Below are 56550 nucleotides of genomic sequence, written 5' to 3' on the forward strand. Positions count from 1 at the left end.
GGTACCACCGAAGGAAGTGGGCGTCCCTGCTATCCATGCACATTGCTCCCCTGCTGTGTTTTGGCTGCGTTTGCGTCGTCTGCACGGCGTAGGCGACACGTGGGAGCCCAGGCGCTCAGCGTCCCACATGCGTGTCCCACCATAGTTGAACCTGTCTCAAAAGGCTATCGAGACTTCCTGCGTTTTCGATGATGGACGTGGCGTGACCCCTCAGATAGGCGTCGCTTGGCTGGTGGGCCCTACGCGCCAGGAAGTCCTCCTCGGTCATGCCGCGATCCAGGGCATGTGCCAGCCGCACGCCGGGCGGGCTCACCACACAGAGCACCTCATCGGCACGATCGAGCTGATCCTCCATGCGGTCGAGCAGGGGGACCTCCACCACGCACACGCGGGCCCCTGCTGCCCTCAGCTCCTGCAGGCGTCCGTCAAGCAGGCGCTTGATGTACGGCAGCTCGATGACCTCGAGCCTGTGGACGGCCTCTCCACTGGCGAAGGCGCGCGCTGCGAGCAGGGTGCGGTCGAGCGTCCCGTCAGGCAGAAGGAGGTCGCCCCCAAACACACGGACGACCTCCTTGAGACACGCGCTCTGGGGTGTCAGCACCTCACGTGAGAGCGCGTCCAGGTCTATACGCGCCGCCCCCAGGCGCTCGAGCTCACGAGCGACCGTCGACTTGCCCGAGGCGACGCCACCCGCAAGAAAGACTACGTACATGCCTGCATCCCTTCGCGGATGACCCGCTACGGCAGCGGCGCGCACCCCACTTGCTAGCTCTTGATCTCAAACTTCTGCTTGCACTGCGGGCAGGTGACGCGCAGCAGCCCCTTGCCCCGGGGAACGCGCACGCGCTGATGACAGTTGGGGCATATGCCATGCTTGTATGCGCGGGACTCCTGCCAGGCCACCACCGGGTCACGCAGCCAGGGACGCAGGGGGCCGACCGCAGAGCCAAAGGCATCGGCCTCCCTCTGGCGCGCGCCGCCATCGGTCGACAGCATGCGGAAGAGAGCGTAGGCCAACAGGAGCAGGACGATCACGCTCAGGAACATCCAGCGGCCGAACAGATTGATGATGAGCAGAATCACGGCCAGGCAGACCGCTGCATTGCTCAGCTCGTCCGCACCGTTGCGACCACGCATGAAGTCGCCCATCCCGCTGCGTGCGTCGTTACCGTTGTCCGCCATAGTCTCTCCTCCATTGGGGCGCCGCCCCACTCGCTCGGATGTGCTACTCCTGTTGTGGTACCCATTATGACAGTGCGGTGCGCGTCGTGCGCCAGACGCCTATGCCTCAAGCCCCGTGACAACCCTAGGACACATGCGCAACGGCTGTCCCTCGTTCACGGCAGGAGCTGCCAGAGAGGTGAGGGATCCTCCCATGACGCATACGACACTGCGTATGCCACAAGGACGGGCCGCCCGCAGGCGGCCCCGCTGGCGGTGCGCATGGCTGGGAAGAGGACTACTCCTCGGTGGCCGCTGCGGCCTCGGGCTCCTCGCCCTCAAGGGGCCTGACCTCAACCTCGACGCCCAGCGTCTCGGCGGCGGACTTCATGGACAGGGAGATGCGACGACGGTCGAGATCGATCTCCATGACCTTCACCTGCACCTTGTCGCCCACGGAGCACACCTGGGAGGGCTGGTCGACGTGCTTGTTGGCCATCTCGGAAATGTGCACGAGACCCTCGACACCGTCGCCGAGATCCACGAAGGCACCAAAGGTGACGAGCTTGGTGACGGTGCCCTCGACGATGGCGCCCACGGGGTACTTCTTGACGAGCGTGCGCCAGGGATCCTCGGTGGTCTGCTTGAGGCCGAGGGAGATGCGCTCGCGGTTGAGATCCACGTCGAGCACCTGCACCTCGACCTCCTGGCCGACCTTGACGACCTCGGAGGGGTGGTTGACGTGGTTCCAGGAGAGCTCGGAGATGTGGATCAGGCCGTCGATGCCACCGAGGTCCACGAAGGCGCCGAAGTCCACGATGGACGAGACGGTGCCCTTGAGGCGCATGCCCGGCTGCAGCTTGGAGAGGATCTCGGAGCGCTCGGCCTTGCGGGCCTCCTCGAGCACCACGCGGCGGGAGAGGACGACGTTGTTGCGGTTGCGGTCCATCTCGATGACGCGTGCCTCGATGCGCGTGCCCAGATAGGCAGTGAGATCCTTGACGCGACGGAGGTCGACGAGGGAGGCGGGCAAAAAGCCGCGCAGGCCGATGTCGAGAATGAGACCGCCCTTGACGACCTCGATGACCTCGCCCTCGACGTTCTCGCCCGCGTTGAACTTCTCCTCGACGCGGTTCCACGCACGCTCATACTCGGCACGCTTCTTGGAGAGGATCAGGCGACCCTCCTTGTCCTCCTTCTGGAGCACCAGGGCCTCGATGGTGTCGCCCAGGGAGACGATCTCGGACGGATCGACGTCCTTGCGGATGGAGAGCTCACGGACGGGAATGACGCCCTCGGACTTGTAGCCGATGTCGAGCAGGACCTCATCGTGCTCGATCTTGACGACGGTGCCCGTCACCAGATCGCCCTCATCGAAGTCAGTGATCGTACCGTCGATGAGACTGTTCATCTCCTCGTCGGACACATCATCCAGGGAGAAGATGGACGAGTTCTGAATCTCACTCAAAGGTGGACCCCTTTCGAAAAAACGGGGCCCCGGTCTACATGGTCGCTGCCTAGGGCGCTCGGCGATGGCGTTGCGCAATTGGAAACTTACATGCTCTCGGGGGCCAACAGAAACGGTTGTAGAGGCGCTTTGCCCATACATAGTGAATCATACCTTGTTGCATTTGCCCATTGCAAGGCCATGGGACGAAATTCCGTGACAGACGAATGCACGGCGGCAGCGAGTGCAGCCCTGCGCAGACGTGAGGCCTTGGGTCCTGTGGGTGCGATCTGCGGCGTGTGGGGCGTGTGGGTGCCATCTCCACCCGTGTGGGTGCCGATCGGTCCGTGTGGGTGCCTTTCTCCCGGGAGAGGCCAACAAAGCCCCAGTTCGCGAGAAGCCAGAACGGTAGATTGGCACCCACATGCAGGGAATGACACCCACACGCCGCGTCTGACAGCCACGGCTGATGCAATCGGACAGCCATGGCAGACGTGTCGTCATCACCGACGGCACGTTGTTGCGTTAGCATGGGACATCGTGCAGAGGAGGTGGAAGCCATGATCAAGGCCGTGCTCTTTGACCTGGATGACACGTTGCTCGACATCAACCTTGCTGCCTTTGTCGCCCGCTATGCGTTGGGCCAGGCGCGCATCCTCGCGCGCGCGACACGCACGCCCCTTCCCATAGCCAGCTGGGCCCTTGCACGGGCCTACCTTTCCATCGACAGCCAAACGCGCAGGGACGGCCTCATGAACGCCCAGCTCTTCGAGCGTGTGCTGTCCGAGCGCCTCGATACGGACGTGTCTGTGCCCGAGCTGCAGGATGCCCTTGCCTTCTACGACAGGCGGTGCGTGCCCCGCATGCGGGAGGGTCTCGTGTCGGCGCGCCCGCGCAAGGGTGGACAGGCCGTTCTCGATGCCGCCCAATCATTGGGCCTCACCGTGGCACTGGCAACGAACCCCTGCTTCACGCCGATGGTGGACAAGGTGCGCATCTCGTGGGCCGACCTCGACCCCACGCAGTTCGCTCGCATCTCACACCTGGGGAACTCCTCCCGCACCAAGCCCTCCGCCCAGTACTACCAGGAGTTTGTCACCCACCTGGGACTCACGCCCCAGGAGTGCCTCATGGTGGGAAACGACGCCTCGCGTGACTTCCCGCGACCAGCCTGCGGCCTTGCGACGGCCTACGTGGGCCACGGCTTCACGCGCAAGGGAGTGTACGCCGGCCACCTGCGCGAGCTGGCGCAACGTCTGCCCGAAGTCGTGGATCGACTCGATGCCGAGGCGACCCCTACGGACCCTTCCATATAAGGAGCCGGACGGTCGTCGCACCTACCTAGACGACGACGCGATAGCCCGCCTCGCTCACGACGCTGCGATAGGCATCGAGGTCGATGGGGGTCTTGGAGCGCACGTGCGCCGTGCGGCTGGACAGGTCGACCGTGGCCCACGTACCCGCGACGGAATCAAGGGCCCGCGCGACACGTGTGGCGCAGCTCTCGCAGCTCATACCCGAGATCCGTAGGTCCGTCACGTACGGGTAATGGCTCTCGTCCCGGTCCCTGACCCGTGTGGCCCTGAAGGCCCTGCCACCCCTCCTGTCACCCGAACAGCAGTCGCGCGTACCGGTGGCCGTGCCCACGATGCGGCGAATGCCCAGGATGACGATGGCTATGACGGCGGCGATGATGATGGCGTTGGCAAGCATGGTCTCTCCCTTGGCATAAGTTTGTCAAGGATTACTATACCCCTTCGGAAGGGAGTCCCCAACCCCTGTGACAGCCTATTCCGTGAAGCCGGCGTCCACGAGCAGTGGGCCGGCAAGGCCGTCTGCGGCACGCGTGGCCAGCTCGTCGCAGCGCTCGTTGAGCTCGGTGCCCACGTGCCCCTTGACCCATACCCACTCGACCCTGTGCGGCTTGATGGCGCGGAGCATGCGCTTCCAGAGGTCGGGGTTCTTGACGGGCTGCTTGTTCGCGCCCTTCCAGCCCTTCTTGGCCCAGCCCCAGATCCATCCCCTACCCATGGCATTGACCAGGTATTGCGAATCGGAGTGCAGCTCCACCGAGCAGGGTTTGAGCAGCGACTCCAAGGCCACGATGGCTGCCAGGATCTCCATGCGGTTATTGGTGGTGCGCGTGTAGCCGGCACTCAGCTCCTTGCGATGGAGGGCGCCCGTCGCATCGGTAAAGAGCAGCACGGCCCCATAGCCCCCAGGGCCGGGATTGCCGCGCGACGAACCGTCCGTCCACACCACCACATGAGGCAGGTCGGACACGTCTGCCACGGCGTCGGGATGCGCTGCGGCGAAGTCGTCGAAGCTGGCCACTACTTTGCCTCCGCCCAGGTGGCCCCATATGAGACCTCGGAGATGAGCGGCACGCGCAGCTGCACGATGCCCTCCATGGTCTCCTTGACCAGCTGGGAGAGGGCCTCGATCTCGCCTTCGGGCACCTCGAAGTCCAGCTCGTCGTGAATCTGCAGCACGAGCTTGGACGCGAGACCCTCCTCGCGCAGACGCTCGGCCACCTGGTTCATGGCGATCTTGATGATGTCGGCGGCGCTCCCCTGCATGGGGTGGTTCATGGCCGTGCGTTCGGCAAAGCTGCGCAGCTGGAAGTTGCGGCTGTTGATGTCCTTCGTGTAGCGGCGACGCCCGTACATGGTGGTCGCATAGCCCAGCCTGCGGGCATCGGCGATGCTCTGGTCCAGATAGACGCGCACGCCAGGATAGGCCTCGAAGTAGCGGTCGATCATCTCCTGGGCCTCACCACGACCGATCTTGAGCGAGGTCGAGAGGCCATAGGCCTGCTGGCCATACACGATGCCAAAGTTGACGGCCTTGGCGCGGCTGCGCAGCTGGGGCGTGACCTCCTCCACCGGCACACCAAAGACGCGCGACGCCGTGGCGGCATGGAAGTCGGCCCCTGAGTTGAAGGCGGCCACCAGGTGCTCGTCCGCCGAGAGGTGCGCGAGCAGCCTAAGCTCGATCTGCGAGTAGTCGCAGGCGAGGAACACGGAGCCCTCGGGCACCGTGAACGCCGTGCGCACGCGATGGCCCAGTTCGGAGCGGGTGGGAATGTTCTGCAGGTTGGGATCGGAGCTCGAGAGGCGCCCCGTGGCGGCCACGGTCTGGTTGAGCGTCGTGTGGATGCGCCCGTCCCCCTTGATGTCTGCGGGCAGCGCGTCGAGGTAGGTGCTCTTGATCTTGGCACGCTCGCGGTAGTCCAGCACCATCTGCACGCGCTCGTCGCGCGCCGCGAGGTCGTCGAGCGTCTTGGCGTTGGTGGAGTAGAAGCCCTTCTTGGTCTTCTTGAGACCAAAGGTGGGCAGCCGCCACACGTCGAAGAGGATGTGGGAGAGCTGCTGCGGGGAATCGAGGTTGAAGTCCTCCCCCGCCTGAGCCTTGATCTGGGCGACCATGGCGTCCATCTCGGCACCCAGCTCCTTGGACTGCCGACGCAGGATGGACGGGTCGACGGCAAGACCCGTGCGCTCCATGGCCAGAAGCACCAGCAAAAGCGGCATCTCGACCGTCGTGAAGAGTCCCAGGCAGCCCTCGGCTTCGAGGGCTTTGGCGAGCGGGGCGCACAGCTCACGGGCGAGCCAGGCGTCGATGGCGGCCTGGGGGATGTCGTCGGTGGCCTCCGGTGCCCGGATGCCCAGGAGCTCTTGGGCGAGCGCGGCCGGCCCATAGCTCGTACGGTCGCTCTCGCGCAGGTAGTCGGCCACACTCGTGTCAAAGATGCGCGCAGGGTCCACCTCCGTGGGAACGAGCGATGCCTCCTGGGAGGAGTCGAGCGGGCAGGCAACGTGCAGCACCGCCTTCACATCGGGAGAGGCCATGTGGCCCTCCCTGCCCAGACGGCAGATAACCGCGGTGGCCGCATCACCCACGAACGGGAGCAGGGCGTCTCCCGTGGCGATCCACACGCGCACCGGTGCCATGCCCTCGAAGAGCGAGGCCTGGCCCTGGCGACGCGCGGACTCCTCCACGGCAGCACCAATCCAGTCCCCACCGGTCACCGCCCTGTCAAGGGCCGCGGCACCGTCATCGCCCGCGAGCGCCCTCGGCAGGGCGGCGCCCTGTGGCACGGGGTCGCCGTCCTCGTCGGCGCCCCCCGCCAGCCTGGCAAGGCGGCGCGTGAGCCCCGTGAAGCCCAGCGCAGCGAAGGCCTGCGTGACCTCGGCGGGATCGAACGTGGGGAACTTGGCGTCCGCGAGCCTGACGTCGAGCGGCACGTCCGTGCGAATGGTGGCCACCGTGCGGGAGAGCAGGGCGTCGTCGACATGTGCGCGGAGGTTCTCGCCCATCTTGCCCTTGACCTCGTCCGCATGGGCAATGACCTCGTCGAGGCTGCCATACTGCACGATGAGGGCCGCAGCCTTCTTGGGACCTATGCCCGGCACGCCGGGGATGTTGTCTGAGGAGTCCCCCTTGAGGCCATAGAAGTCCGGCACCAGCTCAGGCGTGATGCCATGGTAGAGGTCATCCACAGACTCTGGTGTCATGATGGACACGTCCGAGACGCCCTTCCGGGTGGAGACGATCTTCACGTGCTCGGTGGCCAGCTGGTACATGTCGCGGTCGCCAGTGAAGAGGTACATCTCATAGCCGGCCTCCTCGCCCTCGCGTGCGAGCGTGCCCAGGATGTCGTCGCCCTCCCAGCCCTCAAGCTCCACCACGGGGATGTCCAGCGTATGGAGCAGGTCCTTGACCATGGGGAACTGCTCGTGCAGGGCCGGATCCATGGGAGGGCGTTGCGCCTTGTATTGGGGCAGCATGTCGATGCGCACCTGGGGCTTGCCCTTGTCGAACGCGCAGATGACGCCGTTCGGCCGGAACGACTCCACCATCTTGACGAACATGTTGAAGAAGCCAAAGAGGGCGTTGGTGGCACGACCATCCGGCGCGCTCATGGGCTGGCGGATGGCATGGAACGCGCGGTGCATGAGCGAGTTGCCGTCGATGATGGCGATGGTGCGACGCTGCTCGGTGGCAGGGGAATCTGACATGGGCGCTCCTCGTGAGGTTGCATGTGGTCCCCTCACATTGTAGCGGGGTCAGGCGACGGGCCAGGGAGAGGGGCGGCCATCCACGGGAGCCATCCATGGCTGCGGGTGCGCATTCCCCGCCCTGTGGGTGCGAATCGGGCCGTGTGGGTGCGAATCGGGCCGTGTGGGTGCGAATCGGGCCGTGTGGGTGCTTTTCTCCTGCGGACGGCCCACAAAATGGCAGGTCGCGGGAGGACCGTCCGGGAAAAAAGCACCCACACGCAGCAAAAGGCACCCACATGCAGCAGGTTGATCATCCCATCCCTCATCTGCAGGACGTTAAGGTGTCATTTGTCAAATCTGCCGGTGGTAGTAAAAAAGAAAGTCATCTGACGGTACCAGAATCGCACGTAGAGTGAACGGTACATCCCACGGGAGAGGTGGCACGGAACGGGGGCACATATGCCATGGAGGACCTGATGAATCGCATGGGTATGGCTGAACGTGCTGGTCTGCTGTATGCACCCACCTGCAAGGCCGAGCAGAACGCGCTTAAGGGTATGACCAACGGTAGTGTCATCACGCGTCCCTACCCTGGGATGTTCGCCCGTGCCCCCAGCTGGGATGCCCTGACCGTCTCCGAGCGGCACCTGAGGATGATGCGCACGCTCGCGCGCATGCACCCGGATTGGGTGTTCTGCGGCCCCAGTGCCGCCCTTGTCCTCGGTTTCGACGTCTCGAACTCATGCATGCATCGGCTGCATCTCGTATGCTCCGGTGAGGCTTCGAGGCGGAATACCGCATCGGTCATGTGGCATCATCTGCGTGATATGAAGGTGATGACCGTCGGGGGGATGAGAGTCTCCTCCGCCGAACGGACGATCGTCGATTGTATGCGTTGGCTCGACTTCTCGCGCGGCCTTGCCATTGCAGACTCCGCCCTGCGCGTATGCGCGAAGGATCAGGACTGGCTTCTGGCACGCTGCCACGCGGTTGACCGGCGGACGCATGGGCTCCGTCAGGCAAAGCTGGTGGCGGCATATGCGGATGCGCGGGCGGAGAGCGGCGGCGAGTCCATTGCTCGCGCAGCGATGATCGAAGAGGGCTTCTCCCTGCCGATGCTGCAGGTTGAGATACCTGATCCCCTCAGCAGCACGCCACATCGTGTTGACTTTCTGTGGACGCTCGCAGACGGGCGGTGGGTGCTTGGGGAGTTCGATGGGCGGGAGAAGTATCGCAACCCGCGCATGACGCGGGGGAAGGATGCCGTGGACGTGCTTGCCGACGAGCGCCTGCGCGAGTCTCATCTGACACTTGGTGGCAGTGTGGTGCGCTTCTCCTGGCAGGACATGAGGAATCGGCGCCGCCTTGCGCACCTTCTCACGGCATATGGCATCCCACATGAGCGTGAGCCCCGGCGGCTCGACCTACGCCCTCTCGATTGCCGGAAGATTTGAGCCACAGGAGACGAGGCCAGCCGTTCCCGTGGATGCTCTTCTCTCCATCCGTGTGGGTGCGAATCGGGCCGTGTGGGTGCGAATCGGGCCGTGTGGGTGCGAATCGGGCCGTGTGGGTGCGAATCGGGCCGTGTGGGTGCTTTTCTCCTGCGGACGGCCCACAAAATGGCAGGTCGCGGGAGGACCGTCCGGGAAAAAAGCACCCACACGTAGCAAAAGGCACCCACAGGGCAGGAAATGCGTACCCGCAGAGGACTGGCATGAAGGAAGGGGACGTCACACCAATCGAGTGCGTGGCGGTTGCGCACGGTGCTACATTGATAGGCATGACAACGGCTCATGTCCGCATGGCGCGAGGAGTCCCCATGTTCTGTCCCACCTGCAGTGTCGCCATCGAAAAGACGGCCCCGACACCGGAGGCGTCTGGCACGCCGAAGCGCATGCGTCCCCTCCGACCCCTCGTGGCGATCGCCATCATCCTCAGCATCACCGCCGTGGACATCGTCGGATATCTCGTCTGGAGCACGCTCGCCCAACCCAAGACGGTGCAGGTGAGCTTTCAGATTGACGCCCCTGGGTATGGCGCGACGACCGATCCCAAGATCCCATTGCACCTCTCGGGCACGACATTGGAGGGCACGTCCGTCGACGGGAACGTCTATCTCAGCGACATCTCGGACACCGTTGTCGTGCAGCCAGGCAGCCACACCGTCACGGCACCATAGGAGGCGACGAATACGACAGGCTGCTCGACGCATCCAGGCGCTATGCGCAAGGCGGTGGGACCAGCCAGGACAGCATAGACAGCCCTGTACAAAGGACGCAGGAGCAGCGCAGACAGATGACCCCCGCCACCTACACATGCTCGACCGAGTCGCTCGCCGTGGGGAGGACCACCTCCACCTACGTGCAACTGGAGAGCTCCAAGGACGACGCCTATGGAGCCTATGACGACAAGGTCACATACTTCCAGGATGGCATCATCTGCATCCTGAACATAGCCTATCAGATCAACGGTGGGGCGCATGGCTGGCAACAGGTCACCACAACGATCGCGAACGTGGACGCGCGCGGTCGTCACTGTCGCAGAGGCCGTGGGTCTCTCCGATGGCAGCCTGAACTCCCTGTGCCGCAAGGTCCTGGCAGACGATCTCGCCAGAAATCCCTCCGACCTGTATGGAACGGACCTCTCCCAACTGCTCGGCGGAAGGAGCAGGGCCGACCATGTGGGCTCGGACCTCGAGTACTGCCTGACGCCTAGCGGCATGCGCGTATGGACGGGACCATACCTCGTGGGCAGCTTCGCCTCGGGCTATAGGAACATCCCGATCTGCGACCTCACGGGCACCCATGCGAGCGTGGGCGCGGCGCGCGAGGAGCCACCCACCCTCGACGGCACGGGCACCATGACCGGCGCCAACCCCATGCGAGCTAGGGCCTGAGCGCTGGCATGGCCAGCTCGTGGCCGTGCGCAGGGCACGCCGGGGACACGGTTTATTCGTGAGCGTTGACGAAATGCACGCGTCGGCTCGGCACGGAGGTTTTCGTGCTGTCACAATGGCGAGACAGGGCTACTGTAGCCTGCCTGGCAGCGGTTCGAAGGCACCATGTTGGCGGGCGCCCACACCAACCCTAGGTGGCTCCCATGCCACGGATGGAGAGGAAGCACGTATGTCACACGACAAGGTCACGGAAGAATACGGGAGTCTGCTCTTCACCGATGCGGACATGCAGGAGCGCCTGCCCAAGCCGACCTACAAGGAGCTCAGGCGCACCATCAAGGAGGGCAAGCCCCTCGACCTGCACGTTGCCAACGAGATTGCGCATGCCATGAAGGACTGGGCGCTCGAGCAGGGTGCCACGCATTTCACACACTGGTTCCAGCCCCTCACCGGCATCACCTCCGAGAAGCACGACTCCTTCATCACTCCCAAGGGCGATGGAACCATCCTCATGGCCTTCTCCGGCAAGGAGCTCGTCCAGGGCGAGCCCGACGCCTCCAGCTTCCCCTCCGGGGGTCTGCGCGCCACGTTCGAGGCCCGTGGCTACACCGTGTGGGATCCCATGAGCCCCGCGTTCATCAAGGACGAGGTCCTCTGCATCCCCACCGCCTTCATCTCCTACACCGGCGAGGCACTCGACAAGAAGACGCCGCTCATGCGCTCCGAGGTGGCCCTCGAGAAGCAGGCGAAGCGCATGCTCAGGCTCTTTGGCAAGCAGCCCCGACGCGTCTGCACCACCGTCGGCCCCGAGCAGGAGTACTTCCTCATCTCCGAGGAGGACTACAAGGCCCGCCCCGACCTCATCCTCACCGGACGCACGCTCTTTGGCTGTGAGCCCGCCAAGGGACAGGAGCTCGAGGAGCATTACTTTGGCGCCATCCGCCCCTCCGTCAATGCCTTCATGAAGGAGGTCGACGACGAGCTCTGGAAGCTTGGCGTGCCCCTGAGGACCAAGCACAACGAGGTCGCCCCCTGTCAGCACGAGTTTGCCCCCATCTTCGAGCAGGGGCCGCTCGCCATCGATGACAACCTGCTCACGATGGAGAAGCTCAAGCTCCTGGCCACGCACCACGACCTCGCTTGCCTCGAGCACGAGAAGCCCTTCGACTACGTCAACGGCTCCGGCAAGCACAACAACTGGTCCATCTCCGCCGACGGCGAGAACCTCCTCGAGCCAGGAGCCAGCCCCGAGGACAACCTGCAGTTCCTCGTCGTCCTCGCCTGCCTGGTCGCCGCCGTTGACGAGCACGCCGACCTGCTGCGCGCAAGCGTCGCCTCCGCGGGCAACGACCGTCGCCTCGGTGCCAACGAGGCGCCACCGGCCATCATCTCCGTGTTTTTGGGCGATGCCCTCACGCCCGTCGTCGAGGCGCTCATCAAGAAGGAGCATGCCGAGAGCCAGGATCGCGAGGAAATCGACCTCGGCGTCCCCGCGCTGCCCAACGTCCTGCGTGACAACACCGACCGCAACCGGACCTCGCCGTTCGCCTTCACGGGCAACAAGTTCGAGTTCCGCATGTGCGGCAGCCAACAGAACCTCTCCGATCCCAACGTCGTGCTCAACACCGCTGTCGCCGAGCAGTTCGACCGCTTCTGCGCGTACGTCTCCGAGCGCTCCGACGAGGCCTTCCCAACCGTGGCCATGCGCTTCGTGCGCCACACGTTCCGCGACCATGAGCGCATCCTGTTCGACGGCAACGGCTACGCCAACGCATGGGAGGCCGAGGCCGAACGGCGCGGCCTGCCCAACCTCAAGAGCACCGCCGATGCCCTGCCCTGCCTCATCAAGCCCGAGAACATCGCTTTGTTCGACAGGTATGGCGTCCTCAACGAGAGCGAGTCGCACGCGCGTTATGTCGCGGCAGCCGAGCAGTATGCCAAGCTCATCAACATCGAGGCCAACACGATGAGCTACATGGTGCGCCACATGTACCTGCCTGCGCTCATCGACTACTCCGGCGAGCTGGCGACCGCCGTCGCAACCAAGGCCGAAATCGGCATCACCGGCCGCTCCGAGAAGGAGCTGACACGGCGCATCACCGACGGTATCGATGCCATCTCAGATGCCGTCGCCACCCTGGAGGCCAAGAACAAGGAGGCCCGCTCCATCGAGGACTGCGGGAGACAGGATCGTGTGTACCACGACGAGGTGCTGCCCCTCATGGAGGAGCTGCGCACGCACGTGGATGGCATGGAGCGCTTCTGTGGCCATGATTGGTGGCCCGTGCCCAGCTACAACAAGATGCTGTTCTACGTATAGGGCCTCGTATAGGGCATCGCGTCCGAGGTCATCGGGGCTGTCCGCGCCTCGGTGCGCCCATCTTCTTCCGCATCGTGCGAGGGGGATGGGTGAGGTTTTGGCTGCATGACGATCAGAGTCCCAGAAATGCCCGCGTGCCAATGAAGATGAGCAGATGCCTCCAAGGGAGCTCGGCATCGTCACCGAGCAGGTGCCCCAGACGACGGCCGATGGCCAAGCCCACGACGCAGCAGGCAGCTGTCATCACGCCGATCACGCTGGCGGCGAAGGCATCCATGGACAGTGCCAGTCCCAAGACAACGACCTCGACCGCCCCCACGTGTCCCCTTCCTCGTCACGAACCTCCCTTGGCCCACCATGCAAAGTCCTACCATCATACCCAAGGCACACCCACCCCGACCATACCGTCCCCCGTCCCTCCGAAGCGTCACAAAGGAGCTACACTGCCGATAGTTGTCGAAACGAGGCCTCACCATGCCCGCACTCATAGCGCACCATCTCTTTGGCGAGGAGGCCGCACGGCTCTTGCCCGAGGACATGCTCGCATGCGAGGAGGAGACGGTGGCATTCCTCCTTGGCAACCAGGGTTCCGACCCCCTCTACCTCCGCTTCCGCGCGCTTCCACAGATCAATGCCCATGTGCACCAACTGGCGCTGCGCATGCATGGCACACATGCGCTGGACGCCCTTCTCTCGTCGCGAGAGTCCGTACTCCATCTGCATGAGGGGGACAGGAGGACCGCCCGTGCCTTCGTCCTGGGCCTCCTGGGCCACTACCTGCTCGACAGCCGCACACACCCCTTCGTCTATGCCCAGGAGAACGCCCTCTGCGACATGGGCGTCGGCCTTCGGGACGCGCATCACGAGGTGCATGCCCTCATCGAGGGTGACATCGACAGCTGGCTACTCTGGAGCATGCGTGGCAGAACCACCGCGGAGATACCATCGGAGAGCTACCTCGCCTCCACGGCGCACATCGAGCGCATCGCCGGCACGCTTCTCTCGCAGGTGGCCTTCGAGGTGTATGGCCTCTCGATCGATGCCAGGCAGTATGGCGCCAGCGTACGTGACTATCGCACGGCCTATCGCCTGCTCGAGCCCGCTGGCTCGCCCACTCAGAGGGCGCTCGCGAGCCTGGAGCGCCTCGTCAGACCCCACTCCATGGCATGCGCCCTCGCCCACATGCCCAGCGCAAGCGACACATGCGCCGCTGCGAACCTCGAGCATCACGTGTGGCATGATCCCAGCACGAACGAACCCAGCACCGCAAGCTTCGCCGATCTGTTCCAAGACGCCCTCGCCGAATGGCCAGACCTCTGTGGGGCATTCGTCAGGGGCGACCTCAAGGCGCTCCAGGACCTGGTGGGTTCCCGCAACTATGACGGCGTCCCCACAGAGGGGGGTCGGGCCGTGTAGCGTCCCCCGGATGCGTGGGTGGCCTCTCGGGCATGGCTGCGACATCGTCCTGCGCCGGCCGGAACTGGGTGACAAGGGCACGGTAGCCACCACGGGCCAGATACTCTGCGGCATCCATGCGCTCCCCGCGCTCATGCGCCTGGATGAGGCGCCTGCGGAACTGCTCCTGATGCTCCATGAAGGCAAGGCGATGCTCATGGAGGATCGCACGGGGATCCTCGTGGCGCATCACGAGCTGCCCGAGGGCCTCTGCCGGCTCCGCCACGCGCACGACCGCCGTCACGATGGGAATGAACAGCACCGTGAGCGCCGAGTCCAAGAGCAAAAGGACGAGGATCGTAGCCACCAGACGAACCAGCGGGAACGACGACCCCTCGCTGCTCTCGTTCATGAAGTGCCAGACCACCTCGGGTACCGCCCGACCTGGCACCAGGCTCGCCAGGAACGGCGCAAGCGTCGCCGTGAGCAGCATGACGGTGAGCGGAGAAGACTGCTGCCAAGGCTCCCCCTGATCGCTAGCCCAACAACGTCCCACACAACCGCAGGGGCACCCCAGAACGCATGTCGCGGCCGTCGTGGCATGTGTCTCGCCGCAGTCTACCCTTCGGGCGGCATCCCAGACGCCAGGATGGCGTCGAGCGCGCCCTCGTCAAGGACCGGCACGCCCAGCCGCTGCGCCTTGGCGAGCTTTGACCCTGCGTTCGCGCCCGCCACCACATAGCTCGTCCTTTGCGAGACCGAGCCGGAGACCTTGGCACCATGCTCCCTGAGGCGCGCGCCAGCCTCGCTGCGGCTGTACTTCTCCAAGGTGCCCGTCAGCACGAAGGTGAGGCCCGCCAGGCCCTGGGGACGCTCCGGCTCCTCGCCGAAGCCCTCCTGTTCGAGCGACACGCCGGCGGCGCGCAGTCGCTCGATGACGGCCACGTTCTCGGGTATGGAGAAGAACTCCACCACCGTCGCGGCAATCTTGGGACCGATGCCCTCCACGCAGGCGATGTCCTCCGCCGATGCCATGGCCAGGGCCCGCATGCTCCCAAAGTGGCTCGACAGGAGCGCGGCAACGTTGGATCCCACGTGGCGGATGCCCAGCCCAAAGAGGACGCGCGCAAGGCCCGCGCGCTTGGATGCCTCGATCTGATCCATGACCTTGGCCGCGATGGTACGCCCCACGAAGATGGGGTCTCCCTTGAGGTGGTCTCTCGTGCTCGTCTCATAGCTGCGCCCGGTGTCCACCGCTGCAAGCGTGTCCGCGTCCAGGCGGTCGTAGTAGTCGGCCACATCCGAGAGCAGGCCCTGCTCCACCATGCGACCCACCAGCTCCACGCCCAGGCCATCGATGTCCATGGCGCCTCGACTGCCCCAGTGGATGAGGCGCTCGGTGGCCTGGGCCGGGCAATCGATGGACACGCAGCGGAAGGCCACCTCCCCCTCGTCGCGCACGACCGGGCTCCCACAGGCGGGACAGGTCGTCGGCATGTCCCAGAGTGGGCGGGCCTCATGCGCGCCCCTCATGGCTCCCTCAAGAATGGGACCAACGACCTCGGGAATCACATCGCCGGCCTTGTGCACCACGATGGTGTCGCCCACACGCACGTCCTTGCGGCGCACCTCGTCGATGTTATGGAGCGTGGCGCGTGCGATGGTGGATCCGGCCACCGTCACGGGATCGAACTCGGCGACCGGCGTCAGGACGCCCGTACGGCCCACCTGCACGCGAATGGCGCGCAGCACGGTACGCCGCTCCTCGGGCGGGAACTTGAAGGCGATGGACCAGCGTGGGGCGCGCGCCGTGAAGCCGAGCTCGCCCTGGCCGACAAAGGAGTCCACCTTCACCACCACACCATCGATGTCGTAGTCGAGATCCTCCCGGTGTGCCAGGGCGTTGGCACAGTACTTATGCACTTCGGTCGAGCTCTCCATGCGACGGGCGTGCGGGTTCACCGAGAAGCCGCAGTCCTTGAGCCAGGCGAGGAAGTCGTGCTGGGTGCCCACGGCGATGGGCCTGCTATCCGCCACGGCATAGATGAAGGTCCTGAGGTCGCGCGCACCCGTGACCGCGGCGTCCTTCTGGCGCAGGCTGCCCGCGGCCGCATTGCGCGGGTTCGCGAAGGGCTGTCTGCCCGCCGCGTCGTTCTGCTCGTTGAGGCGCACGAAGCTCGCCTTGGGCATGTAGACCTCGCCACGCACCTCCACGCGCTGGCCAAGCCCCCCGTCCTGGATCTTGGCGAGGCCGGCGCGGGCGATGGTGCGCGGAATGTCCCTGATCGTGAGGGCGTTGGCCGTCACGTTCTCTCCGGTGGTGCCATCCCCTCGCGTTGCCGCACGCAGGAGCTGGCCATCGCGATACGTGAGCGCTATGCCCAGGCCATCGATCTTGAGCTCACAGGTGTAGGCCGCAGGATGGTCGGGCGTCACGCCGAGGGCCTCGTCCGTGCGATCCAGCCACTCGTCGAGCTCATCCAGGTTCATGGCGTCATCGATGGAGTACATGCGTCGGGCGTGACGCACGGGCTCGAACTGGTCAGAGACATACCCTCCGACATTCTGGGTATAGGAGTCTGGGCTTACCAGCTCGGGATGCTCGGCCTCGATGGCCTTGAGCTCCACCAGATAGCGATCGAACTGGGCGTCTGTCATCTCCGGCGCATCGAGCGCGTAATAGGCATAGGCGGCACGGCTCAGAATGCGGTTGAGCTCGGCCGCACGCGCGGCGGGGGTCGTGGCACCCCCCTGGTCGGACGCGTGGTCCCTCGCCTGCCCCGTGCCAAACAGAGGCATCCGCTCGTCATCCGCCATATGCGCTCCCATCGACCAAGCCATCCGTGCATGCATCTTCCCTAGGATACCGCCCGGTGCTCCCCCGTGCGGCGCGGCGTTCGTGCAGGGGCATGGCAGGGGCATGGCCATGGTGGCCAGGCCCCTGCCTCACGCCGATTGGCGATGCCCTATCGGCTGCTGTCGCTACCGCCCCTGCCGCTCGAGCCCGACCCGCTCGAGTCGCTCGTCTTGCCATTGTCGGAGCCCAGCGTCACGGCGATGTCCTGGGACTGGCCATCACGCATGACGGTCACGGTGATGGTGTCACCGATGTTATGTGAGCGAACAGCTAGGATCATGCCATCCGCCGACGAGATCTCCTCGCCATTGACGGCCGTGATGACGTCACCCACCTTGACGCCCGCCTTGGCAGCAGGGCCATCGGAGGTGACGGAGGAGACATAGGCTCCCTGGTTGACAGAGAGATGGTTGCGCTTGGCGACGCGCGAGTTCACAGTCTGCATCGAAAGGCCAATGTAGGCATGCTCGACCGCCTTGCCGCTGATGATCTGGTTCGCGATATTCATGGCATAGTTGCCCGGAATGGCGAAGCCAATGCCCGCAAACGACTCGGTATCCGAGGAGAACAGCGTACAGATGCCCACGAGCTTGCCCTCATCATTCACGAGCGCCCCACCGGAGTTGCCGGGGTTGATGGCCGCGTCCACCTGGATGAGGTTGGTGTAGATGGTCTGACCGCCGGAGGAGTTCAGCAGCGTGTTGCGCGCAAGCGAGCTCACGACGCCTGAGGAGACCGATTGGTCAAGGCCGAACGGGCTGCCGATGCTCATGACCCAGTCACCCACGACAAGCTGGTCGGAGTCACCGATCTCCATGGGGGTGAGCGTGGTGTCACCAAAGTCGGCATGGATCACGGCGATGTCACTCGAGGAATCGGTGCCCACGACCGTGGCATCGAAGCTCTTGCCGTCCAGGTTGATCGAGACGTCATCGGCACCATTGACCACATGGTAGTTCGTGACGATGTTGCCGCTGGTATCCAGGATGACCCCCGAGCCGAGTCCCGCGCCCTTCTTGTTGGTCACGTAGACGGAGACGACGGAGGGCAGGTCCTTGGCGGCGACCGCCTTGGCGACCGAGGTGTCCTCGCCATCACTCGTGATGTTGACGGTACGACCTGCCGCGCTGTTGGTGGTGTTGATGACCTTGGTGCCACCGATGACGCCCGTCAGGGTGAGCACCAGCACGAGCAGGCCGGCGCCCACGACGCCGCAGACGGCGCCAATGAGACCCGCGCGCAGGCCTCCCGCCATGGGCTTGTGGGGCTTCTTCTGCTTGGGCTTGGCGGTCCGCTGCTGCGGCGCACCGGGAGCAGGGACGGACTGCTGCTGGGAGGTGGTTCCCGTCGCAGCCGCGGCCTGCGGGGCCGCCTGGCCCGCCACCTGCTGCCGGGGGGGCTGTTGGGTTGGTTGCACGGGCCGCTGCTGGTAGCCATAGGGCTGCGGCTGAGGGGCTGGGCTGGGCTGGGCCGCCTGGTAGCCTTGCTGGGGCTGTGCGGCATACTGGGGCGCGGCCACCGGCTGCCCCTGGCAAGACGCCTGGCCCCCCTGGGCAGGCTGCTGCGGAACGCCTGCCTGAGAGGTCCCGCTCTGGTTCGTGTCGCTCATGGTTGCACGCTTTCTCTCTCCCTAGGCCAAGCACGCTGCCCGACCTCTCTGGGGACGAATCCCACTTTTTCATATCCTACGATTGTAGGTGTCAAGAGGGCGGTAGGAAAATCCCGACATCAGCACCAAAGTCTCCCATAAAGCTGCTCTAAAGCTTGAAGAGGTACCCCACGCCACGCACGGTGGCGATGTGCGAGGCGATGTGCGGCCCCACCTTGGAGCGCACACGACGAATGTGCACGTCAACCGTACGTGTGCCACCGCAGTACTCAAAGCCCCACACGCGATGCAGGAGCGTCTCGCGCGAGTACGCACGCGAGGGGTGCGTGGCCAGAAAGGACAGCAGCGAATACTCCATGAGCGTGAGGTCAACGGGCTCGTCGTCGATATACACCTGATAGGTGGCGAGGTTGATGGTCATGTTGTCGACCGTCACCACGTCGGAGGGGGTGCTCTGGTCGCTCGGCCAGAGCAGCAGGGCGCAGCGCACCTCGAACTCCGCCTGGCTCGCATCGGCAATGATGAAGTCGTTCCTCCCCTGTACGGGAAGATGGAGGTTGGAGAGCTGGCTCGCGTCCTGGATGGCCAGCACCGGAATGCAGCCGTTCTCCGAGACATAGTCGTCAATCTCGTTGACCGTCGCCTGGCTGAGGCCGGCAAAGTCCACTATGACGAGGTCGAACTCATGACCGGAGCGAATCGCCTGCGAGAACGTCTCCGGGGTGGTGGGCAGGATCGAGACATCCAGCGAGCGCCTGAGCTCATGCATGTGACTCATGTAGCGTGAGGTCTTGGAAACCAGGAGAATGTTCTTGTGGTGCATCCGTGCTCCCCGTCTCATCTGCATCATCATAGTCATCCAACGGTCGGAGAGGGCCGTTATCGAGCCTACCACACATCCTTGGCCACACATCGTCGTATACAGGCAAACCGGTACGACAGTGCGCAAGGGTTCCACAATTGCGACCCGACGGGCAGCCGATGACATGCATGGCGCACACGACGCCCCCTACCGAAGGCTTCCCAGAAACTCACGCGTGCGCGCCTCACGGGGATGGTCAAAGACGTTCTCGGGCAGTCCCTGCTCGACCACGACACCCCCCTCCATGAACACCACGCGATCGGCCACGGCGCGCGCGAAGCCCATCTCGTGGGTGACCACGACCATGGTCATGTCCCCATTGATGGCGAGGTCCTGCATGACGGCAAGCACCCCACGCACGAGTTCGGGATCAAGCGCCGAGGTGGGCTCGTCGAAGAGCAGTACCTTGGGATGCATGGCCACCGCACGTGCGATGGCCACGCGCTGCTGCTGACCGCCCGAGAGCTGAGGTGGCTTGAACTCGGCTCGGTCGGCGAGGCCCACGGCATCGAGCTGGCGCAGGGCCTCCGCCTCGGCCTCCTCATGCGCCATGCCGAGCACGCGCATCGGGCCCAGCATGACGTTCTGCTTGGCCGTGAGGTGCGGAAAGAGGTTGAACTGCTGGAACACCATGCCGAGATCGCGTCTGATCCTGGTCGCCTCCGCCTTCGTCGCGCCCGTGATCTCCCGATCGTCCACAAGGATGTGGCCCGAGGTGGGCGTCTCAAGCAGGTTGATGCACCGCAGCATGGTTGACTTTCCCGAGCCTGAGGGGCCCAGGATCACCACGATCTCGTCGTTCCACACGTTGAGGCTCACGTCGCGCAGCACGGGCGTGGCACCGAAGCTCTTGCCCAGATGCTCGATGCGAACGACTGGGTGCTCCCCTTCCGTGAAGTGATGGTTCGAGAGGTGCCTATCGTGATCGAAGGCGACACGCGCCGCCTCCTCGGAGGCGAGCGGGGCGGGAGTCGCCCTGGCAGACGCCTGCCCAGAGGCACTCTTCCTCCTAAAGGGCATCATTGGTACCTCCATCGGTTACGACATGTGGGCCAAGGGGCGCCAGGAGCGACCGCAGTGCCGAGGGCCGCCCGGCCGAAGCCCTGGCCCGATCGGACTCTGCGGCGGCACCCGCATCGACGCCTGTGGCCGTCCCCGCATCGGAGGGGGCCGATGCCCCCTCCTCGACCGCGGGGCGGTCCCCGCCACCTCGTTCGGCCGTGGCCATGCGCCGCTCCACGGAGCTCACGAGCTTGATGAGCGGCAGCGTCACGATGAGGTAGTAGATGGCCGCCGCGATGTAGGGCGTGATGTTGCCCGTGGTGTTGCTGATGTTCTTGGCAAACATCATGAGCTCCATGACGCCCACGGATGAGAGCAGTGACGTGTCCTTGTACGAGGTGATGAAGTCGCTCGTGACGGTGGGAATCACGCGACGGATCGTCTGGGGCAGGATGACCCACACCATGGTCTGCAGGGGACTCATACCCAGCGAGGAGGCGGCCTCGTACTGGCCATCCGGTATGGACTGGATGCCGGCACGATAGATCTCGGCCTGGTAGGCGGAGGAGTTGATGGCCACCACGATGACGCCAAGGACCACGTTGTCGATGTTGACGCCCATCATGGGCAGGCCAAAGAACATGAGGTAGATCTGCAGGAAGAACGGCGTCCCTCGCAGCACGTTGACGTAGAGGGACGAGAGGCCACGCAGCACGGCATGGCGCGAGATGCGCATGAGGGCGAACACGAGCCCCAGCAGGATGGCACAGGGGTAGGCACACAGCACCAGCACCAGGCAGAGCAGCCAGCCGGGAAACAGGCGCGCGAATGACGTCACCAGGATCTGGGGCTTGAGGAACGTGCCCAGGAAGGGCACGGAATTCCACGCGGCGACCCAGGCCTGGTCATCCAGCCATGTGACCGTCGCCTGCAGCGGCGTGATGGCAATGGTGTGGATGCTGGGCGAGGCGGGAATGACACCCGCAAGGCCCATCGCCGTCTCATAGCCTCCCGATACGGCGAAGTCCCCACCACCGCTTGGGAAGCGCATGTTCGTGGCCTCGATGCGCAGCAGAGAGCCGTCCTGCACGGGCGTGTCGAAGGTGACCGTGAGCGTGGAACCCTCCACGCTCACGGTCGTGGGAACCTCAAGGCGGTCGAGGCCAGAGAGCACCGTCACGCGCGTGCTGGCATGCTCGAGGCTGGAGCCTTCGGGCAGCTGAAGGGTGACGGACGAGACGCCATCGGCCACATGGACGGTTCCCTCCCAGGTGAGGCGCGTATCGATGCCGCCGATGATGGAGTCGCCTCCCTCCTCGTTGGGGCGTGCCGTCGCCTTGCCGACGGTGATGCTGCCTGCGCCCGACGAGTCGATGGCGTCGTCACCCGTGGAGAGCGTGGCGACATCTGACGAGGACGCACCGCCGAACCACTTCTTGTCGAGGGCGTCGATGGTGCCGTCGTCACGGCATTGCTGCAGGGCGTCGTTGAGTGCCTCGGTGAGGCTGGGGTTGTCCTTGGAGACCACGAGCCCAAACTGCTCGCCCGTGGGCACCTGCAGTGCGATGCGGAGATCGGTGAACGAGTTCATGCACTCGTACCGCATCACGGGGAGGTCGGCGATCGTGGCCGTGTAGAGGCCGCTCTGCACGCCCGTAAGAGCGGCGATGGCGTCGTCGAGGGCAACTATCTGGGCGTTGGGCAGGTTCTCGCGCGCCCACTGGTCGGCCGTCGTGCCCGATTGCACGGCAATGGTAGCGCTGGGCACATTGAGGCTCTGATAGTCGCGCGCCACGGCGTCGGAGGTGCCGGCGGGCGTGACGATACCCAGGTTGGAGTCGATGTAGGGATTGGTGAAGTCGACCTCCTGCAGGCGCTCGTCCGTGATGGTGAGGTTGGAGGCGCCCACGTCGGCCTTGCCGCCCTGCCTGATCATGGGAATGATGGAGTCGAACTTCTGTGGTGGCAGATACTCGCAGGTAAGGCCCATCTTTGCGGCAAGCGCCTGCATGAGCTCCACCTCATAGCCCGCCGGCGCGGCGGCATCGTCCATGTAGTCGAAGGGAGGGTTTGCCAGATCGGAGACGACGGTGAGCGTCCCTGGTGTCACCGTGGTGTAGGCGGGCGCCTGTGCCCCGCTCGCCCCCTGGTCGTCCTGCCGTACGCCGCACCCCGCAAGGAACGGCACGAGCGCGGCGACGACCAGCGCAAGTGCCATGGCGAGGATCGGGTGCCCCGTCTTGCGATGGGCCCTTCCGTGCGTGCCATGCGCAGTCTGCATGCTGGACCTCCCCGAGGCGGACCATGAATCACCAATCGGAAAGTTGAAGGAAATTATACCAGCAGCTGATTATGGCTTCGTTACCTTATCGTGTACCTGAATAATACCTGGGGTCATTATGCGTATGACCGTATCAGGCACACACCCGATGCGGGGCAAGGGGTGCGCAGGCAGGGCGGTGCGTTTCCTAGATGCCAACGTAGTAGGTCGTACGCTCCCAGTCCGTGACGACGGAACAATACTCATCCCACTCGCTCCACTTCTGCTCCACAAGGTAGTCGCAGATATGGTCGCCCAGCGTCTCATGCATGAGCTCGCTCTTGTCGAAGCTCTTGATGGCCTCGCCCAGGTTGCGCGGCAGGCGATGGATCCCCCGGCGCGTGAGCTCGGCGTCACTGAGCTTCTCGAGGCCCGAGAACGACTCCTCGGGCAGCTTGAGACCCTCCTCGATGCCACGGACCCCGGCGGCCACGCTCGCGGCGATGGCAAGGTAGGGGTTGGCGGCGGGATCGGGATTGCGCAGCTCGACCCTCGTCGCCTGATGCTTGCCCGGCTTGTGGGTGGGCACGCGCACCAACGCGGCGCGATTCTTGCGCCCCCACGTGGTGTAGATAGGCACCTCGCCGTTGGGGATGAGGCGCTTGTAGGAGTTGACCGTGGGATTGGTGACCAGGAGGAACTCGGGCGCATACGCGAGCAGCCCCGCCACGTAGCTCTGGCCAAGCGGCGAGAGGTGCGCGGGATGCCCCTCCTTGGGGCCCCAGAAGAGGTTCTCCCCATCGTGGTTGAAGATGGACTCGTAGAGGTACATGCCCGAGCCCGAGAAGTCCGAGAACGGCTTGGGCATGAAGGACGCCATGAAACCGTGCTCGTTGGCCTCGCGGCGGATCACGAGGCGCGCGGTCATGATGTTGTCCGCCGCGGTGATCGCCTCGGCATAGCGCAGCTCGATCGCGTTCTGGGAGGGGGCGTTGCTGTGATAGGAGTACGAGACGGGAATGGACATCCGCTCGAGCGAGAGCGTGGTCTCGCGACGGATGTCGGTGGCGAAGTCGGAGGACGTGAGGTCGAAGTAGCCGGCACCATCCACCGTCTCGGGGATGTCGGAGTTCCGGTCGTGCAGGTAGAAGTAGTCGAGCTTGGGGCCGACGTTGATGACATAGCCCTTCTCGTCCGCCTGTTCGAAGATCCTGCTCAGCACGGAGCGCGAGTCGCCGGCGAACGGCTCGCGACTCGGCGTGCGCACGTCACAGAACATGCGCGCGGCGGCATGTGCCTCGGGACGCCACGGCAGCACCTGAAAGGTGGTGGCATCAGGGAAGGCCAGCATGTCCGACTCCTCCTGCGAGACGAAGCCCTCGATGGACGAGCCGTCGAAGCCGATGCCCTCCATGAACGCCTCCTCGAGGTCCTCCGAGGAGATGGAGAACGACTTGAGCTTGCCCAAGACATCCGTGAACCACAGCTGCACGAAGCGGACGTTGCGCTTCTCTATGGTCCGCAGGACGAAGTCGATGTTCCTGTCATCACTCATGGGCCCTCCTCGGCCTCGCATACAGAGACGGTCTCATCACCTTGACCTTGACAGAGTCATATTACGTCACTGTTTCGAGCCGGGCCAACCACACGAGCGGTCACACGTGCGCCATCTAGCGGTCGTGTCGCGCGTCGAGCGCGCGCTCCGCATCGGCGACCATGGACTTGGCAACCGTGCAGCTACCCCTGCCCGTACGACGCACCGAGCAGCTCGCGGCGGCGGAGCAGTCGGCACAGTCCCCTCCCCTGTGGCGCACCAGCGAGCGAATGCACAGCAGCAGCACGGCCAGTACGGCACCGATGACGATGACGTTCGCAACCATGGCGGTTTCCTCCCTATCGTTAGTCTAGGGTTACTATACCCAGCCGTGCCACGTTGGTCACATGGGATAGAGGCGCGATGGGACGGGGAGGGAAGGGCGGGGCGTACCGATCGCGTCGCAGGACGGCCCGTTTGCCGTTCGCCCAAGTGCCTGTGCAACCGCAGGGCGCCTCCCCATAGAATGGGAGGCGGCTGCCCCCGCTCATCCCCAGGGCGACCGATCGCGCGCCCCAGACAAGCGAGGCCCCCATGGAACAGACCCACCAGATGCCCGTCGGCGATGACCTCAAGTATGCACGCCTGCTCTCCCAGCGCTTTCCCAACCGACAGGCCACCATGAGCGAGATCATCAACCTCAAGGCCATCCTCACGCTGCCCCGTGGCACGGAGACCTTCATGAGTGACATCCATGGCGAATACAAGGCCTTCCGGCACATACTCAACAACTGTTCCGGCATCATCCGCGAGCAGGTGCGCATCATCCTCTCCTCGGAGCTGGACGCGCACGAGCAGGCCGAGCTGAGGACGCTCGTGTACTATCCCCGCGAGAAGATCGACCGCGTGCGGCAGGAGGGCGGGCTCACGGACGAGTGGTACCTGGAGAACCTCCACCTGCTCGTCCGTCTCGCCCGCTGGATCGCGGGCAAGTACACGCGCTCCAAGGTGCGCAAGGCCATGCCCCAGGAGTACGCCTACATCATGGACGAGCTCATGCATGCCACGCGCGACGAGGAGCGCGTGCGTCACAGCTACCACCTGTCCATCCTGCGCTCCGTCGTGGGCACCGGTGCCGCAGACGACCTCATCGAGGCCTTCGCGAACCTCATCAAGCGGCTGGCCGTCGACCGCATGCACGTGGTGGGTGACATCTTCGACCGTGGCACCCATGCCGACAAGGTCATGCACACCATCTCGCACCTGCCCTCGGTGGACGTGCAGTGGGGCAACCATGACATCGCCTGGATGGGGGCAGCGGCGGGGTCCACGGCCTGCATCTGCTCGGTCGTGCGCACCTGCGTTCACTACGGGACCCTTGCCACGCTCGAGGTGGGCTACGGCATCCCCCTGCGCGAGCTCGCCCTCTTCGCCAACGAGGCCTACCGCGCCGACGATGCGCTCGCCCCCATCGAGAAGGCGATCGACGTCATGCTCTTCAAGGTGGAGGGACAGACCTACCGCCGCCATCCCGACTGGCGCCTGTCGGCTAGGAGGCTCCTTTTAGACAAGATGGACCCGACCCGCGGCACCGTGCGCGTCGGCGACCGCGAGTGGCCCCTCAGGACCTGCGACTTTCCCACCATCGACCCAAGTGACCCATACCGCCTGAGCGAGGGCGAGCGACGCGTCCTCGATGGCCTCACGACGGCGTTTCGTGAGTCGGACCGCCTCCACCGCCACGTGGCCTTCCTCTACGAGCAGGGGTCGATCTACCGTGTGTGCGACGGCAACCTGCTCTTCCATGGGTGCATCCCGCTCGAGCCCGACGGGACCTTCTCCACGGTCATATGCGAGGGCAGGCCCTACCGTGGCAGATCCTACCTGGACTTCTGCGACAGGGTCGCGCGACGTGCCTGGACGCTCGGCGACCAGGTGGCGCTCGACTGGATGTACTACCTCTGGTGCGGCGCCCACTCGCCGCTCTCCGGCCGTGTGGTCAAGACGTTCGAGCGCTCCTTCGTGTGCGACGAGCGCGCCTGGGAGGAGCCGCGCGACCCCTACTTCGACCTCAGCGACTCCGCTGGGACCTGCGAGCGCATCCTGGCCGAGTTCGGCCTCAAGGGACCCGGCTCCAGCATCGTCAACGGGCACACCCCTGTGCGGGCCTCCGCCGGCGAGAGCCCCATCCGCGCAGGCGGGCGCAAGCTCATCATCGACGGCGGCTTCTGCAGCGCCTATCACACAAGGACGGGCATCGCCGGATACACGCTGGTATCGGGCTCCCACGCCCTGCGCATCAAGGCGCACCGCCCCTTCCTGGGCGTGGAGGCGGCGCTCGACGACAACGCGGACATCCTGAGCGACAGCGACGTGATCGACCGCCATGCCCATCAGGTCCTGGTGGCCGAGACGGACAAGGGCGCGATCATCCGCTCCCGGATTGCCGACCTCGAGGCGCTGACCCATGCCTTCGAACAGGGCACCATCCCCGAGCATGGGCTGAGCGGCGGCACCTTCGCGGTAGGCCGCTGACCTGACGACGCTGAGCCCACGGGATCGCGCGGGCCGAGCCTGTGGGTGCCAATCGCTGCGTGTGGGCGCCCTTCTCCACTCGTGTGGGCGTCGATCGATCCGTGTGGGTGCGAATCGGGCCGTGTGGGTGTCTTTCTCCCGCGGACGGCCCACAAAACGGCAGGTCGCCAGAAGCCCGTCCGGGAGAAAGACACCCACACGCAGCAAAAGACACCCACATGCAACAGAAAGCACCCACACGGGTGGAGAAAGGTGCCCACACGAGAGCTGCGGGCAAACGGGCCTCGGTAGCTCGGACCCTCAGCCATGCCATGGAGGTGGGGCCACTCGCATGGCAAGTGGCCCCACAGTCAGCGCGCAGGGTTGGACAGGCATGACCGTCCTTACTGGGCGAGCGTGGCACCCAGCTCCTTGAGCTGCGTCAGCGCGTCGTCATCAGGCGCGAGGTTGGCGATGACGGTGCCCACCACCGTGACGCCCGCCTCCTCCGCAGCCTCCTTCCAGCTGTCCATCCACTCTCCCGTGCCCCAGTCGTAGCTGCCGAAGAGCGCCACGGGCTTCTCGCCGAGGGCGGGGACGCAATCGTCCCACAGCTCCTCGAAGTCGGGGTCAAGCTCCTCGGAACCCATGGCGGGACAGCCAAAGGCAAAGGCATCGTAGCCTGCCACCTGACCGGCATCGAAGTTGTCATACTCGACGGCCTCGGTACCGGCGCCCTCAGCCACGGCATAGGCCATCGTCTCGGTGTTGCCGGTCTGTGAGAAGTACACCACCGCTACCTTGCTCATATCGTCTCTCCCTAGAAGCTCGGTTCTCCTGTCAGATGGGGGCGAACGCGGCTACCGCAGGTTGTAGAAGGCATCCCTGCCTGAGAACTCGGCGGACTCCGCCAGCGCATCCTCGATGCGCAGCAGCTGGTTGTACTTGGCCACGCGGTCGGAACGCGCGGGGGCACCGGTCTTGATCTGGCCCGCGTTGGTGGCGACGGCGAGGTCCGCGATCGTGGTGTCCTCGGTCTCACCGGAACGGTGGCTCACGATGCAGGTATAGCCGGCACGCTGTGCGACCTGCATGGCCTCCAGCGTCTCCGTGAGGGTGCCGATCTGGTTGACCTTGATGAGGATGGCATTGGCGGCACCCAGCTCGATGCCCTTCTTGAGGCGCTCGGTGTTGGTGACGAAGAGGTCGTCGCCCACGAGCTGAACCTTCCTGCCCAGACGCTCGGTGAGCTTCACCCAGCCGTCCCAGTCCTCCTCGGCCAGGCCGTCCTCGATGGAGACGATGGGGTACTTGTCGACGAGCTCCTCCCAGTAGTCGATCATCTCGTCGCTGGTGAGGGTACGGCCCTCGCCCTTGAGCTCGTAGGCACCGGTCTCCTTGTTGTAGACCTCGGAGGTGGCGGGGTCCATGGCGAACATGAAGTCGCGACCCGGCTCGAAGCCCGCCTTACGCACAGCGTCCATGAGGTACTCGAAGGGCTCGGCGTTGGTCTTGAGGTCGGGGGCAAAGCCGCCCTCGTCGCCCACACCCGTGGAGAGCCCCGCATCCTTGAGGACGCCCTTGAGGGTGTGGTAGACTTTTGCGCTCCAGGCAAGCGCGGTCTTGAAGTCGGGCGCACCGACCGGCATGATCATGAACTCCTGGAAGTCCACGTTGTTGTCCGCGTGCACGCCGCCGTTGAGGATGTTCATCATGGGGGTGGGCAGCGTGTGGCCATTGACGCCCCCCAAGTACTCGTAGAGCGGTAGGTCCTGCGCGGTGGCGGAGGCACGGGCCACGGCCAGCGAGCAGCCGAGGATGGCGTTGGCGCCGAGCTTGGCCTTGTTGGGCGTACCGTCGGCGGCGATGAGGGCGTGATCGACGGCACGCTGGTCGGAGGCGTCCAGACCGACGATGGCCTTGGCGCACTCCTCGTTCACGTGGGCGACAGCGTTGAGCACGCCCTTGCCCATGTAGCGGTCGGCGTCGCCGTCGCGCAGCTCGACGGCCTCGAACTCGCCCGTGGAGGCACCGGAGGGAACGATGGCGCGTCCCACGGAGCCGTCTGCCAGAGCCACCTCCACCTCGACGGTGGGATTGCCGCGGGAGTCCAGGACCTCGCGACCGTAGACATCAATGATCTCACTCATGGCTTGCCTTTCTCTTGTGGCCCGCAGGCCTCCGATGCGCTGCTACTTTAATACCCAGTGACTAGTGGGAATTACCGGAACGGAGGGCGTTCCCTCGAAGAAGGCACACGAGCGCCCCGGGTCTGTCTGTGACGCACTTAGATTGTATACTATAGCTAACTTATCGGCAACGGGGGAGATACGGGCTCTATATGAGCAGTGCCATGTATAGCTGCTCTGGTAGAGCCAATCGCTGAAGGCCAAGACATTGTTTTCAGGATAGACCATGGCAAACGGGAGGAACTCCATATGCTGGCACCCTAACGACAATGCGCTTGCGGCACCGCTCGTCCCATCCATCCTAGGCCCCCTGACGTTGGCGGGCCTTCGCCTCCTCCAGCGATATGACAGGGATGTCTTCCTCCAGATATGCCCTCAGCTCGGGGATGCCCTCGCCCGTCGCGTTGTCCACCAGAAAAATTCGCTCGCAGCAGCAGCTCTCGAGCCACTGGCGCACCATGGGCACGTTCGCATTGGGTGCGTTGATCTTGGTGATGATGCCGATGAGCGGACGGTTGAGAAACGCGTTGCAGTTGGGCGCGAAGACCGTGAACGGTTCGTTTGCAGCAATGAGAATGGCCACGACATCGGACTCGAACGAGAAGCAGGCCAAGCCCACACCCACCTGCTTGGACTCCGAATACTCACCAGGTGTGTCGATAGTGTCGCCATGGGCATAGGTATACTGCGTCTTGTGATAGTGCAGCTCCTCGCCACGCAAGGCCTGGATGAGGGACGTCTTTCCCGCCTCGCTACGTCCCATCAGGAACAGTCGCTTCATCTCGTACCTACCGGTATGTCATCTGGCATACGTGAAAATCGAGTTCATGACCAAAGTAGCTAAGAATCTCGTGTTGGGCGCTCTCGATCTCTGTGATGGCACCACATAGGATGAGCGAGCCATTGAAACGATCCATGAAGCCCAGGTCCACCGAGCCGTGCTTCATGGCAATATCGGCGGCAATCACGACGGCCTCCCATGGTGTGAAGCGCATGAAGCCAAGCGCCTCACCCGTATGGTCCTCGCCTTCGTGCGTGCCGATATCCAGATCCAAGGTCTCGCATACGCGGCGACGGGAGGTTCCCATTATGTGTGCAAGGTCGATCTCGCGCCCGGGCACGCGTATACGTGTGATGCGGATCTCGCCATTCTCCCCGCGGGGCGGCTCACCGTGGAAGAACTCCTCGAAGACCTGTTCCCTTGTGATTCGTTCCCTCATTCAGCTCACCTAGCGCTTCGTGACCTTGCAGGTAACGTAGCCCAAGGTGTCATGGAAGAACTCGACTACCTGGGTGATGGCGGTAGTGACGTCTGCGATCTCGCCACTGATAATCATGGTACCGGTAAAGCGGTCAGCGAAACCTAGATACACGTCCGCACTCTTGATTGCAATGTCAGATGCAATGACGGCAGACTCCGGTGGCGTGATGTTCATGATGCCCAGGGCGCTGGAACCGTAGTCAACCGATGGATTGAGGCCGAGCTTGGTGTAGATGATGGGCTCGGGACCACCGATAACGTGGGCAAGGGTAATCTCCTTGCCCGAAACGGTCTCTTGGACCACACGAATCTGATCTTGTTCGTTGCTCACGTTCGTCTGCCCCCATGCGCTGAGACGATCTGGACCCCACCCTATGTGTAGGTGCTTACATCCTGTGAAAGTCAAGCCACGGCTTGGCAGATAGTTGCCCTGCGCCGCCGAAGCGCGTATTCAATCACGAGAGATGCCTCTTCTTTGCCTGGCCTCGATACGCATCACGATAGATGTTGATAAGATCCTGCTTTGAGACTGGGCGCGGGTTGGTGGGAGTGCAACGATCGTGGGCCGCAGTCTCTGCCATCTCGCCCACAGACCGCTCGAAGTCAGAGGAGTCAATCTTGCCCAGGTCGGCCAGGCAGTTCTCGATATCCAGCTCATGACGCAGATCGATGACTCTCTGCAGCAGCTCGTCGGCATCCGCCATACCCAACTCGCACGCCAGCCGCTCATAGGGCTCGCGGTAGCGATCCTCTGCCATATGGAAACGCATGACATAAGGCAGCAGGATGGCATTGAGGCGACCGTGGGCGATGTGGAAGCGTCCGCCCAGAGCGTGAGCGAGACTGTGGTTGATGCCCAGACCCGCATTGGTGAAGGCGATGCCCGCCACGCAGGAGGCCTCGGCCATACGGCCGCGCGCCCTCATGGCGTCACCGTCGTGAAAGACCACCGGCAGGTCCTCGAACACGATGCGCAGGGCCTTGGCCGCAAGCGCATCGGAAAAGCTGCTGGCCTTGTTGCTCACATAGGCCTCGAGGGCGTGCGTGAGGACATCCAGGCCGGTGTCTGCGGTAATGACGGGCGGGACGGAGCGGGTGAAGCTCGCGTCCAACAGGGCCCCGTCAGGGGCAAGGGCATCGTCAATCAAGGCAACCTTGGCCATCCCACGGGTGATGACGGCAAAGTTGGTGACCTCGGAGCCCGTTCCCGCCGTGGTGGGAACGGCCAGGAAATACGGTCGTCCTATGCCTTTCTGACCTGCGAAGTACAGGATGGCCTTGGTGGCGTCTATGCAGGAGCCGCCACCAAAGGCGATGACGAGATCGGGCTTTGCCTGCATGATCATCTCGACGCCCACATCCACCAGCTCCTGGCTGGGATCGGGCTGGACGTTGGAGTATACGCTCACGTGCACACCAGTGGGAAGGTACTGGGTCATCTTGTTGACCATGCCGGACTCCTGCAGGAAGCCGTCCGTTACGACGACGACGTTTGAGTACGTCAAGGAGCCAAGGTGCTCCACAGCCTGGGATCCGAAGAAAAGCTTCGTCTTGAGGTAGAACTCGTTCATCTCTTACTCCGTTTCTGCTTGCACGAGGATCTCGGTTACGAAGAGGTCGGTATTGTAAGTTGTCCAATAGTCCAGGACAAAGCGTTCCATGGCAGACCCGACGACCTTGTATCCGTTCTGCTCAGCAAAGTCGATCACACGCTGGTACGCGACGGCCATGTGTTCGAACATGCCAACGTGATACGTCGACAGGTAGATGCCCTCAGGTAGGATTTGACCGTTTTCGGGCGAGATGGGGCGCACCGGCTTCTGAAGCAGCTGCACGTCGCACTCTCTGCCTTCCGACGCCGCGAGCATGGCGTCCTCGACTCCATCGAAGCCCAGGATGACAGGACCACAGATGGCATTTCCGACCCTTTGCACATACGAGGCGAAGTCAAGGCTGACGATGGCCTCCGCAAAGCTGCCGCAGAAGCGTGAGGGTAGGCACAGCAGCTCACGGCTAGGTAGGTACCTCACGCTCACCGCAGTCGGACGGACCCTGAGGATCATATTTGCCTCGTTGACAAGCTCGCTCCACTCAACGATGGCCTGCCTTCGCTCGTCGAGCCGACGGGCCTCCACATCGCATTCGGTCAGATGCTTGGACAGCAGGCTCTTGGCCTCTTCCAGACTAGAGTGCTGAAGCATCGACGCTATTTCCTCAAGAGAGAACCCCATCATCTTGAGGTAGTTGATGACGGGAATCTTGAGCATGGTCCGTAGGCTGTAGAAGCGATAGCCGTTATCGCCCACCACATCAGGCTCCATGAGACCCAGCTCGTCGTAATGCCTCAGGGTGCGCTGGGAGATGCCGCCGATTCGGCTGACCTCGCCTATTCGGTAGAGGTTGTCGCATTCGCATGCGTAGCGCTCCTTGCAATGCATGCGCTCACCTCCGTTGCATCAATGAGCCGGGACGCAAGGACATAGCTCAGCGCAATGGGGTTCTCACGAGGCAGCTGACGGCCCAGTGCGTCGCGTAACCTATAGATAGTGCCAAGCGAATACCCCTCGACCTCTGCAAGGAAGTAGTCCATAGCCGACACGGTCCTGGCATTCGACCGGTCGGGGCGCGCATGAAGATGAGACTGTGGCAGCTCGCGCGCGGCGTCATCAAGCGCAGGTGAGAGGAGCGCACGGATCTGGGCAAGCGCTGCCTTCCGCACAGGTGAGGGAATGGGCAGCTTCCGCGCCCAGGTGGTGCGGTAGATCTCCGGGTCAGTCACACGCATCATGCGTGCGTACTTCTCTGCAATGAGGTTTCTACCCTCGTCATCCGCGCGCTTGAGCTCACTCAGCACAGGATGCACCAGCTCATGTGGGAAGGCCAGATACTGTGCGCTGCGATACGCGAAAAACTGCCTGAGGTCATCTTGGCAGCTCGCGCGACCATTCATACCTAGGACCGAATCGAACTGCTTCCACTCCAAGGCGACCAGATGGCAGAGGTCCTCCCTGGATGCCTGGCCCAGACCTTCCTCGTCGAGAACCATCACGACCCCCGGAAGGGAGAAGAGCCTCTCCATATCGATCTGACGCTCGGAGCGAGAGAAGCCGGTCCCGAAGGCCGTGCATGCATCACGAGAATCGGCATGGATCGAATCACAAATCATTTGAGAATGCCCCCTCGTTCAGTGGACGCTCACGCAGATAGTCGTTGGGAATTCCCTGCCAGATGGACAACGCCGCATCCAGGAGGAAGTTGGAGTCCCCTGTGGCCCAGCCCAGTGCAAGCACACAGCGAAGCACGATGCCGCAGAGGCTCTCGACATCCGCCTGCGAGACCCGGCTCACAGGAGCCATGGCGATCTTTCGCACCAGCTCACAGATGGGCGCGGGGACGTACGCACGCTCAGACAGCGAGCGGAAGGACCACTTGTAGAAGGGCATATAGCTACCGGACAGTAGGTGGAGTGCCGCCATTGCCGCACACAGGAACTCGGAACGAGCCACATTTGCCGCCACTACCTCATGACGGGCGAGACAGCGTTGGAGGTTGTACTGACCAGACTGCGCCATGATTGACATGTTTGCGGCAACCTTCTTGCGGATGACGGACTCAGGATAGAAGTCCTCGTACACACTGCGAATCTGGGAGAACTGGTTGCTCATGTCCTTGAAGACGGCACCTCCCGTGACGATGGCCAGAAGCTGCTCTGGAATCCTCAGCCACTCCACAACGCTTTGGGGGGCGCGGTCAAGCCCCGTGAAGTTGCGGTAGAAGGCCTCGGTCTGGAAGACGCCAACGCGCTGGCCAGCAAGAGGCATTTCCGTGCGACGATAACCCAAGAACTCTCGCGGAAGGGACGCATAGCGATGGGAGAGCTCCTCCCCACATTCGTCCCAAAGGTCATGGGGGACCCAAACGCAGAATCCAGGGCCAAAGTCGTGGTCCTGGGACAGCTCGTCATCAAAGCCCAGACACTCCGAGCCCGGACCCACAAGGCCAAAGGCAAGCCGAGACTCGACGGAGTATGAAAGCCCAGACACGAGGACTGACCCGTACTCGCCATAGAACTTGGCTGCAAGCTCCATGCCCTTCACGTCATGCCTCCCCTTCCGAGCGTTCGCACAGGCCCCCAGAAGCGAGGATGTACATGTCTCGCGCCTTCTCCTCCAGAAGCCGTGCATACGGGACGTCTCCCAGCTTTTCGCGAAGGACCTTTGCGGCCATACGGTAGAACTCCCCCGCCCGAACGTAGTCACCCCTCAAGTAGGCAATGCGAGCTGCCGTGGCCAGGGCGTGGGGGCGATGGACGTCACGGCCGGCATTGAGCGTCTCATATATCACGAGAGCGCCAACGATGACCTCGGCCGCCTCCTCGACCCTCCCCTCGTCCATGAGAACCTGGGCCAGGTTGATGGCGTTCGTCGCACGCACGCCATCGGATCCGGGGACCGTCTCCAGAAGCCGTCCCGCCCGCCTGAGATCAGAGTGTGCCTCTGCAAATCGATTCATGCCGCGCAGTGCGCTGCTACGGTTGTTGCAGATCGCGCTCATCTCATATTGGTGACCATCCTCGTCTCCCAGCAGCGCCTCCGTGGCATCGAAGGTGTCAACGGCGGCGGCAAAGCGGCCCCGAGCCACATAGACGTCGCCCAGGTTGACGAGCGCCCGCGCACGGTCCTCTGCGCCGACATCCATCGATTCGAGCAGACGCACAACCGTGTCGTAGAGCCATTCCGCTTCCGCAAGGTCGCCACGTAGGCGCAGGACGCTTCCCAGTTCATTGGCTGAGGCCACCTCCGCGGGCTTGTCACCGGCGAGTCGGGCGCGTCGGAGTACCTTCCGAAGGAAGCCTTCGACGTCTGAACCCGACTCGCCATAGAGTCGATCGAGCTCCGTATAGAAGTCCGAGAGCCCCACGCAAGTCACTACTCCCCGCGGAATGCCGAAACCAGCTCGTTAATCATCTTGTTCAGTTCGTCGGCATCAACGACATCACTCTTGCTCGGTCCATCCTGTATGGCCTGGGGGGTGCAGCTGTTGCAGCCAACGGAATAGCTGATACCGCTCGTGTCATGGCCCACGGGGACCTCGATTCCCACGTCACTGCCCGTGGTGGGTACAGCCGCGACATCGGCAGCCTCGGCATGGGCACAGCTGCCGCTCGTGCATCCATACTCGCCGACGAGCTCGGGATGCCACTTGGCAAAGGTCTCGTCCACCGCAGCAACCTGGTCGGGCTCGATGATGCCGTTGGCGACGCGCTTGACGTTGATGAGATGCTGGGGGCCAACATTCTCGGAGACGGAGCTGCCGCCCCAGGTGCCACATCCTAGCGTCAGCGCAACGTCGAGACCGGTGGAGAGGCCCGTGCCACCCTGGGTGCCACCCGTGTTGATGAGGATGCGGGAAGCCGGCTTGACAGAGAACTTGCGAACGATCTCCTTGTCCTCGGTATGAATGTTCATCGTATGGCCGATGCCATTCTGGAGGAGGGTGATGGAGAGGTCGCAGGCCTCGTGCCAGTCAGCGACGGTGTAGAAGCCGAGGACGGTCGTGAGCTTCTCGTAGGAGAGAGGCCAATCGGGACCGACGCCATGCTGCTCGCCGATGAGGACCTTGGTGTCTGCGGGAACGCAGATGCCGGCGGCCTTGGCGATGCTCTGGGCATCGTGACCAACGAAGTTGGGGCTCATCGAGTGACCGTTGCGGAACAGGATCGAACAGACCTTCTTGCACTCGTGCTCCGACATGAAGTAGCCACCCTGGGCCTTGAACTCGGCAACGACCTCATCGTGGTTCACAGTCTCGCAGATGACGCTCTGCTCGGAGGCGCAGATGGTGCCGTTGTCAAAGGTCTTGGAGGCCATGATGCGACGAACGGCGTCATGGACGTTGGCGGAACGTTCGATGTACGAGGGCGAGTTGCCTGCGCCAACGCCAAGGGCCGGCTTGCCGGAGCTGTAGGCGGCCTTGACCATGCCAGGACCACCGGTCGCGATAATCATCTTGACCTCGGGGGCGTGCATGAGCTCGTTGGTGGCCGCGATGGTCGCCATGCTCACGCCCTGGATGACGTTCTCGGGGGCGCCCGCCGCGACGGCGGCGTCGTTCATGAGCTTGATGGCCAGGTTGGTGCACTTGGCCGCCTTGGGGTGGGGCGAGAAGACGATGGCGTTGCGTGCCTTGAGGGCGATCATCGACTTGTAGAGGACCGTGGAGGTCGGATTGGTGGAGGGCACGATGCCCATCACGAGACCAACTGGCTCCGCAATGGCGATGACCTGCTTCTCCTCGTCGACATCGATGACACCGATGGTCTTGGCGTCCTTGATCTGCTCGTAGAGCAGGCCGGAAGCCATGTGATTCTTCAATATCTTGTCATGGACGTTGCCAAAGGTGGTCTCCTCGACAGCCATCTCAGCAAGCTGCCTGGCATTCTTCTCGGCAACCTCGACCATGGCACGAAGGATGCGATCGATCTGCTCTGCGCTGTAGTTTGCGATCTGGTTGGCGGCAACCTGGCCCCTGCGCGCAAGGTTGCGCACGGCCTGGATGCTCTGGAGATCGTAATCGTATTCCTGCATATTGCCTCTTTTCGCTTAGCTCGTAAGGAATCTAGTCGCTTCGCTACTCGGCGCTGGGCAGGATGGACTCGACCATGCCGTCCGGGCGCGGGATGACGTGGACGCTCAGGAGCTCGCCCACGCGCTGGGCCGACGCCGCGCCGGCGTCGGTGGCGGCCTTGACGGCCCCCACGTCGCCGCGGACGAAGACGGTGACCAGGCCGCCGCCCACGCGCTCCTTGCCGACGAGGCGGACGTTGGCCGCCTTGACCATCGCATCGGCCGCCTCGACGGCGCCGACCATGCCCTTGGTCTCGATCATTCCGAGTGCCTCAGTGACGTTTGCCACTGTGATAACCTCCTTGCTGCTGGGTGCGACCTCTGCAGGTCGAACCGCGGTCTTGGATGCGTCATGTGCAGATGCCTCTGCAGCGGATTCGCCCTTTGCCACCGGGACGGCAGAGACGCTGGGAGCAGGCTTTGTCGCACGGGCAGCAGAAGTTGTCGACTTCTTATGAGAGGTGGACATGCGGCCCGCACTCCCTCGCCCCGTCTCGCCCCTTGGATGATTCACTGGGGTCTGGGCAGCCTCAGACGCCTTGCCCCTCCCACCAGAAGGACGAGAGGGCGGCATGACCTTGCCATCGCCCTCTTGTCCCGACTTCTTCGTGGCCATGTGCCTAGGCCTCGGCGCTGGGCAGGATGGACTCGACCATGCCGTCCGGGCGCGGGATGACGTGGACGCTCAGGAGCTCGCCCACGCGCTGGGCCGACGCCGCGCCGGCGTCGGTGGCGGCCTTGACGGCCCCCACGTCGCCGCGGACGAAGACGGTGACCAGGCCGCCGCCCACGCGCTCCTTGCCGACGAGGCGGACGTTGGCCGCCTTGACCATCGCATCGGCCGCCTCGACGGCGCCGACCATGCCCTTGGTCTCGATCATTCCGAGTGCCTCAGTGACGTTTGCCATGATGTTTCCTCCTTGGGTTCACGGGCACACCAGCCCGCATGACGCTGTGGGTTTGCACTATTCCTACTCGGCGCTGGGCAGGATGGACTCGACCATGCCGTCCGGGCGCGGGATGACGTGGACGCTCAGGAGCTCGCCCACGCGCTGGGCCGACGCCGCGCCGGCGTCGGTGGCGGCCTTGACGGCCCCCACGTCGCCGCGGACGAAGACGGTGACCAGGCCGCCGCCCACGCGCTCCTTGCCGACGAGGCGGACGTTGGCCGCCTTGACCATCGCATCGGCCGCCTCGACGGCGCCGACCATGCCCTTGGTCTCGATCATTCCGAGTGCCTCAGTGACGTTTGCCATGATGTTTCCTCCTTGGAATTGCTGTCTAACCCGCTACCTTGTCTACCTAACGACCCGAAGGGTAGAGCCACACTTGATGTGGAGCGCGTTCGCCTCCTCGGTGTCGATGTGACAGTCGAGGTTGCCGCTCTTGGTCACGCGAATGATCACGTTGTCGAGCTGACCGCCACGATCGCCCTCCACCTTGAGTGAGACGACCTCTCCGTCATAGAAGCCGCGCTCGGCCGCCTGGGCAGGGTTCATGTGAATGTGACGGGCGGCCACAATGACACCCTCCTCAAGGGTCACGGAACCCTTGGGACCAACGACGGTCACGCCAGGGGTTCCCTCAAGATGCCCAGAAAGGCGAACCGCCTGGGGAATACCAAGCCTAAAGGTGTCGCCAGCCAGAACCTCGATCTGAGTCTGGGAACGAACGGGTCCCAGCACGCGGACCCTCTCGATGACACCGTTGGGTCCCGCAAGAGTCACGCACTCCTGAGCGGCGAACTGACCGGGCTGGCTCAGGTCCTTCAGGGGTGTGAGCTGATAGCCCGTGCCAAACAGACGGTCCAGATCGTGCTGAGACAGGTGGATGTGACGGCCAGAGATGCCAACCGGAACGACATCGGGGTCAATGGTCGAGTCCCTCTTACCAAGCAAGGGCTCGATGTCGTCCTGCGTCCAGATGCCCTTCGCGAAGGCGGCGGAGATAAGATGCTCGAGTTCGTCGGCAGAGAAGACTGGCTCTGCGTCCTTTGTATCATGCCGCCCGCAGCCCTCCTCCTGTGTGGCCTCATGCGCGGCATGGTCGTGCCGCCCGCTCTTGTCGAGAACGGCCACGCCATGCTCCTTTGCAACGTCGAGCGCCTGGGCCGTCACGATGGTGTTTTCATCAACATAGATGTCCTCATGCCCACGTGCGGCTGTCATAACGTCCTGCGAACTTATAAGTCTCTTCATGTTGTCCTCCCTTCCTAAAGACTCACGTCTTCGTCAATGATTCCTACTATCACCGCGTCTACCGGGACGCTCCCCTGGAACTTGTCCCTCACGAACAGGTATGCGGAGGCACCCGTGGTGACGATGACCCTGTCTCCGACTCCCGCACTGATGGTATCGATGCAGATGAGCTGTTTGCCGGCCTCACCCCCCGTGATGGCCTCGACTTGCATGAGCTTCATGCCACTCAGCTCGTCGTACTTGCGCGTGGCCCAGATGGAGCCCAGGAGCTTACCGACAATCATGGGCGTCGTCCTTTCCCTCGCGAATCCGCCTTAGGCACTCCATGACCTCGGCGGTCTCCCCCGCGATGGCGAGCATCACCATGTTCTGCGGGCAGGATCCACGTACGTCAGTGACGATCACGCCGGCCGTCTTCTCGGCGATGTCGCTTGCGACGACCATCTCGATCAACTTGCCCTGGACAAGTCCCACGGCAGCAGGTCTGAAGTCCTCTGGCCACCGGACTCCGCTCCTCTGGCGAATGATCTGCATGGTGCCGGGCGCCGGTGCCTTGATGACGCTGATATCGATCATGGGTGCGGCCCCCTTGCCTCACGCACGCAGCCCAATGCGATGCCTAGGGGCGTGACGAACGACGGGTGGTTGGGCTTGCGGACATCAATGCCAAGCTCGCGTTGTATCCTGTCCTCGATGCCGTTCAGCTCTGCCGTGCCGCCCACAAGGATGACCTCGTCCACGCCGTAGCCCTCGCAGGCACGCTGGATGATCGACATCACCTTGTCGATGGTGGGCGAGACGATGGGAAGGATCTCCTTGTGATGCTCGGGATCCCGCTTATAGAGTTCCGCATCGCCAAAACTCATCCCTTTTGCGCCGGCAAGCACAAGCGAGAAGTGTGTACCACCGGTAGACTCGTCGACGCACTTGATGGCCCTGCCATCCTTGAAGACGGAGACACCCGTCGTACCACCACCGATGTCGACGACCGCTCCGTTGTCCGTGCCGATGAGCAGGTTGGCAGCTGTAGGCTCATCAAACACCGCGGTGCAGGTAAGACCTGTGCTCTCTGCGACGTTGCGCACCGCACCACCATCGAGCGCCTCCGTCTCTGGCGGGATCGCCACCGCACATCGGTCAAGCTCCACGCCTAGCTCCGACTCGATCCGCGCCTTGAGGGATGCGGCGATATCGCAGGCACCGATGTAGTTAACGACCATGCCATCCCTGACGACGTCTGCGAACTGGTACTTGCAGTCAATGGGGTTGCCGCTCTCGTCCAACACGACCAGGACGATGAAGGCGGTGCCAAGGTCGAGTCCGCAATAGAGCGGCTGGCCCTCCTTGACCTTCTTGGGATGGTCGACGCAGTCCACAAGCTCTTGGAGCCTCTGGTTTGTCAGCTCGAAGTCGACCATCCGTTACACCTCCTCTTCCGCACGAGAAATGGCCCCTTCTATCAACTTGCAGGCAAACGTCGCCTCGGCGATCCATGCCCTGACGCACTCGGACTCGTCTGGACCCAACGTGGTCTGGAGATGCCCCCAGGCGTGTGCGCAACGCCTGATCTCCGCATGGACGCACGCCATATCGAAGAAGATGGGGCATATCGTCGCCTCAAGCGCTGGGGCTGGGGTGGGGCCAGGCGAGCCCTCGCCTGCTCCCGACCCCGTTGCGTCCTTGGGCAACTCGCCGAGCATGTGTGCTGACTGCCAGCTGCAGCCAAGCTCGTCGGCCCGATGTGCGAACGCGTTGTCGACGCCGAGCGCCCCGCGAGCAAGCCGCCTCAAGCGGGTACCAAGGAGATTGACGTCGTGCACGAGTCCATCAAGGGAGTCGACAGTGGTCTGGGGCGCACGACAGAAGACCTGGTGACCTAGGGCATTCGGCGACGGTTCGTCCTTGCCGCCCTCGAAGCTCACCCTGAAGTCAATCAGGAACTGGCGGGCGCTCGGCGTAAGACGGGTGTCCGGGGAAAGCCTGTAGGAGCTGAAGGGCTCACGCCCATAGGCTGCACGCAGCTCGTCCTCGGTAACGTAGCGCATGACACCCTCCTCTCTGTCTTTCTCGTCTCTCCACATGTCAAACGATCTCCCAGGCCTCTCAGTGCTTCACAAGGCGTACCTTGAAGTCCGCCGCCTCGATCCACCCTTCCAGGCGGTCCAGGTCACCATCGCTCAGCGAGGGATCGCCCTCTATCTCGTAGTCGCGACCAAGCGATGCGTACTTTCCGACCCCAAGCTTGTGATAGGGCAATAGATCGACGCCGTCGAAGTTCTTCTGGTACCGGTACGGCTTGAAGAAGGCGATCACCGCATCGATCTCTTCCTTCGAGTCGTTCACCCCCTTGAGCAGGGGCATGCGCACGCGGACGTTGAACCCGTTCTCCAGGAGCGTCTGGACATTAGCGAGGATCAGCTCGTTGTTCACACCCGTCCAGTACTTATGCCTGACGGGATCCATCTGCTTGATGTCGAACAGGAACAGGTCGACGTACTGTGCGATTCTCAAGATCGTGGGCATGGGAGCATATCCGCAGGTCTCGATTGCGGTGTGATGGCCACGTGTCTTCGAGGCCATGAGGATGGAGAGGGTTGCCTCCGGTTGGGCGAGCACTTCTCCACCAGAGAGAGTGATGCCGCCGCCAGACATGCGGTAGAAGTCGACATCCTCGTCGAGGAAGTCCATGATGTCATCGATCGAGCGGTCGTCGCCCATGATCTCAAGGGCATGGTACATGCAGGCCTTCTCACACGCACGACAACCGATGCACTGGACGCTGCGGTCGACCTCATGAACGCCATCGGCCATTCTGTGGACGCCGACCGGACAGGCTGCGGCACAGGCACCGCAGCTGACGCAGTTCGCACGCTTGAACATGACCTCATGCCCACGCTGCTGGCTCTCCGGGTTGGAGCACCACTTGCAACGTAGGGGGCAACCCTTGAGGAAGGCCATGGAGCGCACGCCCGGGCCGTCGTACATGTTGTACTTCTGGAGGTTGAAGACGCGTACCGTACGCTCGACGCTGCCTTGCTCGTGGTCCGTCATCGTCACTCACTCCTTTCGTACGGCATGTCGCGGGAAGCTGACTCGGTGACCTTCCCAGTGGTTGGCTGACCCATATGACTGTTAGAACTTCTTCAGCACGGTTCGGCTGATGATCTCGTCCTGGACGTCCTTGCAGAGCTCGTTGAAGAACGCAGAGTAGCCAGCGACGCGGACGACGAGGTCACGGTGGTTCTCGGGATGCTTCTGGGCGTCAATGAGCGTCTTGTTGTCGAGGTAGTTGAACTGCATTTCGCCATTGCCGAACATCGATGCGGTGCGTAGCAGGGTGACGAGTCCGTCCTCACCCTCACGTGTGTCAAGCAGACCGCTCATGAGCTTGAAGTTATGGACCATGCCGATGTTCATCGAGTCGTTGGCGAGCTTGGAGACCGACTTGATGATGGCAGTTGGGCCGTTGTGGTCGGCCCCCTGGCTTGGGCTGATGCCGTCGGAGAGGGGCGTCCATGCCTTGCGGCCATTCGCAGACGCACCGGTCATCTCGCCGAAGGGCGTATTGTTGGAGATGGAAAGCGTGCCGGTCGACATGTGCGAGTACAGGGTCTTGAACTTCACGTGGATGCTCTCCGTGTAGTAGAGCAGATCGGCCGCGATCCCGTCGGCATAGTCGTCATCGTTGCCATACTTCGGCGTATCGATGCAGTCCTGGCGCATGCGCTCGAAGCCGACGAAATCCGCCTTGAGTCCCTCGTTAAGCTGCTCGAGCGTGTACTTGTGCTCATCGAACACGAGCTTTTTGATGGCAGCCATGGAGTCGGTGTAGGTGCCCAGGCCCGTCCACACGACGCCGGGACCATAGTTGTACATGGCACCGCCAGCCGAGACGTCCTTGCCGCTCTCCATGCAGCCCTCGTACATGATCGACATGAGGGGCTTTGGGGCCACATCGCGGGCCACGCGCTGCGAGATGACCGTCGCGACGTCAGTCCACTTCGTGACGTAATATATGGTCTTCTTCACGGCAGCGTCGAACTCCTCGTACGTCTTGTACTGGGAGAGGTCGCCGAGGTCGGGGGTAACCTGCTTGCCGTACCAGAGGTCGACGCCATGGTTGAGCGTGAGCTCGATGCAGATGGGCCACTGCGTATAGGACGTGGAGGTCCACTGATAGAGTCGGCCGGACTTCTGGGGCTCGACGCACCCCATCATGCAGTAGTCGCGAGCGTCCTCGACGCTGACGCCCTTCGCAAGCATCATCTTGATGTGCGTGTCGTCAAAGTGACAGGCGGGAAAGCCCATGCCCGAGCGCACGAGGTCAACGATCTTGCGCATGTACTTCTCGGGAGACTTGTTATGGATGCGGCAGGCAATGGTGGGCTGGTAGATCTTGACGTGACGCGCGGCATCCATCAGGAGGTAGGTGAGCTCGTTCGTCGCGTCGTCACCCTTGCGCGTGACGCCTCCGAGCGTCATGTTGATGAAGGGTTGGTACCCCGCGAAGAACTCGGATTGGCCACGGGACGTGACCCACATCATCTCGCTCATCTTGATGAGCATGCAGCCCGCGATGTCGAAGGCCTGATATGGCGTGATGCGGCCGGCCTCGACGTCGGCCTTGTAGAAGGGGTACATGTACTGGTCGACGCGACCGATGGACATCCCCGTCTGGTTCTCCTCGACGGGGAGAAGGCTCTCGATGACGAAGACGGACTGCACGGCCTCCCAGAAGGTGCTGGGCTTGTGGGCGGGAACGTGCGTAAGGATGGTGGAGATCTGCTCGAGCTCTGCCTTGCGCTTCGCGTCATGACACTCGCTCGCAAGCTGTGCCGCATAGTCGCTCATGCGCTTGGCGTAGGTCATGACGCCCTCGGTGGTGTCGATGACGCTCTTGTAGAAGTAGATCTTGTCGAGGTCCTCGGGATTGGCATAGTCGAGCTGCTCCAAGTGCCGCTTAGCCTCCTCCTGGATGTCGACCATACCCTTCCTCATGAGGATGACGTCGTAACCGGGGTTGGAGTCACCACCGCCACTCATGGCATGGTAGGAGCAATCGGAGACGAAGGACTCACCGGAGAGCTCCCAGACGCCCGCCTCACGATACTGGTCCTCGCAGATCTCGTCCTGGGACTTGCCCTCCCAGAAGGGAAAGAGGACGTCGCGACAGTACTGCTTGTCCTCCTCAGAGATGTAGAAGGGGTCCTGCGGACGGGTGCCGATGGTGTCAAGCTCGTCACGCAACCAGCGCCACGCGAGGTCGGGGGAGAACGCTCCGGCGCGCGGAGCGCCGCAGGGGGCGCCAACGATGAGTTCGTCATCCTGGATGACCAGCGGTGCGGTCTCGCAGCAGCGACGGAACGCCTTGGCGCGCAGCTCGATCTTCGGCATGCCAGGGTTGGCCTTCATGATCTCGGTAACCGCACGTGCGCGATACATCGTGATGCTGGGGACCTGCTTGAGGAAGTTGTCCTTCAGACGAGCCTGACGCTCGGTGGGACCATCGGGCACGTCGTAGGGCTCGTTGCCACTCACATGTACGGGATTGGAGGTGTCAGGCGCATCGAGCTGGTCTGCCACCTTCTCGAACATCTTGCGGACGGTCGCGCGCTGCTCCTCGGACATGTCCCTGGTAGCATCGGACAGCTCCTTTGCAAACTCCTTGATGTCCATTCTCACTCCTCTTCACTAGCGCCCTGCATGGCCTTGACGACACCGGAGAACCAGCTCTCCGGATCCATACCTTGTTTCGTACGTTCACGCTTGGAAGCAGGCTCCGCGCGGCTCGCTGTCGTGCTGTCTGGGATGCGGATCCGCACGGTTACGGGCGTGTGGTCGCACGCGCTGGCCTTATCGAGAAGTTCGCGCTCCACGGTTCCCGCACCTATTCCCACCTGTCGCCTGCGGACGAAGTCGCCGTAGGTGACACCCAGCTCGGACGTGGTCGCGCAATCCCAACCCGTGACCGTGAGCGTCTTGGGAAGGTCGCTGTGGCAGCCGATGCAGCCGAGCCCCGTGCTCACATTGACCAATACCCTTCCCACGGGCTTCTTCAGGATGAACTGGCGGATGACCTCGGGATCCCTTGAGAAGATCGACAGCGCGTTACCATGACCGCTGTTCAGGATGAGCTCGATGCACTTCTCGCAGGCCGTGCGCCAGCTGTCTTCCACGTAGTACGAAAGGACGGGGCCGAACTTGGCCTTCGAGAAGAAGCTGTACTCGCTGACATAGGGCTTCTCCACCACGAGCACCTTGGTGCCCTTGGGTACCGTGATGTCCGCACGTCGTGCGAGGTCGAAGGCACTCTTCGCGATCAGCTCGCGATAGGGCGTCCCATCCTTCGCGAAGAGCGTGCCAACCAGGCGATCAGCCTGCTCGTCGGTAAGGAAGTGGCACCCCCGCTGGCGAAGCTCCTCTTGGAAGCGCTCATCCACATCGCGCTCGACCACCACACTCTGCTCCGCACCGGGAAGCATGCCGCAACAGAACGACTTGCCCAAGACGACCTCGTCCGCGCAGGACGCAAGGTCGGCCGTGGACTCGACGAAGACGGGGTTGTTGCCCAAGGTCGCGTGGTAGACGTCCTTGCCGGCACCGTCGACGGCACGGGAGGAATGCTCCTCGCGCGAGTCGATGACGACGTGGACGCACGACCGCGAGCAGACCCATTCCTCACCCTCTGCGCAGAAGACACTCAGAAAGCCGATGGCCTCTGCGGGGTAGTGGCAGAAGTCCGCTATCTCGAGGATGTCGTTCATGACCCTCTCGCACGTGGAGTGAATGCGCGAGCTGGCAGAGAAGACGATGGGGCTCTTCGAGCGCACCGCCATGAAAAGCTGGCTCAACATCGTGGGGACCGCAAGCCATTCCGGAAGCAGCGAGACAACCACGCCCTTGGAGAGGCAGACCTCGGCCGACCCCCTGCGGGAACGGATGATCTTCTGGACTGGCGCCTCGGCACACACGTCGGCCATCAGGTCCGTGAGAACCCACTTGGTGAGGGCTGCCTCGTCATACGGAGAGCAGTAGTCGCTTTCGGCGTAGGATGCCTCGGCGTATTCCTCCGCCCGGGGCAGCAGACGCTCACCTAGGTGGTGCAGGAAGTCATCGACCAGCGACGCCGGCAGTCCCTCGAGTACCTCAACGGACTCGTTGGCATGCTCCAGGAGGATGCGTGCCTCCTGAATCGAGAGAAGGTCATTGTCTATGAGAGACATCCGACGCCTCCCTAGTAGGGCAGGAGCTTCTCGACGGTGTACTTATCGGTGATCTTCCGCAGATCGGGATGTGGTCTTGGGATGACCACAGAGCTGTAGACCTCGGCACCCAGGGACTCGACGGCCCTGACACCGGCCGCGACGGCGGCCTTGCAGGCCGCGACGTCACCCTGGACGAGGATGGAGATGTAACCGGATGCGGTATTCTCGTACCCAATGAGCTCGACGTCGCCGGCCTTGCACATGGCATCACCGGCCTCGAGGACCCAAACCAGGCCAAAGGTCTCGATGGCGCCAAGCGCGTCCATGCCCTCACCTGCCATGATCCAGCCTCCTAGTTATAGTCCACATCGTGGACAGAGACAACGTCACCGATGGGTAGTACGGGTCTCCTCATGACATTCGCGGCAGTAAGTTTGCCGATGCTGGAGGCCGCTGCCTTGCCGGCCTTGACGGCGGCCTCGCAGGCGGCAACATCACCCTTGACGATGATGGTGACCAATGTCGATCCGATATTCTCGTAGCTGACCAGCTCGGTGTCGCCAGCCTTCAGCATCGCATCGGCGGCATAGATGGCAGGGACCATCCCGATGGTTTCGATGAGACCGATGGCCTCTCCTCCCCGGTAGCGCATGACAACCCCCCCTACTTGATGTACGAATTGATCGTGTCGCGCTGCTCGGCATTGGCGCTGTAGAACACGCGGAGTTCGCCATTGTCATCGAGGTCGACGCGTGACTCACCGATGAGTCCGTTCTTTTCGGCCGTCATGAGGGCCTCCTGCATCTTGTCGCGCTTGAAGGCGGTGAAGGCTGAGTAGTCGGCCTCAAGGTCGTTCATCACATCGTCGACGCTTGCCTCCTCGACGGTCGTAAAGTACTTGAGCATCGCGTAGTTGAGCGGGCGCATCAGGCCGCCTCCTTTTCTCCGAACAGCTCCTTGGGGTCAACGGCAATGACAACGATTCCAAGGATCATCACGAGGGCAGCGATCCAGGCAATCGGGGGAAGTGCGTAGCCATCGATGCCCATAACCACGCCAACGATGATCCAGGTGACAAGCGGGGCGACGAAGGTGTAGGTACCGTTGCAAGCCATGCCAAGGGCGGTGCCACACATGGAGTTACCGCGATACCAGCTTGCGAAGGACTTATAGGCAGAGAAGCCAGCGACAATGAAGCAGGCGATGGTGGGAAGGTCGGTGACAGCTGCGCCAACGTACCCAAAGGCCTGACCAAGAGAGATGCCACCAAACAGGGAGAGGATGGGAAGGATGACGAGAAGCTCGACGACACCAGAGACGCACTGGCGAATGGTGATGCCAATCTGGGTATCGATCATGCACGAGGCGTAGCCGGCGATGCAACCCTCGGCACCCCAGCCGAGCGCCGCGATGAACGCGAGCACAAGGCCAAGGACCATGTTGGACGAGGAGTCTCCGGTAAGGCTTGCGGAGCCGATCATGAGGCCCGCAGCGACGCAGATGGCGATGCCCAGGAGCTTGCGGGGACCAAGCTCCTGCTTATAGAGGATGCGGGAGAGAATCGAACCGATCGCAGGATTGAGGGCCGCAATGGGAACGACGATGGTGCCCGCCTGAGAGAGGGCGATGATGTAGGCGACCGTTGCGATGGGGCCACCAACCAAGGCGCTGAGGATCAGGATGACGCCAGGCCTGGTATTGACAGTTCGGCCGAAGTCGTTGAGCTTGCCTTGCTTCGCGGTGATGGCAAGCGCCCAGATTGCACTACAGGTATCATTGATCGCGCTGGCGACCGTGGGGAGAATAAACACGACAAGAAATGCCGTCGGATCTATGGCATCCATCCACCCGAACCATAGCGCCGAGCTCTGGCCCGCTGTGACAAATGCCGTATAGAAGCCATACATGAGACTCGAGAACAGGGCAACCAGGATGCCCCTCCTGAAGAAGCTCGCATCAAGCGCCCTCTTCTTTTGCCTGGCAACGCTCACGCTTGACGAGGCCGCAGACATTGCTTGCATGCCATCCCCCACTCCGGACGAACCTGACTTCATGGTGGTGCAATGGTGCAAGACTCCCGTTATGTGAAAGAAAGGGTACCTATGGGCACGGATACGCAAAACGGGTAAACGGTTCGAAAGTGTCAGGCGAACGGAAGCACAAACGCCCGTGAATGATCTTTCATATACGACTCCGGGCTTGTGATTTCTCTTTTACGTTCTTTTTACATTATTTATCGAATATATTTACATCCACTGAAAAGATTTATCGAACAATGATGATATCGCTATATTATGGTATATATTTCATAAATATATCGGTTATTTCTTAAATATAGACAATTTAATATATAATATATTCAAAATAATGAAATTGTTTGCATTGCCAACAAATGGAGAAACAACCAAGTATCGATGCACATCTCAGACCCTCACACGAGGTCTGCGTTTACTGTTTATGGGTAATTTTATTTATTTCTCCAGGTGATGACGTAGTAGCCCACCGCTGGAGGAAGCACTTCCTTTCAGCCGCACGAACCTGGCAAGGGCACACGCACCCAAGTGGAAGCGCAGATCATTCCAAGCGCAGGAGACATGTCATGCGCAAGATTGGCAGCGGGAAACCGTTGGGGCAAGTATGCGAGCCATCGCGTATGACCCATCCCGATAGGGCCAAGTCCTCACGATGTCCGTGCGCTGTTCCATACGGCCATGCGTGCGGCTTCGGTATAGGCGACAAACTCGTCCCCCGCATCCTGGGGATGAGCGATCAGCCTGTCCTTCTGGGAGTGCGTCATGTGGTGAAGGCGCCATTCCAACCTGCTGGCAGAGGAGCGATCCGGAGCCTCCCACAACGCCGCAACCCCCGTGACCGGATGCGAGCGCGTATAGCGGGCGGAACGTGTCCCGCGGCTCAGGTGCTCCCGCACACGCCGGACGGCATCGGTCGTCATGCCGCTGTAGAGGGAACCGTCGGCACAGGTCATCACATACACATAGTAGTGTCCGGAGCCCTCATCCACACGCGTCCCCTCACGCCATCCCCTCCCAGCCAGTGTAGCGCTGGCGTGCAGCGCCCGGCGCGCGCAGCAGGCCGGCTGGTGCTAGTGGTGGCGTGGGACGCGCGCCTTGGCGGCGTCCTCCAGGATGACGCGCACGGCGGCCCGCACGTTGCGCGGCGTCCGGGCGTACAGGCCATACCAATCCAGATAGGCGTCATCAAGCTGGATGGACGACACACCATCATCGGGATAGCCAAAGAGGTCGTTGGGCGAGCAGGACAGGCTCTTGCACAGGGGCACCACGAAGCTTCCGCGCAGCTCGTTGCGACCGGTCTCCCACGAGCTATACGTCGCCTTCGAGATGCCCAGCTCTGCGGCGATCTCCGCCTGCGTCTTGCCGACGAGCTTGCGCAACCGGCGCAGGCGCGCCGTGAGCTCCGCATCAGACATGGCATCTCCCCTCCCTACTCGAAAGTCGATTCTGAGTAGGGTGAGGGACCGGTCGTATATGATACGTATCCTTCCTGACCAGTTCGCGGTAGTATCTACCTTGCGTAGACTTCTCATGCACAGAGTATAGTTCCCGGCGATCTGGAGCTGCATATGGACGACACGCCATTCGAAGAGGAACCGTTCGTGCCACCCCATCCCGAGACGCCCTATCTCCTGCTCGATTCGGGCACGACGATAACCTACCGCGAGATGTGCGCCGGCATCGACCCGAGGCTTCTCCCCACCGACGAGACCTCCCTCGAGGTGCTTCTGGACACCTTCGGGGCTGCAGAGGTCTGGTAGCCGTCGTCGCGCGGCGCGCATCGTCCTCCCTTTGACAGGCCACGCCAGTATAGGCAGAATCGATGCGTGCCTACCCGAGGGGGACATCCATGCGACTCCAGCAGCTCCGCTACATCATCGCCATCGCCGAGAACGGCTCCATCAACGCCGTGGCCCACAGCATGTTCATCTCGCAGTCGAGCCTCTCGGTTGCCGTGCGCGACCTCGAGCGCGAGATGGGCATCAGGATCTTCAACCGCTCCACGCGCGGCATCTCGCTCACCAGCGACGGCGTCGAGTTCCTCAGCTATGCACGCCAGGTGGTCGAACAGGCCGACCTGCTGGAGAGCCGCTACGCATCGGGCGAGCCCACGGGGGGGAGGCTCTCGGTCTCATCCCAGCACTACGCCTTCGCCGTGCAGTCCTTCATCGACTTCGTGGCGCGGCACGACGCCCCCGGCGTGCAGTTCACGCTCCGCGAGACCCGCACGGCCGACATCATCACCGACGTCGGCAGCTTCAGGAGCGACCTGGGCATCCTGTACCTCTCCACGAGCAACGAGCGCCCCCTGAGGGGGCGCCTGCGCGAGGCTGGCCTCACGTTCACGTCACTCTTCCGCTCGCGCCCGCACGTGTTCGTGCGTGAGGGGCACCCCCTCGCGCACCGCGACCACATCGAGGTCAAGGACCTCGAGCCCTTCACGCGCTATACCTTCGAGCAGGGCATGGAGAGCTCGCTGTACTTCTCCGAGGAGCCGCTGCCCACCCTCCCCCACGACCGCCAGATCGTGGTGAGCGACCGTGCGACCATGACGAGCCTGCTCAAGGGCTATGATGGCTACCTCATCTCCACGGGCGTGCGCTCGGACGAGATGTTCAGCGGCATCCGCTCCATCCCGCTCGACACCGACGAGGTCATGAACGTGGGCTACGTGATCCATGGCGAGCGCAGGCTGGGTGCGCTGGCTCTTGACTATCTCGACCTGCTCACCGATCGCATCATCGGCTTCAAGGACGAGTCGGTGGTCGTGCCCGCACGCCATGCGCTCAAGCGCACGCTGCGCCAGCAGGGTGATGTCACGGATGACAGCGAGGAGACATGACGATGGACGAGAGCGACGCGTCGCTTGCCGAGGCGCTCAGAAGGGAGCTCGTAGGATCGGGCAGGAGGACGGCGTTCGGCCCGGGCGATGCGAACCCAAAGGACGACGAGGGTGGTGCCTTCCTCGCGGCGCTCGAGGCCTTCCGTGCGGCCAAGCGCTCCGGCGACACGGCCAGGACCGCCGCGGCGGAGCACGCGCTCCAGGACGTGGTGCGCGCCGAGATGGCACGCGACGAGGGATGCGACCTCTAGTGGAGAGACGACGGGAGACCATGGGACACGATGGGAGCGCGCGACAGGAGGAGGCACGCGACGCCGCCGACGAGGCGGGCCTGGGCCAGCTCATTCCCTGGCCCGACGACGAGCACTTCCCCAACATCGCGCCGGAGGACGCCCTCGAGCTCTTCCTGGGCTGGGTGGAGGCGCGCGGCATCACCCTCTGGGAGCACCAGGATGAGGCGCTGCTCACGCTGGCGGCGGGGGACAGCCTCATCCTAGGGACCCCCACGGGATCGGGCAAGAGCCTCGTGGCGCTGGGCCTGTGCTTCATGGCCTGCTGCACCGACCGGCGCAGCTACTACAGCGCCCCCATCAAGGCCCTGGTGAGCGAGAAGTTCTTTGCCATGGTGGACATCCTGGGCCGGGACAACGTGGGCATGATCACGGGGGACGTCACCATCAACCCCCAGGCGCCCATCGTCTGCTGCACGGCGGAGATCCTCGCCAACAAGGCGCTCGCCGAGGGGGAGCATGCCGACATCGGCGCCGTCGCCATGGACGAGTTCCACTTCTTTGGCGATCGCGAGCGCGGCTGGGCGTGGCAGGTGCCCCTGCTCACCCTCCCCCACGTGCAGTTCCTGCTCATGAGTGCCACGCTCGGCGACATGAGCGCCATCGCCCGGACGCTTGCCGCCAAGAGCGACCGCGCCGTGGAGCAGATCCTCGATGCCCCGCGTCCCGTGCCCCTCTCCTGGCACTTTGTTGACACCGCGCTCGAGGCGACCGTGAAGGTGGCCCTCGAGGCGGGCGCAGCACCCCTCTACATCGTGCACTTCGCCCAGGACGCCGCCCTCAAGAGCGCCCAGGGGCTCGCGAGCTTTGGCGTCTCCACCAAGGAGCAGCGCACGGAGATAAAGGAGGCCATCACGGGCACGCGCTTCACCACCACCTTCGGCAAGACGCTGCGCCGCCTCCTGCTCACGGGCGTGGGCGTGCACCATGCGGGCATGCTGCCACGCTACCGCCTGCTCGTGGAGCGCCTCGCCCAGCAGGGCCTGCTCCCCGTCATCTGTGGCACGGACACGCTCGGCGTGGGCATCAACGTGCCCATCCACACCGTCATCCTCACGCAGCTCACCAAGTTCGATGGCCGTCACATGCGCAGGCTCAACGCGCGCGAGTTCCACCAGATCGCGGGGCGCGCCGGGCGGGCGGGCTTCGACACCGAGGGTGTCGTCATCGCGCAGGCCACCGAGTACGACATCGAGAACGCCCGCGCCCTGGCCAAGGCCGGAGGCGACCCCAGGCGCGCCCGAAAGGTAAAGACGAGGAAGCCTCCCGCGGGCTTTGTGGGCTGGAACGAGCAGACCTTCCAGGGACTCATCGAGGCCATGCCCCAGACGCTGCGCCCGCGCATGCGCATCTCGCACGCCATGGTGCTGAACGAGGTGGAGCAGGGCGGTGACGCCCGCGAGCGCGTGCGGCAGCTCATCGAGGACTCCCTGCAGACGCCCGAGGAGAAGCTCCGCCTCAAGACCCGCGCGGACGAGATCTTCGCCACCCTCATCGATGCGGGCGTGGTGGAGCGCACAGCCGACGCAAAGGGCGCCGACACCTATGCCACCACCGTCGACCTTCCCGAGGACTTTGCGCTCGACCAGCCCCTCTCCCCCTTCCTGCTAGCGGCGCTCGAGCTCCTCGACCCCGAGGACGAGCACTACGCGCTCGACCTCATCAGCATGGTGGAGGCCACGCTCGAGGACCCGCCGCAGATCCTGCGCGCCCAGGAGCGCGAGGCGCGCGACAGGGCCATGGCTGCGATGAAGGCCGAGGGCGTAGACTATGACGAGCGCATCGAGAGGATCCAGGAGGTCACGTACGCCAAGCCCCTCGAGGGGCTGCTCGGCGAGGCCTATGAGCGCTACGTGGCCGAGGTGCCCTGGGCGGCGGACTTCTCCCTCTCGTGCAAGTCGATCCTGCGCGACATGGTGGAGAGCGCCGCGGACTTCAAGGGCTACGTCCAGCGGCTTGGCATCGCCCGCAGCGAGGGCACACTCCTGCGCTACCTCTCCGACGCCTACCGCGTGCTCTCACGCACCGTGCCGGCGGAGCGGCTGGACGAGCGGCTCGAGGACATCGTCTCGTGGCTGGGCATGGTCGTGCGCACCGTGGACTCCAGCCTCGTGGATGCCTGGGCCGGCACGGACTCGGAGGAGGTGGATGCTGGCAGAGCCCCCGAGGCGGCCGATGTCGTCGTGCACGACCGGCGTGCCGTCACGCTGCTCGTGCGCAACGCCCTCTTCGCCCGCGTGCGCCTGCTCGCCCGGAGGGATGCCGATGCCCTCGGCGACCTCGACGGCGGGTGGGGCTGGCGCGCTGCGCGCTGGCGACAGGCCATCGACGCCTACTACGGGACGCACGATGAGGTACTGCTCGACGGCGATGCCCGAAGCTGGGACTTCCTCACCATCGATGACGCCGATGAGAGGGCCGACCATGTGTGGCACGTGCGGCAGATGGTGAAGGACGCCGAGGGCGACCGCGACTTTGGCCTCTCCGCCGACGTGGACCTCGACGCCACCCAGGAGGAGGGGGAGGCCATGCTCAAGGACCTCCGCGTGGGCTTCATCGAGGAGCTCATGCCGTAGCGATGCGGCAGGCCCGCGAATGACGTCCGAGGCCTGCATCAGGCTCCCACGAGCCTTCCCCGTGGACGGAAGTAGGCAGCCACATCCCAGCCATGGTCGTTGGTCACCATGCCCATGGCCTGGTAGAACGCATTCGCTCGTCCGTCGGCCTCATCGGTCAGGAGCAGGAAGTGAGGGACCTGCGAGAAGCGCTGGGATGCGTGGGCAAGCAGCGTACCCCCGATGCCCTGGCGCCAATACGAGGGGTCGACGATAAGGTCCTGGACCAGCACCACGAACGTCCCATCGCCCACACAGCGTACGAAGCCCGCGAGCCTTCCCCCATCGAAGGCACCCAGCGTATAGAGCGATGCGTCGAGCGCCCTGCCGATGAGGTCACGCTGTGACAGGTAGTCCTGCCAGCCGTTGCGTCCGTAGATCTCAATCGCCTCAAGCGCACGCTCCGGGCCGAACTCCTGATAATCCATGGGGTCACCTCTCGTCAGCCATGGGCCTCAGATACGATACAGTCAGCATATCGCACCATTTTCTGCCCCAGAGCCATCTCACGAGGAGGACCCATGCCAGCCAGGCTCAGGTACGAGACCGCCCGCTACGTCGCCGCCTACGGCACGCCCGAGCAGCTGCCCGAGCCCATCACCCCCGAGGTGGCCTTCGTGGGCCGTTCCAACGTGGGGAAGTCGTCCCTGCTCAACAAGCTCGTCGGCCGCAAGGCGCTGGCACACGTCTCGAGCCGGCCGGGCAAGACGGCCAACATCAACTTCTATGACGTGGATGGCGTGATGTTTGTGGACCTGCCCGGCTACGGCTTCGCCAAGGTCTCCCAGGAGGAGAGGCGGCGATGGGCCAAGCTCATCGCAGGCTACTTCGATCAGGAACGAAGCTTCAACCTCGTCGTGGCACTCATGGACATCCGCCACGACGCACAGCGGATCGACCTCGAGACCATGGACTTCCTCATGAGCAGGGAGCTGCCCTTCGTGATTGCCCTCACCAAGGCGGACAAGCTCAACAAGACGAAGCAGGAACGGCAGACCATGCTCTTGGCCCGGCAGCTTGGCGTCGCCCGCTCTCGGATGACCGTGACCTCTGCCGAGACGGGCATGGGCATCAAGGACTTGCGCCGCCACATCGAGGGGGCCTGCCTCTAGGCAGGCCCCGCAGATCGCTCATCCATAACAAGGCGGGCGACCCCATTGTCGCCCGCCTCACCTCTTCTATCCGTACCTCCTCGGGAAATTCTCTAGCCCTTCGGACTCACTCCCTCACATGAGAACTGCCAGCACCTTATCGGTTGGTGCTCCTGCTTGAACGCGAAGGCACCGGTTCTTCCGTCTGTCCCTTGGACTGCTGCGGTGCCTGTACCGCCTACGAGACCCTAACGAGTGGTCTGGCTAAAAGAGACGGGACACGCGATGCCATACGCGCAAGCCATCGAATCCGACTCTTCCCTGTCCACTGGCATCACCTCCCCTGCCGGCCGCTGACTTCGGTGCGGCTCCTTCACCTATGCCCATCATACCCGGTCATGACGTGCGTGCATGCAGCCCTCTCAACCATATCGCGAGTGGTCGTTTTTGGGCGCGAACGGCAGGCAGTGCTGAGGGTAGAATGGTCGGATACCGGAATGGATGACGCACGAGCAAGGAAGACCATGCCACACGCAAGCCCCCAGACCCCCCAGACAAGCCTTGACCCCGTCTACCAGGAAGAGCAGGGCCATCTCTCCGACGTGTACCAGAAGCTCCTGGCGCTAAGAGACGAGCTCACGAAACGCATCGAGGTCGGGCATAAGGCGGCCGCCCGGGATCTGATCAGCATGTCCGAAGAGGTCACCCAGGACTTTGGCGGCGCAGACGAGACCATGGAGACGCTCGCTGCCATCGAGACGCTCAACTCCGTGATCGATGCCTACAACCAGGCGCACGACTTCGATGTCGAACGCCTGGGCCGTGTGATGCTCCTGCTGAGCCAACCGTACTTTGCCAAGGTGCGCCTGCGCATGGCGGCCGGCGGGGAGCCACGCGACATATACATCGGAGCCGTGGGCGTGACGGACGAGCACCACACGCCCCTGGTGGTGGACTGGCGCAACCCCATCGCCGAAACCTACTACAACCAGCAGATGGGCCCCTGCTCCTACATCGTCAACGGCAACGTGCGTACCGCCGAGATGCTGTTGCGTCGCCAGTTTGACATCACGAAGGACCATCTGAACGGCTACTTTGACACCACGGTCGCCATCCAGGACTCGCTGCTGCTCTCGGCGCTTCGGCATGGCCATACCGAGAAGCTCCGCGCCATCACCGCCACCATCCAACGCGAGCAGAACGCCGTGGTACGCCACGAGGACGTGCCCGTGCTGCTTGTGGGCGGCATCGCCGGCTCGGGCAAGACCTCCGTGCTCCTGCAGCGGGTCGCCTTCCTGCTGTATCAGGAGCGTGGGACGCTTGACGCCAGTCAGCTC

Annotated in this window: 58 protein-coding genes (2 of these 58 cut by a window edge); 13 read left to right on the top strand and 45 right to left on the bottom strand. The window is 63.4% G+C overall.

All coding sequences use genetic code 11. The annotated features are described in order from the left end of the window. From J2S71_RS00740 to rpsA, 4 genes are all read right to left on the bottom strand, one after another. Nucleotides 1-37 carry the 5' portion of a lytic transglycosylase domain-containing protein gene (locus J2S71_RS00740; RefSeq protein WP_307388150.1) on the bottom strand. The gene continues 572 nt to the left of window position 1, outside the view, so only the first 37 of its 609 coding nucleotides appear in the window; it begins with the start codon at nt 35-37; the stop codon falls past the left edge of the window. Between the two features lie 78 nt (nt 38-115). Continuing rightward, nucleotides 116-712 (bottom strand): dephospho-CoA kinase, encoded by a 597-nt coding sequence (coaE, locus tag J2S71_RS00745; RefSeq protein WP_021726709.1) that lies wholly within the window; start codon nt 710-712, stop codon nt 116-118. Nucleotides 713-765: 53 nt separating this feature from the next. Continuing rightward, nucleotides 766-1182, bottom strand: a complete 417-nt coding sequence (locus tag J2S71_RS00750) for an Rcat domain-containing protein (protein ID WP_021726736.1) — start codon at nt 1180-1182, stop codon at nt 766-768. Between the two features lie 277 nt (nt 1183-1459). Next, nucleotides 1460-2629 carry a 30S ribosomal protein S1 gene (gene rpsA / locus J2S71_RS00755; protein WP_307388152.1) on the bottom strand — a complete coding sequence of 390 codons (1170 nt, stop codon included), beginning with the start codon at nt 2627-2629 and terminating at the stop codon, nt 1460-1462. A 539-nt stretch (nt 2630-3168) separates the two neighbouring features. On the opposite strand from rpsA, the gene J2S71_RS00760 reads away from it, so the two are divergent. Then, the gene (locus tag J2S71_RS00760; protein ID WP_307388154.1) at nt 3169-3924 is read left to right on the top strand and encodes an HAD family hydrolase; all 756 of its coding nucleotides are present in this window, start codon (nt 3169-3171) and stop codon (nt 3922-3924) included. Between the two features lie 25 nt (nt 3925-3949). Here J2S71_RS00760 and J2S71_RS00765 read toward each other — a convergent pair whose 3' ends face one another. From J2S71_RS00765 to polA, 3 genes are all read right to left on the bottom strand, one after another. Continuing rightward, nucleotides 3950-4321, bottom strand: coding sequence for a heavy-metal-associated domain-containing protein (locus J2S71_RS00765; protein WP_021725189.1), 372 nt, complete (start codon nt 4319-4321; stop codon nt 3950-3952). Between the two features lie 75 nt (nt 4322-4396). Further along, the gene (rnhA, locus tag J2S71_RS00770; protein ID WP_370873194.1) at nt 4397-4942 is read right to left on the bottom strand and encodes a ribonuclease HI; all 546 of its coding nucleotides are present in this window, start codon (nt 4940-4942) and stop codon (nt 4397-4399) included. Further along, entirely contained in the window at nt 4942-7629 is a 2688-nt protein-coding gene (gene polA / locus J2S71_RS00775; protein ID WP_307388156.1) for a DNA polymerase I, read from the bottom strand. Before polA ends, rnhA begins: the two co-directional genes overlap by 1 nt. 473 nt (nt 7630-8102) lie before the next feature. On the opposite strand from polA, the gene J2S71_RS00780 reads away from it, so the two are divergent. The 4 genes from J2S71_RS00780 to J2S71_RS00795 all read left to right on the top strand — a co-directional run bounded on the left by J2S71_RS00780 (nt 8103) and on the right by J2S71_RS00795 (nt 12827). Further along, the gene (locus J2S71_RS00780) at nt 8103-9065 is read left to right on the top strand and encodes a hypothetical protein (protein ID WP_307388157.1); all 963 of its coding nucleotides are present in this window, start codon (nt 8103-8105) and stop codon (nt 9063-9065) included. A 365-nt stretch (nt 9066-9430) separates the two neighbouring features. Next, nucleotides 9431-9790, top strand: a complete 360-nt coding sequence (locus tag J2S71_RS00785; RefSeq protein WP_307388159.1) for a hypothetical protein — start codon at nt 9431-9433, stop codon at nt 9788-9790. Between the two features lie 369 nt (nt 9791-10159). After that, nucleotides 10160-10507: a hypothetical protein gene (locus J2S71_RS00790; RefSeq protein WP_307388160.1), complete on the top strand. Its 348-nt coding sequence runs from the start codon at nt 10160-10162 to the stop codon at nt 10505-10507. A gap of 229 nt (nt 10508-10736) precedes the next feature. Further along, on the top strand, nt 10737-12827 hold the full coding sequence (locus tag J2S71_RS00795) for a glutamine synthetase III family protein (protein ID WP_021725193.1): 2091 nt from the start codon (nt 10737-10739) through the stop codon (nt 12825-12827). 112 nt (nt 12828-12939) lie between these two features. Here the strand turns inward: J2S71_RS00795 and J2S71_RS00800 are convergent, their stop codons facing one another. Further along, on the bottom strand, nt 12940-13146 hold the full coding sequence (locus tag J2S71_RS00800) for a manganese efflux pump (protein WP_021725182.1): 207 nt from the start codon (nt 13144-13146) through the stop codon (nt 12940-12942). A gap of 155 nt (nt 13147-13301) precedes the next feature. Here J2S71_RS00800 and J2S71_RS00805 point away from each other — a divergent pair, with 155 nt between their 5' ends. Further along, nucleotides 13302-14243, top strand: coding sequence for a hypothetical protein (locus J2S71_RS00805; protein ID WP_307388165.1), 942 nt, complete (start codon nt 13302-13304; stop codon nt 14241-14243). Here J2S71_RS00805 and J2S71_RS00810 read toward each other — a convergent pair. The 8 genes from J2S71_RS00810 to J2S71_RS00845 form a co-directional block, all read right to left on the bottom strand. Continuing rightward, entirely contained in the window at nt 14170-14715 is a 546-nt protein-coding gene (locus J2S71_RS00810; RefSeq protein WP_307388167.1) for a hypothetical protein, read from the bottom strand. The two genes, J2S71_RS00805 and J2S71_RS00810, sit on opposite strands and share 74 nt — an antisense overlap. Before the next feature lie 125 nt (nt 14716-14840). After that, the gene (gene ligA, locus J2S71_RS00815) at nt 14841-17039 is read right to left on the bottom strand and encodes an NAD-dependent DNA ligase LigA (RefSeq protein ID WP_307388169.1); all 2199 of its coding nucleotides are present in this window, start codon (nt 17037-17039) and stop codon (nt 14841-14843) included. A 149-nt stretch (nt 17040-17188) separates the two neighbouring features. Then, a complete protein-coding gene (locus tag J2S71_RS00820; protein WP_307388171.1) occupies nt 17189-18688 on the bottom strand; it encodes a S1C family serine protease in 1500 nt (499 codons plus the stop codon). A 148-nt stretch (nt 18689-18836) separates the two neighbouring features. Continuing rightward, complete coding sequence (locus tag J2S71_RS00825; protein WP_307388173.1) at nt 18837-19511, bottom strand: winged helix-turn-helix transcriptional regulator; 675 nt, start codon at nt 19509-19511, stop codon at nt 18837-18839. Between the two features lie 186 nt (nt 19512-19697). After that, a complete protein-coding gene (locus J2S71_RS00830) occupies nt 19698-20570 on the bottom strand; it encodes an amino acid ABC transporter ATP-binding protein (protein WP_021725186.1) in 873 nt (290 codons plus the stop codon). Next, nucleotides 20560-22833: an ABC transporter substrate-binding protein/permease gene (locus tag J2S71_RS00835; protein WP_307388174.1), complete on the bottom strand. Its 2274-nt coding sequence runs from the start codon at nt 22831-22833 to the stop codon at nt 20560-20562. Before J2S71_RS00835 ends, J2S71_RS00830 begins: the two co-directional genes overlap by 11 nt. A 187-nt stretch (nt 22834-23020) precedes the next feature. Beyond that, nucleotides 23021-24367: a glutamine synthetase family protein gene (locus J2S71_RS00840; RefSeq protein ID WP_307388176.1), complete on the bottom strand. Its 1347-nt coding sequence runs from the start codon at nt 24365-24367 to the stop codon at nt 23021-23023. A 115-nt stretch (nt 24368-24482) separates the two neighbouring features. After that, complete coding sequence (locus J2S71_RS00845; protein WP_021725187.1) at nt 24483-24692, bottom strand: hypothetical protein; 210 nt, start codon at nt 24690-24692, stop codon at nt 24483-24485. Nucleotides 24693-24940: 248 nt separating this feature from the next. On the opposite strand from J2S71_RS00845, the gene J2S71_RS00850 reads away from it, so the two are divergent. Continuing rightward, nucleotides 24941-26881 carry a fructose-1,6-bisphosphatase gene (locus J2S71_RS00850; RefSeq protein ID WP_307388177.1) on the top strand — a complete coding sequence of 647 codons (1941 nt, stop codon included), beginning with the start codon at nt 24941-24943 and terminating at the stop codon, nt 26879-26881. Nucleotides 26882-27264: 383 nt separating this feature from the next. Here the strand turns inward: J2S71_RS00850 and J2S71_RS00855 are convergent, their stop codons facing one another. The 28 genes from J2S71_RS00855 to J2S71_RS00990 form a co-directional block, all read right to left on the bottom strand. Continuing rightward, nucleotides 27265-27669 (bottom strand): flavodoxin domain-containing protein, encoded by a 405-nt coding sequence (locus tag J2S71_RS00855; RefSeq protein WP_307388179.1) that lies wholly within the window; start codon nt 27667-27669, stop codon nt 27265-27267. 51 nt (nt 27670-27720) lie between these two features. After that, a complete protein-coding gene (eno, locus tag J2S71_RS00860) occupies nt 27721-29010 on the bottom strand; it encodes a phosphopyruvate hydratase (RefSeq protein WP_021725190.1) in 1290 nt (429 codons plus the stop codon). A 340-nt stretch (nt 29011-29350) separates the two neighbouring features. Next, nucleotides 29351-29830 carry a EutP/PduV family microcompartment system protein gene (locus J2S71_RS00865; RefSeq protein WP_307388181.1) on the bottom strand — a complete coding sequence of 160 codons (480 nt, stop codon included), beginning with the start codon at nt 29828-29830 and terminating at the stop codon, nt 29351-29353. A 7-nt stretch (nt 29831-29837) separates the two neighbouring features. Next, a complete protein-coding gene (locus tag J2S71_RS00870) occupies nt 29838-30269 on the bottom strand; it encodes a BMC domain-containing protein (protein ID WP_021726881.1) in 432 nt (143 codons plus the stop codon). Nucleotides 30270-30278: 9 nt separating this feature from the next. Next, complete coding sequence (locus J2S71_RS00875; protein ID WP_021726822.1) at nt 30279-30641, bottom strand: BMC domain-containing protein; 363 nt, start codon at nt 30639-30641, stop codon at nt 30279-30281. A gap of 124 nt (nt 30642-30765) precedes the next feature. Continuing rightward, entirely contained in the window at nt 30766-31881 is a 1116-nt protein-coding gene (locus J2S71_RS00880) for a 1-propanol dehydrogenase PduQ (RefSeq protein WP_307388185.1), read from the bottom strand. Nucleotides 31882-31884: 3 nt separating this feature from the next. After that, nucleotides 31885-32748: a MerR family transcriptional regulator gene (locus tag J2S71_RS00885; protein WP_307388186.1), complete on the bottom strand. Its 864-nt coding sequence runs from the start codon at nt 32746-32748 to the stop codon at nt 31885-31887. Continuing rightward, nucleotides 32697-33476 carry a DUF4125 family protein gene (locus J2S71_RS00890; RefSeq protein WP_307388188.1) on the bottom strand — a complete coding sequence of 260 codons (780 nt, stop codon included), beginning with the start codon at nt 33474-33476 and terminating at the stop codon, nt 32697-32699. Before J2S71_RS00890 ends, J2S71_RS00885 begins: the two co-directional genes overlap by 52 nt. Further along, a complete protein-coding gene (locus J2S71_RS00895; protein WP_232204515.1) occupies nt 33466-34398 on the bottom strand; it encodes a DUF4037 domain-containing protein in 933 nt (310 codons plus the stop codon). Before J2S71_RS00895 ends, J2S71_RS00890 begins: the two co-directional genes overlap by 11 nt. 10 nt (nt 34399-34408) lie before the next feature. Further along, nucleotides 34409-35230 (bottom strand): tetratricopeptide repeat protein, encoded by an 822-nt coding sequence (locus tag J2S71_RS00900; protein ID WP_021726903.1) that lies wholly within the window; start codon nt 35228-35230, stop codon nt 34409-34411. 8 nt (nt 35231-35238) lie between these two features. Further along, nucleotides 35239-36897 carry an acetaldehyde dehydrogenase (acetylating) gene (locus tag J2S71_RS00905; RefSeq protein ID WP_307388191.1) on the bottom strand — a complete coding sequence of 553 codons (1659 nt, stop codon included), beginning with the start codon at nt 36895-36897 and terminating at the stop codon, nt 35239-35241. A gap of 43 nt (nt 36898-36940) precedes the next feature. After that, a complete protein-coding gene (locus J2S71_RS00910; protein ID WP_307392365.1) occupies nt 36941-37198 on the bottom strand; it encodes a BMC domain-containing protein in 258 nt (85 codons plus the stop codon). 358 nt (nt 37199-37556) lie between these two features. Next, nucleotides 37557-37844, bottom strand: a complete 288-nt coding sequence (locus J2S71_RS00915) for a BMC domain-containing protein (RefSeq protein ID WP_021726906.1) — start codon at nt 37842-37844, stop codon at nt 37557-37559. Between the two features lie 63 nt (nt 37845-37907). Beyond that, entirely contained in the window at nt 37908-38192 is a 285-nt protein-coding gene (locus J2S71_RS00920) for a BMC domain-containing protein (protein WP_307388194.1), read from the bottom strand. Between the two features lie 42 nt (nt 38193-38234). Beyond that, nucleotides 38235-39134: a phosphate propanoyltransferase gene (locus tag J2S71_RS00925; protein WP_021726791.1), complete on the bottom strand. Its 900-nt coding sequence runs from the start codon at nt 39132-39134 to the stop codon at nt 38235-38237. A 14-nt stretch (nt 39135-39148) separates the two neighbouring features. Next, nucleotides 39149-39418 (bottom strand): EutN/CcmL family microcompartment protein, encoded by a 270-nt coding sequence (locus tag J2S71_RS00930; RefSeq protein ID WP_307388197.1) that lies wholly within the window; start codon nt 39416-39418, stop codon nt 39149-39151. Continuing rightward, a complete protein-coding gene (locus J2S71_RS00935) occupies nt 39405-39710 on the bottom strand; it encodes a BMC domain protein (protein WP_021726866.1) in 306 nt (101 codons plus the stop codon). Before J2S71_RS00935 ends, J2S71_RS00930 begins: the two co-directional genes overlap by 14 nt. Beyond that, the gene (gene eutJ, locus J2S71_RS00940) at nt 39707-40552 is read right to left on the bottom strand and encodes an ethanolamine utilization protein EutJ (RefSeq protein WP_307388199.1); all 846 of its coding nucleotides are present in this window, start codon (nt 40550-40552) and stop codon (nt 39707-39709) included. The genes J2S71_RS00935 and eutJ overlap by 4 nt, the downstream gene beginning before the upstream one ends. A 3-nt stretch (nt 40553-40555) precedes the next feature. Further along, on the bottom strand, nt 40556-41179 hold the full coding sequence (locus J2S71_RS00945) for a hypothetical protein (RefSeq protein ID WP_021726914.1): 624 nt from the start codon (nt 41177-41179) through the stop codon (nt 40556-40558). A gap of 58 nt (nt 41180-41237) precedes the next feature. Further along, nucleotides 41238-42185 carry a choline TMA-lyase-activating enzyme gene (gene cutD / locus J2S71_RS00950; protein WP_021726827.1) on the bottom strand — a complete coding sequence of 316 codons (948 nt, stop codon included), beginning with the start codon at nt 42183-42185 and terminating at the stop codon, nt 41238-41240. Between the two features lie 81 nt (nt 42186-42266). After that, nucleotides 42267-44810, bottom strand: coding sequence for a choline trimethylamine-lyase (cutC, locus tag J2S71_RS00955; protein WP_307388201.1), 2544 nt, complete (start codon nt 44808-44810; stop codon nt 42267-42269). 2 nt (nt 44811-44812) lie between these two features. Next, entirely contained in the window at nt 44813-46357 is a 1545-nt protein-coding gene (locus J2S71_RS00960) for an aldehyde dehydrogenase family protein (protein ID WP_021726821.1), read from the bottom strand. Nucleotides 46358-46368: 11 nt separating this feature from the next. Beyond that, nucleotides 46369-46680, bottom strand: a complete 312-nt coding sequence (locus J2S71_RS00965; protein ID WP_021726899.1) for a BMC domain-containing protein — start codon at nt 46678-46680, stop codon at nt 46369-46371. An 11-nt stretch (nt 46681-46691) separates the two neighbouring features. Beyond that, on the bottom strand, nt 46692-46991 hold the full coding sequence (locus J2S71_RS00970; RefSeq protein WP_307388203.1) for a BMC domain-containing protein: 300 nt from the start codon (nt 46989-46991) through the stop codon (nt 46692-46694). Between the two features lie 11 nt (nt 46992-47002). Next, entirely contained in the window at nt 47003-47266 is a 264-nt protein-coding gene (locus J2S71_RS00975; protein ID WP_021726896.1) for a hypothetical protein, read from the bottom strand. Further along, complete coding sequence (locus J2S71_RS00980) at nt 47266-48330, bottom strand: DMT family transporter (RefSeq protein ID WP_307388205.1); 1065 nt, start codon at nt 48328-48330, stop codon at nt 47266-47268. Before J2S71_RS00980 ends, J2S71_RS00975 begins: the two co-directional genes overlap by 1 nt. A 689-nt stretch (nt 48331-49019) precedes the next feature. Continuing rightward, entirely contained in the window at nt 49020-49361 is a 342-nt protein-coding gene (locus J2S71_RS00985; RefSeq protein WP_307388206.1) for a GIY-YIG nuclease family protein, read from the bottom strand. Nucleotides 49362-49442: 81 nt separating this feature from the next. Continuing rightward, nucleotides 49443-49790, bottom strand: coding sequence for a helix-turn-helix domain-containing protein (locus J2S71_RS00990; protein ID WP_021726835.1), 348 nt, complete (start codon nt 49788-49790; stop codon nt 49443-49445). A gap of 153 nt (nt 49791-49943) precedes the next feature. On the opposite strand from J2S71_RS00990, the gene J2S71_RS00995 reads away from it, so the two are divergent. The 4 genes from J2S71_RS00995 to J2S71_RS01010 all read left to right on the top strand — a co-directional run bounded on the left by J2S71_RS00995 (nt 49944) and on the right by J2S71_RS01010 (nt 54083). Continuing rightward, nucleotides 49944-50135, top strand: a complete 192-nt coding sequence (locus J2S71_RS00995) for a hypothetical protein (protein ID WP_021726784.1) — start codon at nt 49944-49946, stop codon at nt 50133-50135. Between the two features lie 89 nt (nt 50136-50224). Next, the gene (locus J2S71_RS01000) at nt 50225-51217 is read left to right on the top strand and encodes a LysR family transcriptional regulator (protein ID WP_307388207.1); all 993 of its coding nucleotides are present in this window, start codon (nt 50225-50227) and stop codon (nt 51215-51217) included. Between the two features lie 2 nt (nt 51218-51219). Continuing rightward, complete coding sequence (locus J2S71_RS01005; RefSeq protein WP_021726888.1) at nt 51220-51468, top strand: hypothetical protein; 249 nt, start codon at nt 51220-51222, stop codon at nt 51466-51468. A gap of 20 nt (nt 51469-51488) precedes the next feature. Beyond that, a complete protein-coding gene (locus tag J2S71_RS01010; protein ID WP_307388210.1) occupies nt 51489-54083 on the top strand; it encodes a DEAD/DEAH box helicase in 2595 nt (864 codons plus the stop codon). Between the two features lie 38 nt (nt 54084-54121). On the opposite strand, the gene J2S71_RS01015 is transcribed toward J2S71_RS01010, so the two are convergent. After that, nucleotides 54122-54550, bottom strand: coding sequence for a GNAT family N-acetyltransferase (locus J2S71_RS01015; protein WP_307388211.1), 429 nt, complete (start codon nt 54548-54550; stop codon nt 54122-54124). 93 nt (nt 54551-54643) lie between these two features. Here J2S71_RS01015 and yihA point away from each other — a divergent pair, with 93 nt between their 5' ends. After that, entirely contained in the window at nt 54644-55234 is a 591-nt protein-coding gene (gene yihA, locus J2S71_RS01020) for a ribosome biogenesis GTP-binding protein YihA/YsxC (RefSeq protein WP_307388213.1), read from the top strand. 503 nt (nt 55235-55737) lie between these two features. After that, nucleotides 55738-56550, top strand: the start of a protein-coding gene (locus tag J2S71_RS01025) for a HelD family protein (RefSeq protein WP_307388215.1). 1386 nt of this gene lie beyond the right edge of the window; only the first 813 of its 2199 coding nucleotides appear in the window; the start codon lies at nt 55738-55740; its stop codon lies beyond the right edge, outside the window.

It is taken from the genome of Olsenella profusa DSM 13989, from assembly GCF_030811115.1.
Taxonomy (GTDB): Bacteria; Actinomycetota; Coriobacteriia; order Coriobacteriales; family Atopobiaceae; genus Olsenella_F; species Olsenella_F profusa.

Excerpts from the sequence above, each read along its gene's own strand:
- cutD (WP_021726827.1), bottom strand. The coding sequence starts at position 42,185 with ATGACGGACCACGAGCAAGGCAGCGTCGAGCGTACGGTACGCGTCTTC.
- J2S71_RS00830 (WP_021725186.1), bottom strand. The coding sequence starts at position 20,570 with ATGCCCTTTAGGAGGAAGAGTGCCTCTGGGCAGGCGTCTGCCAGGGCG.
- coaE (WP_021726709.1), bottom strand. The coding sequence starts at position 712 with ATGTACGTAGTCTTTCTTGCGGGTGGCGTCGCCTCGGGCAAGTCGACG.
- J2S71_RS01000 (WP_307388207.1), top strand. The coding sequence starts at position 50,225 with ATGCGACTCCAGCAGCTCCGCTACATCATCGCCATCGCCGAGAACGGC.
- J2S71_RS00765 (WP_021725189.1), bottom strand. The coding sequence starts at position 4,321 with ATGCTTGCCAACGCCATCATCATCGCCGCCGTCATAGCCATCGTCATC.
- J2S71_RS00895 (WP_232204515.1), bottom strand. The coding sequence starts at position 34,398 with ATGGAGCTTGCAGCCAAGTTCTATGGCGAGTACGGGTCAGTCCTCGTG.
- eno (WP_021725190.1), bottom strand. The coding sequence starts at position 29,010 with ATGAGTGAGATCATTGATGTCTACGGTCGCGAGGTCCTGGACTCCCGC.
- J2S71_RS00780 (WP_307388157.1), top strand. The coding sequence starts at position 8,103 with ATGGCTGAACGTGCTGGTCTGCTGTATGCACCCACCTGCAAGGCCGAG.
- J2S71_RS00890 (WP_307388188.1), bottom strand. The coding sequence starts at position 33,476 with ATGATTTGTGATTCGATCCATGCCGATTCTCGTGATGCATGCACGGCC.
- J2S71_RS00990 (WP_021726835.1), bottom strand. The coding sequence starts at position 49,790 with ATGTCTGATGCGGAGCTCACGGCGCGCCTGCGCCGGTTGCGCAAGCTC.
- J2S71_RS00965 (WP_021726899.1), bottom strand. The coding sequence starts at position 46,680 with ATGGCAGGTGAGGGCATGGACGCGCTTGGCGCCATCGAGACCTTTGGC.
- J2S71_RS01015 (WP_307388211.1), bottom strand. The coding sequence starts at position 54,550 with ATGGATTATCAGGAGTTCGGCCCGGAGCGTGCGCTTGAGGCGATTGAG.
- J2S71_RS00910 (WP_307392365.1), bottom strand. The coding sequence starts at position 37,198 with ATGATCGAGACCAAGGGCATGGTCGGCGCCGTCGAGGCGGCCGATGCG.
- J2S71_RS00850 (WP_307388177.1), top strand. The coding sequence starts at position 24,941 with ATGGAACAGACCCACCAGATGCCCGTCGGCGATGACCTCAAGTATGCA.
- J2S71_RS00915 (WP_021726906.1), bottom strand. The coding sequence starts at position 37,844 with ATGGCAAACGTCACTGAGGCACTCGGAATGATCGAGACCAAGGGCATG.
- J2S71_RS00885 (WP_307388186.1), bottom strand. The coding sequence starts at position 32,748 with ATGCATTGCAAGGAGCGCTACGCATGCGAATGCGACAACCTCTACCGA.
- J2S71_RS00930 (WP_307388197.1), bottom strand. The coding sequence starts at position 39,418 with ATGATTGTCGGTAAGCTCCTGGGCTCCATCTGGGCCACGCGCAAGTAC.
- J2S71_RS00785 (WP_307388159.1), top strand. The coding sequence starts at position 9,431 with ATGTTCTGTCCCACCTGCAGTGTCGCCATCGAAAAGACGGCCCCGACA.
- J2S71_RS00925 (WP_021726791.1), bottom strand. The coding sequence starts at position 39,134 with ATGAAGAGACTTATAAGTTCGCAGGACGTTATGACAGCCGCACGTGGG.
- J2S71_RS00880 (WP_307388185.1), bottom strand. The coding sequence starts at position 31,881 with ATGAACGAGTTCTACCTCAAGACGAAGCTTTTCTTCGGATCCCAGGCT.
- cutC (WP_307388201.1), bottom strand. The coding sequence starts at position 44,810 with ATGGACATCAAGGAGTTTGCAAAGGAGCTGTCCGATGCTACCAGGGAC.
- yihA (WP_307388213.1), top strand. The coding sequence starts at position 54,644 with ATGCCAGCCAGGCTCAGGTACGAGACCGCCCGCTACGTCGCCGCCTAC.
- J2S71_RS00825 (WP_307388173.1), bottom strand. The coding sequence starts at position 19,511 with ATGCACCACAAGAACATTCTCCTGGTTTCCAAGACCTCACGCTACATG.
- J2S71_RS00995 (WP_021726784.1), top strand. The coding sequence starts at position 49,944 with ATGGACGACACGCCATTCGAAGAGGAACCGTTCGTGCCACCCCATCCC.
- J2S71_RS00865 (WP_307388181.1), bottom strand. The coding sequence starts at position 29,830 with ATGAAGCGACTGTTCCTGATGGGACGTAGCGAGGCGGGAAAGACGTCC.
- J2S71_RS00760 (WP_307388154.1), top strand. The coding sequence starts at position 3,169 with ATGATCAAGGCCGTGCTCTTTGACCTGGATGACACGTTGCTCGACATC.
- J2S71_RS00970 (WP_307388203.1), bottom strand. The coding sequence starts at position 46,991 with ATGCGCTACCGGGGAGGAGAGGCCATCGGTCTCATCGAAACCATCGGG.
- eutJ (WP_307388199.1), bottom strand. The coding sequence starts at position 40,552 with ATGGTCGACTTCGAGCTGACAAACCAGAGGCTCCAAGAGCTTGTGGAC.
- J2S71_RS00905 (WP_307388191.1), bottom strand. The coding sequence starts at position 36,897 with ATGCAGGAATACGATTACGATCTCCAGAGCATCCAGGCCGTGCGCAAC.
- J2S71_RS00975 (WP_021726896.1), bottom strand. The coding sequence starts at position 47,266 with ATGCGCCCGCTCAACTACGCGATGCTCAAGTACTTTACGACCGTCGAG.
- J2S71_RS00920 (WP_307388194.1), bottom strand. The coding sequence starts at position 38,192 with ATGGCAAACGTCACTGAGGCACTCGGAATGATCGAGACCAAGGGCATG.
- J2S71_RS00935 (WP_021726866.1), bottom strand. The coding sequence starts at position 39,710 with ATGATCGATATCAGCGTCATCAAGGCACCGGCGCCCGGCACCATGCAG.
- J2S71_RS00810 (WP_307388167.1), bottom strand. The coding sequence starts at position 14,715 with ATGCTGCTCACGGCGACGCTTGCGCCGTTCCTGGCGAGCCTGGTGCCA.
- J2S71_RS01010 (WP_307388210.1), top strand. The coding sequence starts at position 51,489 with ATGGGACACGATGGGAGCGCGCGACAGGAGGAGGCACGCGACGCCGCC.
- polA (WP_307388156.1), bottom strand. The coding sequence starts at position 7,629 with ATGTCAGATTCCCCTGCCACCGAGCAGCGTCGCACCATCGCCATCATC.
- J2S71_RS01005 (WP_021726888.1), top strand. The coding sequence starts at position 51,220 with ATGGACGAGAGCGACGCGTCGCTTGCCGAGGCGCTCAGAAGGGAGCTC.
- J2S71_RS00960 (WP_021726821.1), bottom strand. The coding sequence starts at position 46,357 with ATGTCTCTCATAGACAATGACCTTCTCTCGATTCAGGAGGCACGCATC.
- J2S71_RS00840 (WP_307388176.1), bottom strand. The coding sequence starts at position 24,367 with ATGAGTGATGACAGGAACATCGACTTCGTCCTGCGGACCATAGAGAAG.
- J2S71_RS00835 (WP_307388174.1), bottom strand. The coding sequence starts at position 22,833 with ATGCAGACTGCGCATGGCACGCACGGAAGGGCCCATCGCAAGACGGGG.
- J2S71_RS00870 (WP_021726881.1), bottom strand. The coding sequence starts at position 30,269 with ATGAGGGAACGAATCACAAGGGAACAGGTCTTCGAGGAGTTCTTCCAC.
- J2S71_RS00845 (WP_021725187.1), bottom strand. The coding sequence starts at position 24,692 with ATGGTTGCGAACGTCATCGTCATCGGTGCCGTACTGGCCGTGCTGCTG.
- J2S71_RS00855 (WP_307388179.1), bottom strand. The coding sequence starts at position 27,669 with ATGAGCAAGGTAGCGGTGGTGTACTTCTCACAGACCGGCAACACCGAG.
- J2S71_RS00945 (WP_021726914.1), bottom strand. The coding sequence starts at position 41,179 with ATGCGCTACGTTACCGAGGACGAGCTGCGTGCAGCCTATGGGCGTGAG.
- J2S71_RS00805 (WP_307388165.1), top strand. The coding sequence starts at position 13,302 with ATGCCCGCACTCATAGCGCACCATCTCTTTGGCGAGGAGGCCGCACGG.
- J2S71_RS00750 (WP_021726736.1), bottom strand. The coding sequence starts at position 1,182 with ATGGCGGACAACGGTAACGACGCACGCAGCGGGATGGGCGACTTCATG.
- J2S71_RS00795 (WP_021725193.1), top strand. The coding sequence starts at position 10,737 with ATGTCACACGACAAGGTCACGGAAGAATACGGGAGTCTGCTCTTCACC.
- ligA (WP_307388169.1), bottom strand. The coding sequence starts at position 17,039 with ATGGCGGATGACGAGCGGATGCCTCTGTTTGGCACGGGGCAGGCGAGG.
- J2S71_RS00820 (WP_307388171.1), bottom strand. The coding sequence starts at position 18,688 with ATGAGCGACACGAACCAGAGCGGGACCTCTCAGGCAGGCGTTCCGCAG.